The sequence below is a fragment of the Angustibacter sp. McL0619 genome (genome assembly GCF_049994355.1).
GTDB lineage: Bacteria > Actinomycetota > Actinomycetes > Actinomycetales > Angustibacteraceae > Angustibacter.
Window position 1 is genome coordinate 4,307,606 of sequence record NZ_CP188257.1, and the last position, 55,749, is coordinate 4,363,354.

Annotated in this window: 60 protein-coding genes and 1 pseudogene (2 of these 61 only partly in view); 23 read left to right on the top strand and 38 right to left on the bottom strand. The window is 71.2% G+C overall.

Annotated features, from left to right (window positions below; translation table 11 throughout):
* From ACPPVT_RS20195 to ACPPVT_RS20235, 9 genes are all read right to left on the bottom strand, one after another.
* A protein-coding gene (locus ACPPVT_RS20195) for an NADH-quinone oxidoreductase subunit G (RefSeq protein WP_426563448.1) crosses the window boundary here: on the bottom strand, positions 1-1,611 show its 5' portion. It extends 858 nt beyond the left edge of the window; the window shows 1,611 of its 2,469 coding nt (coding positions 1-1,611); the start codon lies at positions 1,609-1,611; its stop codon lies off the left edge, out of view.
* The gene (nuoF, locus tag ACPPVT_RS20200; protein ID WP_426563450.1) at positions 1,608-2,939 is read right to left on the bottom strand and encodes an NADH-quinone oxidoreductase subunit NuoF; all 1,332 of its coding nucleotides are present in this window, start codon (positions 2,937-2,939) and stop codon (positions 1,608-1,610) included. Before nuoF ends, ACPPVT_RS20195 begins: the two co-directional genes overlap by 4 nt.
* 2 nt (positions 2,940-2,941) lie before the next feature.
* Complete coding sequence (gene nuoE, locus ACPPVT_RS20205; RefSeq protein WP_426563452.1) at positions 2,942-3,808, bottom strand: NADH-quinone oxidoreductase subunit NuoE; 867 nt, start codon at positions 3,806-3,808, stop codon at positions 2,942-2,944.
* On the bottom strand, positions 3,808-5,187 hold the full coding sequence (locus ACPPVT_RS20210) for an NADH-quinone oxidoreductase subunit D (RefSeq protein ID WP_426563454.1): 1,380 nt from the start codon (positions 5,185-5,187) through the stop codon (positions 3,808-3,810). The genes nuoE and ACPPVT_RS20210 overlap by 1 nt, the downstream gene beginning before the upstream one ends.
* Positions 5,187-5,933, bottom strand: a complete 747-nt coding sequence (locus tag ACPPVT_RS20215; RefSeq protein WP_426563456.1) for an NADH-quinone oxidoreductase subunit C — start codon at positions 5,931-5,933, stop codon at positions 5,187-5,189. Before ACPPVT_RS20215 ends, ACPPVT_RS20210 begins: the two co-directional genes overlap by 1 nt.
* Positions 5,930-6,484, bottom strand: coding sequence for a NuoB/complex I 20 kDa subunit family protein (locus tag ACPPVT_RS20220; RefSeq protein ID WP_426563458.1), 555 nt, complete (start codon positions 6,482-6,484; stop codon positions 5,930-5,932). The genes ACPPVT_RS20215 and ACPPVT_RS20220 overlap by 4 nt, the downstream gene beginning before the upstream one ends.
* Positions 6,485-6,491: 7 nt before the next feature.
* Positions 6,492-6,851: an NADH-quinone oxidoreductase subunit A gene (locus ACPPVT_RS20225; protein WP_426563460.1), complete on the bottom strand. Its 360-nt coding sequence runs from the start codon at positions 6,849-6,851 to the stop codon at positions 6,492-6,494.
* Positions 6,852-7,104: 253 nt separating this feature from the next.
* A complete protein-coding gene (locus ACPPVT_RS20230) occupies positions 7,105-7,278 on the bottom strand; it encodes a CsbD family protein (protein WP_426563461.1) in 174 nt (57 codons plus the stop codon).
* Positions 7,279-7,353: 75 nt separating this feature from the next.
* Positions 7,354-8,046, bottom strand: coding sequence for a demethylmenaquinone methyltransferase (locus ACPPVT_RS20235; protein ID WP_426563463.1), 693 nt, complete (start codon positions 8,044-8,046; stop codon positions 7,354-7,356).
* Positions 8,047-8,096: 50 nt separating this feature from the next.
* On the opposite strand from ACPPVT_RS20235, the gene ACPPVT_RS20240 reads away from it, so the two are divergent.
* Positions 8,097-9,383 carry an isochorismate synthase gene (locus ACPPVT_RS20240; RefSeq protein ID WP_426563465.1) on the top strand — a complete coding sequence of 429 codons (1,287 nt, stop codon included), beginning with the start codon at positions 8,097-8,099 and terminating at the stop codon, positions 9,381-9,383.
* Positions 9,384-9,417: 34 nt separating this feature from the next.
* Entirely contained in the window at positions 9,418-10,524 is a 1,107-nt protein-coding gene (locus ACPPVT_RS20245) for a WD40/YVTN/BNR-like repeat-containing protein (RefSeq protein WP_426563467.1), read from the top strand.
* A gap of 115 nt (positions 10,525-10,639) precedes the next feature.
* On the opposite strand, the gene menD is transcribed toward ACPPVT_RS20245, so the two are convergent.
* The gene (gene menD / locus ACPPVT_RS20250) at positions 10,640-12,337 is read right to left on the bottom strand and encodes a 2-succinyl-5-enolpyruvyl-6-hydroxy-3-cyclohexene-1-carboxylic-acid synthase (RefSeq protein WP_426563469.1); all 1,698 of its coding nucleotides are present in this window, start codon (positions 12,335-12,337) and stop codon (positions 10,640-10,642) included.
* Between the two features lie 100 nt (positions 12,338-12,437).
* Between menD and ACPPVT_RS20255 the strand changes: the two genes are divergently transcribed.
* Positions 12,438-12,917 carry a VOC family protein gene (locus ACPPVT_RS20255; RefSeq protein ID WP_426567218.1) on the top strand — a complete coding sequence of 160 codons (480 nt, stop codon included), beginning with the start codon at positions 12,438-12,440 and terminating at the stop codon, positions 12,915-12,917.
* On the opposite strand, the gene ACPPVT_RS20260 is transcribed toward ACPPVT_RS20255, so the two are convergent.
* On the bottom strand, positions 12,914-13,912 hold the full coding sequence (locus tag ACPPVT_RS20260; RefSeq protein ID WP_426567219.1) for an o-succinylbenzoate synthase: 999 nt from the start codon (positions 13,910-13,912) through the stop codon (positions 12,914-12,916). The two genes, ACPPVT_RS20255 and ACPPVT_RS20260, sit on opposite strands and share 4 nt — an antisense overlap.
* 24 nt (positions 13,913-13,936) lie before the next feature.
* Here ACPPVT_RS20260 and ACPPVT_RS20265 point away from each other — a divergent pair, with 24 nt between their 5' ends.
* From ACPPVT_RS20265 to ACPPVT_RS20300, 8 genes are all read left to right on the top strand, one after another.
* Entirely contained in the window at positions 13,937-14,875 is a 939-nt protein-coding gene (locus tag ACPPVT_RS20265) for a 1,4-dihydroxy-2-naphthoyl-CoA synthase (protein ID WP_426563471.1), read from the top strand.
* Positions 14,876-15,007: 132 nt separating this feature from the next.
* On the top strand, positions 15,008-15,268 hold the full coding sequence (locus ACPPVT_RS20270) for a hypothetical protein (protein WP_426563473.1): 261 nt from the start codon (positions 15,008-15,010) through the stop codon (positions 15,266-15,268).
* A gap of 51 nt (positions 15,269-15,319) precedes the next feature.
* Positions 15,320-16,096, top strand: coding sequence for a hypothetical protein (locus ACPPVT_RS20275; protein ID WP_426563475.1), 777 nt, complete (start codon positions 15,320-15,322; stop codon positions 16,094-16,096).
* Between the two features lie 103 nt (positions 16,097-16,199).
* Entirely contained in the window at positions 16,200-16,685 is a 486-nt protein-coding gene (locus ACPPVT_RS20280) for a GNAT family N-acetyltransferase (RefSeq protein WP_426563477.1), read from the top strand.
* Positions 16,686-16,699: 14 nt separating this feature from the next.
* Positions 16,700-17,089, top strand: coding sequence for a cupin domain-containing protein (locus tag ACPPVT_RS20285; protein ID WP_426563479.1), 390 nt, complete (start codon positions 16,700-16,702; stop codon positions 17,087-17,089).
* A gap of 9 nt (positions 17,090-17,098) precedes the next feature.
* Entirely contained in the window at positions 17,099-18,280 is a 1,182-nt protein-coding gene (gene menE, locus ACPPVT_RS20290) for an o-succinylbenzoate--CoA ligase (RefSeq protein WP_426563481.1), read from the top strand.
* A 56-nt stretch (positions 18,281-18,336) separates the two neighbouring features.
* Positions 18,337-18,651, top strand: coding sequence for a putative quinol monooxygenase (locus ACPPVT_RS20295; protein WP_426563482.1), 315 nt, complete (start codon positions 18,337-18,339; stop codon positions 18,649-18,651).
* Positions 18,652-18,732: 81 nt separating this feature from the next.
* Complete coding sequence (locus ACPPVT_RS20300; protein ID WP_426563484.1) at positions 18,733-19,605, top strand: 1,4-dihydroxy-2-naphthoate polyprenyltransferase; 873 nt, start codon at positions 18,733-18,735, stop codon at positions 19,603-19,605.
* Positions 19,606-19,770: 165 nt separating this feature from the next.
* Here ACPPVT_RS20300 and ACPPVT_RS20305 read toward each other — a convergent pair.
* A pseudogene (locus ACPPVT_RS20305) lies at positions 19,771-19,872 on the bottom strand (DUF4229 domain-containing protein); the annotation flags it as partial.
* 38 nt (positions 19,873-19,910) lie between these two features.
* Complete coding sequence (locus ACPPVT_RS20310) at positions 19,911-20,405, bottom strand: Lrp/AsnC family transcriptional regulator (RefSeq protein WP_426563486.1); 495 nt, start codon at positions 20,403-20,405, stop codon at positions 19,911-19,913.
* Positions 20,406-20,732: 327 nt separating this feature from the next.
* Between ACPPVT_RS20310 and ACPPVT_RS20315 the strand changes: the two genes are divergently transcribed.
* Complete coding sequence (locus tag ACPPVT_RS20315) at positions 20,733-22,610, top strand: putative bifunctional diguanylate cyclase/phosphodiesterase (RefSeq protein ID WP_426563488.1); 1,878 nt, start codon at positions 20,733-20,735, stop codon at positions 22,608-22,610.
* Here ACPPVT_RS20315 and ACPPVT_RS20320 read toward each other — a convergent pair.
* The gene (locus ACPPVT_RS20320; RefSeq protein ID WP_426563490.1) at positions 22,607-23,104 is read right to left on the bottom strand and encodes a GNAT family N-acetyltransferase; all 498 of its coding nucleotides are present in this window, start codon (positions 23,102-23,104) and stop codon (positions 22,607-22,609) included. The genes ACPPVT_RS20315 and ACPPVT_RS20320 overlap by 4 nt on opposite strands.
* A complete protein-coding gene (locus tag ACPPVT_RS20325) occupies positions 23,101-23,802 on the bottom strand; it encodes a class I SAM-dependent methyltransferase (RefSeq protein WP_426563492.1) in 702 nt (233 codons plus the stop codon). The genes ACPPVT_RS20320 and ACPPVT_RS20325 overlap by 4 nt, the downstream gene beginning before the upstream one ends.
* Before the next feature lie 70 nt (positions 23,803-23,872).
* Here ACPPVT_RS20325 and ACPPVT_RS20330 point away from each other — a divergent pair, with 70 nt between their 5' ends.
* Positions 23,873-24,571, top strand: a complete 699-nt coding sequence (locus tag ACPPVT_RS20330) for a hypothetical protein (protein WP_426563494.1) — start codon at positions 23,873-23,875, stop codon at positions 24,569-24,571.
* A gap of 12 nt (positions 24,572-24,583) precedes the next feature.
* Here the strand turns inward: ACPPVT_RS20330 and ACPPVT_RS20335 are convergent, their stop codons facing one another.
* The 12 genes from ACPPVT_RS20335 to ACPPVT_RS20390 all read right to left on the bottom strand — a co-directional run bounded on the left by ACPPVT_RS20335 (position 24,584) and on the right by ACPPVT_RS20390 (position 34,693).
* Complete coding sequence (locus ACPPVT_RS20335) at positions 24,584-25,327, bottom strand: phosphotransferase family protein (RefSeq protein WP_426563496.1); 744 nt, start codon at positions 25,325-25,327, stop codon at positions 24,584-24,586.
* A gap of 81 nt (positions 25,328-25,408) precedes the next feature.
* Positions 25,409-25,873: a hypothetical protein gene (locus tag ACPPVT_RS20340; RefSeq protein ID WP_426563498.1), complete on the bottom strand. Its 465-nt coding sequence runs from the start codon at positions 25,871-25,873 to the stop codon at positions 25,409-25,411.
* A 28-nt stretch (positions 25,874-25,901) separates the two neighbouring features.
* A complete protein-coding gene (locus ACPPVT_RS20345; protein ID WP_426563499.1) occupies positions 25,902-26,993 on the bottom strand; it encodes a LacI family DNA-binding transcriptional regulator in 1,092 nt (363 codons plus the stop codon).
* Between the two features lie 386 nt (positions 26,994-27,379).
* Complete coding sequence (locus ACPPVT_RS20350; RefSeq protein WP_426563501.1) at positions 27,380-27,733, bottom strand: hypothetical protein; 354 nt, start codon at positions 27,731-27,733, stop codon at positions 27,380-27,382.
* A 20-nt stretch (positions 27,734-27,753) separates the two neighbouring features.
* Complete coding sequence (locus ACPPVT_RS20355; protein ID WP_426563503.1) at positions 27,754-28,119, bottom strand: TraR/DksA family transcriptional regulator; 366 nt, start codon at positions 28,117-28,119, stop codon at positions 27,754-27,756.
* Positions 28,103-29,128 carry a c-type cytochrome biogenesis protein CcsB gene (gene ccsB / locus ACPPVT_RS20360; RefSeq protein WP_426563505.1) on the bottom strand — a complete coding sequence of 342 codons (1,026 nt, stop codon included), beginning with the start codon at positions 29,126-29,128 and terminating at the stop codon, positions 28,103-28,105. The genes ACPPVT_RS20355 and ccsB overlap by 17 nt, the downstream gene beginning before the upstream one ends.
* Entirely contained in the window at positions 29,125-30,810 is a 1,686-nt protein-coding gene (gene resB, locus ACPPVT_RS20365) for a cytochrome c biogenesis protein ResB (RefSeq protein WP_426563507.1), read from the bottom strand. The genes ccsB and resB overlap by 4 nt, the downstream gene beginning before the upstream one ends.
* The gene (locus ACPPVT_RS20370; protein WP_426563509.1) at positions 30,807-31,544 is read right to left on the bottom strand and encodes a cytochrome c biogenesis CcdA family protein; all 738 of its coding nucleotides are present in this window, start codon (positions 31,542-31,544) and stop codon (positions 30,807-30,809) included. The genes resB and ACPPVT_RS20370 overlap by 4 nt, the downstream gene beginning before the upstream one ends.
* Entirely contained in the window at positions 31,541-32,140 is a 600-nt protein-coding gene (locus ACPPVT_RS20375; RefSeq protein ID WP_426563511.1) for a TlpA family protein disulfide reductase, read from the bottom strand. Before ACPPVT_RS20375 ends, ACPPVT_RS20370 begins: the two co-directional genes overlap by 4 nt.
* Positions 32,140-32,781, bottom strand: a complete 642-nt coding sequence (locus tag ACPPVT_RS20380) for a histidine phosphatase family protein (protein WP_426563512.1) — start codon at positions 32,779-32,781, stop codon at positions 32,140-32,142. Before ACPPVT_RS20380 ends, ACPPVT_RS20375 begins: the two co-directional genes overlap by 1 nt.
* Complete coding sequence (hemL, locus tag ACPPVT_RS20385; RefSeq protein WP_426563514.1) at positions 32,778-34,142, bottom strand: glutamate-1-semialdehyde 2,1-aminomutase; 1,365 nt, start codon at positions 34,140-34,142, stop codon at positions 32,778-32,780. The genes ACPPVT_RS20380 and hemL overlap by 4 nt, the downstream gene beginning before the upstream one ends.
* Positions 34,143-34,201: 59 nt before the next feature.
* Entirely contained in the window at positions 34,202-34,693 is a 492-nt protein-coding gene (locus ACPPVT_RS20390) for a MarR family winged helix-turn-helix transcriptional regulator (protein WP_426563516.1), read from the bottom strand.
* 126 nt (positions 34,694-34,819) lie between these two features.
* On the opposite strand from ACPPVT_RS20390, the gene ACPPVT_RS20395 reads away from it, so the two are divergent.
* Positions 34,820-35,389, top strand: coding sequence for a YceI family protein (locus tag ACPPVT_RS20395; protein ID WP_426563518.1), 570 nt, complete (start codon positions 34,820-34,822; stop codon positions 35,387-35,389).
* A 119-nt stretch (positions 35,390-35,508) separates the two neighbouring features.
* Here the strand turns inward: ACPPVT_RS20395 and hemB are convergent, their stop codons facing one another.
* The 9 genes from hemB to ACPPVT_RS20440 form a co-directional block, all read right to left on the bottom strand.
* Entirely contained in the window at positions 35,509-36,483 is a 975-nt protein-coding gene (hemB, locus tag ACPPVT_RS20400; protein ID WP_426563520.1) for a porphobilinogen synthase, read from the bottom strand.
* A 19-nt stretch (positions 36,484-36,502) separates the two neighbouring features.
* A complete protein-coding gene (locus tag ACPPVT_RS20405; RefSeq protein WP_426563522.1) occupies positions 36,503-38,146 on the bottom strand; it encodes a uroporphyrinogen-III synthase in 1,644 nt (547 codons plus the stop codon).
* Positions 38,143-39,195 (bottom strand): hydroxymethylbilane synthase, encoded by a 1,053-nt coding sequence (gene hemC, locus ACPPVT_RS20410; protein WP_426563524.1) that lies wholly within the window; start codon positions 39,193-39,195, stop codon positions 38,143-38,145. The genes ACPPVT_RS20405 and hemC overlap by 4 nt, the downstream gene beginning before the upstream one ends.
* On the bottom strand, positions 39,192-40,538 hold the full coding sequence (locus ACPPVT_RS20415; protein ID WP_426563526.1) for a glutamyl-tRNA reductase: 1,347 nt from the start codon (positions 40,536-40,538) through the stop codon (positions 39,192-39,194). The genes hemC and ACPPVT_RS20415 overlap by 4 nt, the downstream gene beginning before the upstream one ends.
* Positions 40,535-41,251 carry a redox-sensing transcriptional repressor Rex gene (locus ACPPVT_RS20420; protein WP_426563527.1) on the bottom strand — a complete coding sequence of 239 codons (717 nt, stop codon included), beginning with the start codon at positions 41,249-41,251 and terminating at the stop codon, positions 40,535-40,537. The genes ACPPVT_RS20415 and ACPPVT_RS20420 overlap by 4 nt, the downstream gene beginning before the upstream one ends.
* A 170-nt stretch (positions 41,252-41,421) precedes the next feature.
* On the bottom strand, positions 41,422-41,712 hold the full coding sequence (locus ACPPVT_RS20425; protein ID WP_426563529.1) for a glutaredoxin family protein: 291 nt from the start codon (positions 41,710-41,712) through the stop codon (positions 41,422-41,424).
* A gap of 205 nt (positions 41,713-41,917) precedes the next feature.
* Positions 41,918-44,878, bottom strand: a complete 2,961-nt coding sequence (locus tag ACPPVT_RS20430) for a helix-turn-helix transcriptional regulator (RefSeq protein ID WP_426563531.1) — start codon at positions 44,876-44,878, stop codon at positions 41,918-41,920.
* A 59-nt stretch (positions 44,879-44,937) separates the two neighbouring features.
* Entirely contained in the window at positions 44,938-45,123 is a 186-nt protein-coding gene (locus ACPPVT_RS20435) for a hypothetical protein (RefSeq protein ID WP_426563533.1), read from the bottom strand.
* A gap of 93 nt (positions 45,124-45,216) precedes the next feature.
* Positions 45,217-45,786: a hypothetical protein gene (locus ACPPVT_RS20440; RefSeq protein WP_426563535.1), complete on the bottom strand. Its 570-nt coding sequence runs from the start codon at positions 45,784-45,786 to the stop codon at positions 45,217-45,219.
* Positions 45,787-45,937: 151 nt separating this feature from the next.
* Between ACPPVT_RS20440 and ACPPVT_RS20445 the strand changes: the two genes are divergently transcribed.
* The 6 genes from ACPPVT_RS20445 to ACPPVT_RS20470 all read left to right on the top strand — a co-directional run bounded on the left by ACPPVT_RS20445 (position 45,938) and on the right by ACPPVT_RS20470 (position 52,412).
* On the top strand, positions 45,938-46,495 hold the full coding sequence (locus tag ACPPVT_RS20445) for an RNA polymerase sigma factor (RefSeq protein WP_426563538.1): 558 nt from the start codon (positions 45,938-45,940) through the stop codon (positions 46,493-46,495).
* Positions 46,492-47,181, top strand: coding sequence for a hypothetical protein (locus ACPPVT_RS20450; RefSeq protein ID WP_426563540.1), 690 nt, complete (start codon positions 46,492-46,494; stop codon positions 47,179-47,181). Before ACPPVT_RS20445 ends, ACPPVT_RS20450 begins: the two co-directional genes overlap by 4 nt.
* A gap of 67 nt (positions 47,182-47,248) precedes the next feature.
* Positions 47,249-48,052 carry an HAD family hydrolase gene (locus tag ACPPVT_RS20455; protein ID WP_426563542.1) on the top strand — a complete coding sequence of 268 codons (804 nt, stop codon included), beginning with the start codon at positions 47,249-47,251 and terminating at the stop codon, positions 48,050-48,052.
* Positions 48,053-48,074: 22 nt separating this feature from the next.
* On the top strand, positions 48,075-48,782 hold the full coding sequence (locus ACPPVT_RS20460; protein ID WP_426563544.1) for an RNA polymerase sigma factor: 708 nt from the start codon (positions 48,075-48,077) through the stop codon (positions 48,780-48,782).
* 85 nt (positions 48,783-48,867) lie between these two features.
* Entirely contained in the window at positions 48,868-50,058 is a 1,191-nt protein-coding gene (locus ACPPVT_RS20465) for a DUF5667 domain-containing protein (protein WP_426567220.1), read from the top strand.
* A 257-nt stretch (positions 50,059-50,315) separates the two neighbouring features.
* Positions 50,316-52,412, top strand: a complete 2,097-nt coding sequence (locus tag ACPPVT_RS20470; protein ID WP_426563546.1) for a M4 family metallopeptidase — start codon at positions 50,316-50,318, stop codon at positions 52,410-52,412.
* Between the two features lie 151 nt (positions 52,413-52,563).
* On the opposite strand, the gene ACPPVT_RS20475 is transcribed toward ACPPVT_RS20470, so the two are convergent.
* Positions 52,564-52,977 carry a hypothetical protein gene (locus tag ACPPVT_RS20475; protein WP_426563548.1) on the bottom strand — a complete coding sequence of 138 codons (414 nt, stop codon included), beginning with the start codon at positions 52,975-52,977 and terminating at the stop codon, positions 52,564-52,566.
* A 170-nt stretch (positions 52,978-53,147) separates the two neighbouring features.
* Between ACPPVT_RS20475 and ACPPVT_RS20480 the strand changes: the two genes are divergently transcribed.
* The 3 genes from ACPPVT_RS20480 (at position 53,148) to ACPPVT_RS20490 (ending at position 55,514) form a co-directional block, all read left to right on the top strand.
* Positions 53,148-54,089 carry a phosphotransferase enzyme family protein gene (locus ACPPVT_RS20480; RefSeq protein WP_426563550.1) on the top strand — a complete coding sequence of 314 codons (942 nt, stop codon included), beginning with the start codon at positions 53,148-53,150 and terminating at the stop codon, positions 54,087-54,089.
* A gap of 172 nt (positions 54,090-54,261) precedes the next feature.
* Complete coding sequence (locus ACPPVT_RS20485) at positions 54,262-54,441, top strand: hypothetical protein (RefSeq protein WP_426563552.1); 180 nt, start codon at positions 54,262-54,264, stop codon at positions 54,439-54,441.
* Positions 54,442-54,515: 74 nt separating this feature from the next.
* On the top strand, positions 54,516-55,514 hold the full coding sequence (locus ACPPVT_RS20490) for a methyltransferase (protein ID WP_426563554.1): 999 nt from the start codon (positions 54,516-54,518) through the stop codon (positions 55,512-55,514).
* Here the strand turns inward: ACPPVT_RS20490 and ACPPVT_RS20495 are convergent.
* Positions 55,504-55,749 carry the end of a L,D-transpeptidase family protein gene (locus tag ACPPVT_RS20495; protein WP_426563556.1) on the bottom strand. 267 nt of this gene lie beyond the right edge of the window, so 246 of the gene's 513 nt are visible here — the last part of the coding sequence; the start codon falls outside the window, past its right edge; it ends in the stop codon at positions 55,504-55,506. The two genes, ACPPVT_RS20490 and ACPPVT_RS20495, sit on opposite strands and share 11 nt — an antisense overlap.

The following is a 55,749-nucleotide window of genomic DNA, read 5'->3' on the forward strand; positions in this document are numbered from 1 at the left end:
GTTGGGCAGCGCGCCGGCCTCGACCGCGCCGCGTTCACCGGCTCGGCGGGGCACCCAGGCGAGCCGGGCACCGGTCACGTCGGCCAGCCGCAGGACGGCGGACAGTGCACCGGGCACGGTGGCCATCCGCTCACCGACCAGGATCACCGACCCGTTGGTGTGCAACAGCTTCGTGGTGTCGGCGACCTCGATTGCACCGTCCGCGATGGCGGCGACCACCTCGGCCTCAGTGCCCGGGCCGGCCGGCACCAGGCGACCGCTGAGCTTGTCCAGCCCGCGAGTCGCCCAGCTGGCCACCGAGACAACGTGCTGACCGTGCTTGCGCACCGCCTTGCGCAGGCGCAGGAAGACGATCGGCGACTCCTCCTCGGGCTCGAACCCGACCAGCAGCACGGCCGGGGCAGCCTCGAGCTCGGCGAAGTCGACACCCTCGGCCCCGACCCAGGCGCCGGCGACGGCGTGCGCGAGGAACTCCGCCTCCTCCGCCGAGTGCGGGCGGGCGCGGAAGTCGACGTCGTTGGTGTCCAGCGCGACGCGGGCGAACTTGGCGTAGGCGTAGGCGTCCTCGTGGGTGACCCGACCGCCGGTCAGCACGCCGACCCCACCGGCCTCGCGGGCCGCCGCAAGCCCCTGTGCCGCAACGGCCAGCGCCTCGGGCCAGGACGCGATGTGCAGTTCGCCGGTCTCGACGTCGCGAACCATCGGGTGGGTCAACCGCTCGCTCGTCGCGTACTGGAAGGCCCAGCGACCCTTGTCGCAGTTCCATTCCTCGTTGACCTGCGGGTCGTCCAGCGCCATCCGGCGCAACACCACGCCGCGACGGGCGTCGGTGCGGATCGCGCAGCCCGACGCGCAGTGCTCGCACACGCTCGGCGTGGACTTCAGGTCGAACGGACGGGAGCGGAACCGGTACGCCGCACCGGTCAGCGCCCCGACCGGGCAGATCTGCACGGTGTTGCCGCTGAAGTAGCTCTCGAACGGGTGCTTGGCGTAGATGCCGATCTGCTGCAGGGCACCCCGCTCGACCAGCTCGATGAACGGGTCACCGGCGATCTGCTTGCTGAACCGGGTGCACCGCGCGCACAGCACGCAGCGGTCGCGGTCCAGCAGCACCTGGCTGGAGATGTGCACCGGCTTCGGGAACGTGCGCTTGACCCCGGCGAAGCGGGACTCGCTGCGGCCGTTGGACATCGCCTGGTTCTGCAGCGGGCACTCGCCGCCCTTGTCGCAGACCGGGCAGTCCAGCGGGTGGTTGATCAGCAGCAGCTCCATCACGCCGTGCTGCGCCTTGTCGGCGACCGGCGACGTGTGCTGGGTCTTGACCACCATGCCCTCGCCGACCGCGAGCGTGCACGAGGCCTGCGGCTTCGGCATCGGACGCGGGGTGCCGTCCGGGCCGGGCATCGAGACCTCGACCAGGCACTGGCGGCAGGCGCCGACCGGCTCCAGCAGGGGGTGGTCGCAGAACCGCGGGATCTGGACGCCGATCTGCTCGGCGGCGCGGATCACCAGGGTGCCCTTGGGTACCTCGACGTCGGCACCGTCGATGGTCAGCCGGACGTGGTCGTCGCGGGTCGCGGCCGGGCCGCCGGTGGGTGTGGTGACGGTCATGGTGCTGCGATCACCTCGGGTGCGAACAGGGCTGAGGCCGCGGAGTCGAACGGGCAGCCGCCCTCGGGGTTCTCGGCCGAGGGCAGGTGGCGCAGGTACTCGTCACGGAAGTACTGGATGCTCGAGGTGACCGGGCTGGTCGCGCCGTCACCCAACGCGCAGAACGAGCGCCCCAAGATGTTGTCGCAGATGTCCAACAGCTTGTCGAGGTCGGACTCCTGCCCGCCGCCGTGCTCGAGCTTGTGCAGGACCTGCTTCATCCAGTAGTTGCCCTCACGGCAGGGAGTGCACTTGCCGCAGGACTCGTGCGCGTAGAAGTCGATCCAGCGGTCCACGGCGCGCACCACGCAGGTGGTGTCGTCGAAGATCTGCAGCGCCCGGGTGCCGAGCATCGAGCCGGCCGCCGCGACGGACTCGAAGTCCAGCGGGACGTCCAGGTGCTCGGCGGTGAAGATCGGGGTGGACGAGCCGCCCGGCGTCCAGAACTTCAGCGAGCGCTCGTCGGAGCGCATCCCGCCGGCCATGTCCAGCAGCTCGCGCAGGGTGATGCCCAGGGGCGCCTCGTACTGGCCCGGACGCTTGACGTGCCCGGACAGGCTGAACAGCCCGAAGCCGGTGGACTTCTCGGTGCCCATGCCGGTGAACCAGTCGGCGCCGTGGGCGATGATCGACGGCACGCTGGCGATGGACTCGACGTTGTTCACCACGGTGGGGCGGGCGTAGAGCCCGGCGACCGCGGGGAACGGCGGCTTGAGCCGCGGCTGCCCGCGCCGGCCCTCGAGGGAGTCCAGCAGGGCCGTCTCCTCGCCGCAGATGTACGCGCCGGCGCCGGCGTGCACGGTGACGTCCAGGTCGAAGCCGGAGCCGAGGATGTTCTTGCCCAGGTAGCCCTTGGCGTACGCCTCCTCGACCGCGCGCATCAGCCGGCGGTAGACGTGCACGACCTCGCCCCGCAGGTAGATGAACGCGTGGTTGCACCCGATCGCGAACGAGGTGATGACCACGCCCTCGACCAGGAAGTGCGGCGCCGCCATCATCAGCGGGATGTCCTTGCAGGTGCCGGGCTCGGACTCGTCGGCGTTCACCACCAGGTAGCGCGGTCCGCCGTCCGGGGGCGGCAGGAAGCCCCACTTCATGCCGGTCGGGAAGCCCGCGCCGCCACGGCCGCGCAGACCGGAGTCCTTCACCGTCTGGATCAGGGCGGACTGCTGCATGCCGAGCGCGGTCCGCAGCGCCTGGTAGCCCTGGTAGCGCTCGTAGGTCTCCATGGTCCAGGAGCGCTCGTCGTCCCAGAACTCGGTGAGGATCGGGGTGAGCGTGGTCGCCATGCTCAGTCCTCCTTCGCCTTCTTGGACGACGCCTGCTTCGCTGTCGAAGTCTTCGCCGCGCCCTTGTCGCCCTGCGCCACGGCGGCGTCGTTCGCGCTCGGCGCGTCCGGCTGGGCGACGTGCTCGGCCGCGACCTGCTCGACCGGCGGCGACGAGGGCGGCAGTCCGTTGGACTCCGGCGCCGTCCAGCCCTTCTCCCGAGCCAGCTTCAGGCCCTCGAGCGAGGGACCGGCCGCGCCGACCCCCTCGTCCGCGAGGCCGTCGGAGAACCCCGCGAGCGTGCGGGAGACCTGCTTGAACGTGCACACCTTCGACGCGCCGCGGCTGGGCCGGACGTCGGCGCCGGACCTCAGCTCGTCGACCAGGTCACGGGCGCTGGACGGCGTCTGGTTGTCGAAGAACTCCCAGTTGACCATCACCACGGGCGCGAAGTCGCAGGCGGCGTTGCACTCCACCCGCTCCAGCGTGATCGCGCCGTCCTCGGTGGTCTCGTCGTGGCCGACGTCCAGGTGGTCCGACAGCGTGTCGAAGATCTGGTCGCCGCCCATGATCGCGCACAGCGTGTTGGTGCAGACGCCGACGGTGTAGGTGCCGTTGGGGTGGCGCTTGTACTGGGTGTAGAAGGTCGCGACGCCGGCCACCTCGGCGGTGGTCAGGTCCAGCTGGCTGGCGCAGAACTCCACGCCGCGCTGACTGACGAAACCTTCCTCGCTCTGCATCAGGTGCAGCAGCGGCAGCAGCGCGGAGCGCTTCTGCGGGTAGCGCGCGATGATCAGCTCGGCGTCCGCCTCCAGGCGTGCGCGCACATCGTCGGCAAAGGTGTCGGCGCCGTCCTGGGCGACGAACGTCGCCTGGTACTCCGCGGGCATCAGCGGTCCACCCCTCCCATCACCGGGTCGATAGAAGCGACGGCGACGATGACGTCGGCGAGCTGGCCGCCCTCGCACATCGCCGCGGTCGCCTGCAGGTTGTTGAAGCTGGGGTCGCGGAAATGCGCGCGGTAGGGCCGCGTGCCGCCGTCGCTGACCAGGTGGACGCCGAGCTCCCCCTTGGGGGACTCGACCGCCTGGTACACCTGGCCGGCGGGCACCCGGAAGCCCTCGGTGACCAGCTTGAAGTGGTGGATCAGGGCCTCCATCGAGCTGCCCATGATGTTGCGGATGTGGTCCAGGCTGTTGCCCATGCCGTCGCTGCCGATGGCGAGCTGCGCAGGCCAGGCGATCTTCTTGTCCTCGACCATCACCGGCCCGGGCGTGTTCTGCAGCCGGTCCACGGCCTGCTCGATGATCGACAGCGACTCGTAGCACTCGTCCAGCCGGATGCACAGCCGCCCGTAGGCGTCGCAGGAGTCCCGCGTCATGACCTCGAACTCGTAGGTCTCGTAGCCGCAGTAGGGCTCCGTCTTGCGCAGGTCGTGCGGCAGGCCGGTCGAGCGTAGGATCGGGCCGGTGATGCCGAGGGCGATGCAACCGGTCAGGTCGAGGTAGCCGACGTCCACCGTGCGGCCCTTCAGGACGGGGTTCTCCAGCAGGAGGGCCTCCAGCTCGCCCATCCCCCGGCGGACCGCCGGAACCATGTCGCGGATCAGGTCGATCGCACCGGGCGGGAGGTCCTGCGCGACACCGCCGGGACGGATGTAGGCGTTGTTCATCCGCAGGCCGGTGACGTTCTCGATCACCTTGAGCACCCGCTCGCGCTCGCGAAACCCGACGGTCATCACCGTGGTGGCGCCCATCTCCATGCCGCCGGTCGCGGTGGCCACCAGGTGCGAGGAGATCCGGGTCAGCTCCATCATCAGCACCCGGATGATCGACGCTCGCTCGGGGACCTGGTCGGCGATCCCGAGGAGCCGCTCGATCCCGAGGCAGTAGGCGGCCTCCTGGAACATCGGCGTGAGGTAGTCCATCCGCGTGCAGAAGGTCACGCCCTGCGTCCAGGTGCGGAACTCCATGTTCTTCTCGATGCCGGTGTGCAGGTAGCCGATCCCGGCACGGGCCTCGGTGACGGACTCGCCGTCGATCTCGAGGATGAGTCGGAGCACGCCGTGCGTCGACGGGTGCTGCGGACCCATGTTGACGACGATGCGCTCCTCGCCGAGGGCGGCTGCCTCCTCGGCGACGTCGTCCCAGTCACCGCCGGCCGCGTTGAAGACCGCGCCGTCCGAGGGGCCCTCGGGGTCGGTGATGCCGTACGGGTCGGAGTGGCCGGCCGGCGCGGCCGCGCCGGTGTGGACCGTCTGGTCGCTCATCAGCTGTACGACCTCCGCTCGTCGGGCGGCGGGATCTGCGCGCCCTTGTACTCGACGGGGATGCCGCCGAGGGGGTAGTCCTTGCGCTGTGGGTGGCCGGGCCAGTCGTCCGGCATCAGGATGCGGGTCAGGGCAGGATGCCCGACGAACTCGATGCCGAACATGTCCCAGGTCTCGCGCTCGTGCCAGTCGTTGCCCGGCCAGACGCTCACCACAGACGGGATCCGCCGGTCGTCGTCCGGGCAGGTGACCTCGAGCCGGACCCGACGTCCGCCGTTGGTGATGGACAGCAGGTGGTACACCGCGTGCAGCTCACGACCGCTCTGCTCGGGGTAGTGCACCCCGCTGACGCCGGAGCAGATCTCGAACCGCAGAGTGGGCTCGTCACGCATCAGGCGGGCCACCACCGGCAGCGACTCGCGGCGCACGTGGACGGTCAGCTCGCCGTGCTCCAGGACGACCTTCTCGATCGCCTCGTCGAACGTCGACCCCGCGTCGTCCAACGCGATGGCCAGGTCGTTCGCCGCACCCTCGAACCAGCCGGGCAGCGGGCGCTCGGCCGGTGCACCGAAGGCCACCGGACGGACCAGACCGCCATAGCCCGACGTGTCCCCCGAGCCGCTGGCACCGAACATGCCGGTTCGCACCTCGAGGACCTCGGCACCGGCCTCGGCGCGGGCCACCTCGGACGAGGTGGCGCCGCCTTCCTGGGCCTGCCGGGCTTCGGGCTTCTCGTCGTCGCTCATCGCAGCAGCCCGTGCATGTGCTCGGTCGGGGTCGACTGCAGCGCAGCCGCCTCGGCCGCTCGGGCGGCCTCGACGCGGTTGGCACCCAGCGGCATGTTCTGGATGTGGTGGTGCAACGTGATGATCGCGTTCAGCAGCATCTGCGGGCGCGGCGGACAGCCGGGCAGGTAGATGTCGACCGGGATGACGTGGTCGACGCCCTGCACGATGGCGTAGTTGTTGAACATGCCGCCGCTGCTGGCGCAGACACCCATCGAGATGACCCACTTGGGCTCGGGCATCTGGTCGTACACCTGACGCACCACGGGAGCCATCTTCTGGCTCACCCGGCCGGCCACGATCATCAGGTCGGCCTGCCGCGGCGTCGCACTGAACCGCTCCATGCCGAACCGCGCGATGTCGTAGTCCGGCGTGCCGACGGCCATCATCTCGATGGCGCAGCAGGCCAGCCCGAACGTCGCAGGCCACACCGAGCTCTTGCGCATGTAGCCGGCGAGCGCCTCGACCGTGGTCAGCATGAACCCAGCCGGGAGCTTCTCCTCGATACCCATCTAGACCTCAGTCCCAGTCCAGCCCACCGCGACGCCACACGTAGGCGTACGCGATGAACACGGTGAGGATGAACAGCACCATCTCGACCAGGGCGAAGATGCCCAGCCGGTTGAACGCGACGCCGAACGGGAACAGGAACACCGACTCGATGTCGAAGATGATGAACAGCATCGCGGTCAGGAAGTACTTGACCGGGAAGCGGCCACCGCCGGCCGCGTGCGGCGACGGCTCGATGCCGCACTCGTAGGCGTCCAGCTTGGCTCTGTTGTAGCGCTTCGGGCCGGACAGCGAGCCGGCCACGATCGAGAAGACCGCGAAGCCTGCTCCGATGGCGAACAGGACGAGGATCGGCACGTAGGGGTTCACGCCGTCTCGCTCCCCTCTGTGTTCCTGGTCGTGTCTGGTCGTGCCTGCTGCAAGGCGACCCAATCCTAGGGCCGTCGTCGCGCGGCTTCAGGTAAGGCATGCCTCACCTTGACCGAGCGGCGCTCGCGGGGCTTGTGAGCGGCTTCACGAGCGCGGTTGGCAGTCTAGGCCCGGCACGCGAGGCGGTGACCGGCACCCTCGTCCGAAGCTGGTCGAAGTGGCGCCGGCCACCGGCGTTCGCGTCGCGTCGGGGTCAGTGCTTGAAGGCGTCCTTGACCTTCTCGCCGGCCTGCTTGAGGTCGGCCTCGGCCTGGTCCCCCTTGCCCTCGGCCTCCAGCCGCTCGTCGTCGCTCAACTTGCCGGCGGCCTCTTTCGCCTTGCCCTTCAGGTCTTCCGCGGTGTTCTCGAGCTTGTCGTCCTGTCCCATGTCGTCTCCTTCGATGGCGTCCGACCAGTCAAGACCCGCACCGGCCGGCCCGCATCCGCAACGCGTCGAAGGGGTTCAGGGACGACGTGCCCGGTGCAGCGCGACGACACCGCCGGACAGGTTGCGCCACGCGACGTCCGTCCAGCCGGACTGCTGCAACCGCTTGGCCAGGCCGTCCTGGTCCGGCCAGGCGCGGATCGACTCGGCCAGGTACACGTACGACTCCGGGTTGCTGCTGACCCGCCGCGCGATCGACGGCAGGGCCCGCATCAGGTAGTTCACGTAGACGGTGCGGAACGGCGTCCACACCGGGTGGCTGAACTCGCAGACCACCAGCCGCCCGCCGGGCCGGGTGACCCGGCGCAGCTCGCGCAGCGCCTGGTCGGTGTCCACCACGTTGCGCAGCCCGAACGACATGGTGACGGCGTCGAAGGACTTGTCCGCGAACGGCAGGCGGGTGGCGTCCCCCGCGGTGAACGACAGGTCCGGACGACGCTTCTTGCCGACCCGCAGCATGCCGAGCGAGAAGTCGGCCGGCACCACCTGCACGCCGGCGTCGGCGAAGGGCTCGCTGCTGGTGCCCGTCCCGGCGGCCAGGTCGAGCACCGTCTCACCGGGCCGCGCGTCCAGCGCGCGCACCACTGCGCGCCGCCAGAGCCGGTCCTGCCCGAGCGAGAGCACGTCGTTCGTCAGGTCGTACCGGTCGGCGACGGTGTCGAACATCGCGGCGACCTCGTCGGGACGCTTGTCCAGGTGTGCGCGGCTCACCCATCCATCCTCGCGCACCGGCCGAATTCGCTGACGCTTACCCTTGGCCCGTGACCGTCGCCCCCTCCACCGCCGCGGCCCCCCTCGTCGTCCGCACCGTCGCCATCGACGACCCGGGCCCGCTGCTGGATCTGCTGCCCGAAGAGCCGGCCGCGACCTGGGTGCGCCGGGGCGAGGGGATCGTCGGCTGGGGCGAGTCCGCCCGGTTCGAGTCCAGCGACGCCGACCGGTTCGAGCTGGCGCAGCAGTGGTGGCGGGAGATGGTCGCCCACGCAGTGGTCCGGGACGAGGTGGCGGTGCCGGGCTCCGGTGCGGTTGCGTTCGGCTCGTTCGCCTTCGACGCGCGCTCCAGGCGCTCCAGCGTGCTCACCGTGCCATCCGTGGTGGTCGGCTCGCGCGGCGGCCGCAGCTGGGTGACAACCGTTGCAGCGCAAGGGGTTCTACCAGCTGCTGCCGACCTGCGCACCCACCGGGCGACGGCGCCTGGCGAGGTGACGTACGCGGACGGCGCGATGTCCGGCGCCGACTGGGAGTCCGTGGTGGCGCGGGCCGTCGAGCGGGTCGCGGCCGGCGACGTCGACAAGGTCGTGCTGGCCCGCGACCTCGAGGCTCGCGCCGCCGCACCGATCGACCCCCGCTGGCTGCTTCGTGGGCTGGCCGCCCGCTACCCGGGCTGCTGGACCTTCGCGGTCGACGGCCTGGTCGGCGCGACGCCCGAGCTGCTGGTGCGGCTGGAGCGTGGGCTGGTGCACTCGCGGGTGCTGGCCGGCACGATCCAGCGCACCGGCAACGACGAGCACGACCTCGCGCTGGCCGGCTCACTCGCCCGCTCGAGCAAGGACCTTGAGGAGCACGAGTACGCGGTGCGCTCGCTGGCCGAGGCGCTCGCCCCGCACTGCAGCTCGATGAACGTGCCCGAGGCGCCGTTCGTCCTGCACCTGCCCAACGTCATGCACCTGGCCACCGACGTCGCCGGCGTGCTGGCCGACGGCGCGACGTCCCTGGCCCTGGTGTCCGCGCTGCACCCGACTGCCGCCGTCGGCGGAACCCCAACACCTGCCGCGATCGAGCTGATCCGCGAGCTGGAGGGAATGGACCGCGGGCGCTACGCGGGCCCAGTCGGTTGGACCGACGCGGCTGGCGACGGCGAGTGGGGGATCGCCCTGCGCTGCGCCGAGCTCGATGACGGCGACCGGCACCGGCTGCGGCTGTTCGCCGGCTGTGGGATCGTCGCCGGCTCGGACCCCGAGGCCGAGCTGGCCGAGTCCGACGCCAAGCTCGTGCCGATGCGCGACGCACTGACCGGGCCTGACGTCTTCGACGGACGCTCGGGCTAGCCGGTTCCGCGGCATCGAGGTACGTTGCCGTCCCATGACCGCCCGGAATGTCTTGCGTCCGCTGACCGTCGTCGCCACCGCCTCGGCGCTCGCCGTCCCCGCTCCGCTGCTGTCGGCCGAGACTGCCGCTGCCTCGCCCCAGCACGAGCACGGCAACCACCTGCAGTGGAAGGATCTGCCCACCGGGTCGACCGCCCGGTTGCGCGGCCTGGCGCCGGTCAACCACGACGTGGCCTGGGTGTCCGGCACCCTCGGCACCGTGCTGCGCACCGACGACGGCGGGCGCACCTGGGACGACGTGTCCCCCGGCGGCGACACCGGCGCGCTGCAGTTCCGCGACATCGAGGCGTTCGACGCGCACCGCGCGGTGATCCTGTCCATCGGCGAGGGCGGTGACTCCCGGATCTACCGGACGTCGGACGGCGGCCACAGCTGGCACCTGGGCTTCACCAACGACGACCCGGCCGCGTTCTACGACTGCATGAGCTTCTGGGACGACCGGCACGGGCTCGCGATGAGCGACCCGGTGGACGGCAAGTTCCGGGTGCTGTCGACCCGCAACGGCGGGCGGTCCTGGTCGGTCGTCGATCCGAGCGGCATGCCGCCGGCGCTGGACGGCGAGTTCGCCTTCGCGGCCAGCGGAACCTGCCTGGTCACGGCCGGCACGAAGGACGCCTGGATCGCAACTGGCGGCGGCGCACAGAGCCGGGTGCTGCGCACCCACGACCACGGGCTGACCTGGAAGGCCGCCACCACGACCATTCCCAGCGACCCGGCCGCTGGCATCTTCTCGCTCGCGGTGCGCGGTACGGACGACCTGGTCGCAGTGGGCGGCACCCTGGACGACCCAACCATCGGCACCGACTTCTCGGCGCGGTCCTGGGACGGGGGTCGGCGCTTCTGGCCGGGCGGCGACCTCGGTGGCTACCGCTCGGGCTCGTCCTGGCTGACGCACAGCCGGAACTCGGTGGTCGCCGTGGGGCCGACCGGTTCGGACGTGTCCCTGGACGGCGGACGGCACTGGCGCACCTTCGACACCAGCAGCCTGGACAGCGTCGAGTGCACGAAGGACGGCGCGTGCTGGGCCTCCGGTGAGGCCGGCCGCGTCGCCGTGCTGCGCGGCTCCGCCGCCCACCACTGAGGTCGGCCGAAGTTGACCACGTTAGGTGGTGGTAGGCCCGCTTAACGTGGGTTCTACCCATGGTTAAGCAGGTCTTCGACCACTTAACGTGATCAACGACCGGGCGCGTTAGGCACTAGAGGCGAGACAAGGCCTGCACGGTGGTCTCGGCGAGCTGCTCGCGCAGACGCCGGTGCGCGCTGCGGTCGATACGCACCTCGACCACCCGCAGCCCGGTCGGCCAGGCACCGACCTCGGCGGCGAGCTCTTCCGCGCTGTCGGCTGTGACGTGCTCGACGCCGGCGCCCTCGCAGAAACCTGCGAGGTCCGCACCGTGCGGGGTCCCGAAGACCCGGTCGAACGCGTCGGCGTGGGCCGGGGCGCCCGGCTCGAGGGTGGCGAAGATCCCGCCGCCGTCGTCGTTGACCACGACGATCGTCAGGTCCGGCTGCGGCTCCTGTGGGCCGACGACCAGTCCGGTCACGTCGTGCAGAAACGTCAGGTCGCCCAGCAGCGCGTAGGTGGGTGCGGGCGAGGCCAGGGCGAGCCCGATCGACGTCGACACGCAACCGTCGATACCGGCCAGCCCGCGGCTGGCCACGACCCGCGGCCCGCTGGTGACGCCGGCCAGGTCAAGGTCGCGGACCGGGTTCGACGACCCGACGAACAGCTGCGCCGAGGCGTCGAGCCGGGCGAGCATGGTCTTCGCGACCCCGAGACCACTCGGCCAGCTCTGTTCGATGACCGGCGAAACCGCCTGTGCGACAGCGGCTCCGGCGTCCTGCCAGGCTCGTAACCACTTCGAGTCGCGGTGGTGTCGGCCGGTCACAGGCTGGAGCGAGGCCATCGGCAGCACGCTGCGCACTCGACTAGCCGGGTCCGGCCACGGACCCGCGGCCGCCACCAGGTCGACGTCCACGTGGGGCTGGGCGAGCAGCCGGGACACCGCGCGGGTCAAGGTCGGACGACCGACGACGACGACCCGCTCGGGCCGGTGCCTGGACATCCAGTCCGCGGATCCGAGCAACAGCGACCCGTGCGGGATGCTGCTCGTCCGCGCGCCACCACTGGACGGTTCGGCGACCACTGGCCAGCCACGCGCCCGCGCGACCTCGGCGGCCGCGCTCCCCCAGTCCGGACCGGCGAGCGGGAGATCGCCGACCAGCACCAGCGTGCGGCGGCCGTCGTCCTCGATCGGTTCTGCCGCAACGGACTGCAGCCTCGCCGACGTCCAGGGTGCGCCGTCCGGCCGCCCGTCCGCCGCGACTTCTGGCGCGGCGGCGTCCGGGACCAGCGGCTCACGGAACGGAAGGTTCAGGTGGACGGGGCCGGGTGTGCCATCGCGGTCGCCCTGCGCCGCGATCACCGCCCGAGAGGCAGTGGCCCGCCAGACGGCGACCTGCCCGATCCGTTCGTCGGGAGTCGCGAGGTCGTGCTGCCAGCGCACGACGTCGCGGAAGATGCCGACCTGCTGCGTGGTCTGGTTGGCGCCTGTCCCGCGCAGCTCAGGCGGCCGGTCCGCGGTGAGCAGCAGCAACGGGATGCCGGAGTGGGCGGCTTCCAGCACCGCAGGGTGCAGGCTGGCCACCGCCGTTCCGGACGTGGTGACGACCGGGACGGCGTGACCGCTGGCCTTGGCGAGACCGAGCGCGAGGAAGGCGGCGGTGCGCTCGTCGGTGCGCACGTGCAGCCGCAGGCGACCGGCGGCGTCCGCGGCCTGCAGTGCGAAGGCCAGTGGCGCGGACCGCGAGCCCGGGCACAGCACCGCCTCCCGGACACTATGCCGGACGAGCTCGTCGACCAGCACGGCGGCGCAGCAGGTGGCAGGGTTCACGCGGGCGATCCTGCCACCATCCACCCGGCTGACGATGAGTTGGCGCCCCGCTGCCGGTCTACCCTGGACCAGCCTCGTCAGCGAAGGGACCTGCGCCATGCTGCAGAAGATCACCCCGAACCTCTGGTTCGACTCGCAAGCCGAGGAGGCCGCGAACTTCTACGTCTCGGTCTTCAAGAACTCGCGCATCGTCAGCATGCAGCGATTCAACGAGGCCGGACCTGGCGAACCCGGCACCATCGTCACCGTCGACTTCGAGCTCGACGGCCAGCGGTTCACTGGTATCAACGGCGGCCCGATGTTCGCCTTCTCCGAGGCGGTCTCCTTCATGGTCACCTGCGATGACCAGGACGAAGTCGACTACTTCTGGGACGCACTGTTGGCCGACGGTGGCGTCGAGTCGCAGTGCGGCTGGCTCAAGGACAGGTTCGGCCTGTCCTGGCAGGTGGTGCCGAAGGGCTTCGCCTCGCTGTTCGCCGATCCCGACCCCGAGCGGGCGGCCAGAGCAACAAAGGCGATGCTCGGCATGGTGAAGCTCGACCTGGCGGCCCTACAGCGCGCCGCCGACGGCGAGGTTTAGACGCCCCGCAGCACCTCGTAGCAGCGGGCAAGCCGGGCGAGCCACCAGTCGCGTCGGTCAGGAGATGCCGCGCACTCGGCCAGCCGGTCCGGCTCGACCGCCCGCGCGGCAGCTACCGACAGCACCCCGCCCGCCGGCCGCAGCGCGAGACTCGCGACGTCCCGTTCGAAGAGCCCGACGGTGCCCAGCCCACAGGCGAACGGCAGCGAGGGCAACGCAGCCGCGAGCGCCACGCCGCTGGCGATACCCACGGAAGTGTCCAGGGCGGACGAGACGACGACGGGCAGCCCGCACGCCGACGCCACCTCCAACGCGGCCGCCACCCCACCGAGCGGCGCGACCTTCACCACCACGACATCGGCGCTGCCGGCAGCGGCCACGGCCAGCGGGTCCTCGGCCTTGCGGATGCTCTCGTCCGCGGCCACCAGCACGTCGATCCCGGCCCGGGCCAACGCAACCCGAGCAGCACCGAGCTCCTCGAGCGTCGCGCACGGCTGCTCGGCGTACTCCAGGTCGTACGGCGCGAGGGCCGCGAGGGCCTGCACCGCGTCGTCCACCGACCAGGCTCCGTTGGCGTCCACCCGGATCCGCGCGTCCGGACCCATCAGCGCACGGACCTCGGCGACCCGCGCGACGTCGTCCGCGAGCGTCTGGCCGGCCTCGGCCACCTTGACCTTCGCCGTCCGGCACCCGTCGAAGCGGGCAAGGACGTCGGCCACCTGCGAGGGGACGACGGCTGGCACGGTCGCGTTCACCGGCACCTCGTCGCGCACCGGCGTGGGTCCCTGCTGCCACCCGGCCGCGATGGCCGAACTAAGCCAGCGTGCCGCCTCGTCGTCGGCGTACTCCAGGAACGGCGAGAACTCCCCCCACCCGTGCGGGCCTTCCAGCAACAGCGCCTCACGCACGCTCACCCCACGGAACCGCACCCGCATCAGCAGGCTGACGAGATGGACGCGCGACAACAGGTCGTCGAGGTGGGGCAGTGGCTCGATGGGCACCCGCCTATCCTCGCGGATGTGAGCAGCGAGCGAGTGAGTGAGATCTTCGACCCGTCGGCGTGGCGCGAGGTGCCGGGCTTCGAGTTCACCGACATCACGTACCACCGGGCGGTCGACCTGGCGGGCCAGGACATCGGCACGGTGCGGATCGCCTTCGACCGACCCGAGGTACGCAACGCGTTCCGGCCGCACACCGTTGACGAGCTGTACCGCGCGCTGGACCACGCCCGGATGACTCCCGACGTCGGCTGCGTGCTGCTCACCGGCAACGGACCGAGCGAGAAGGACGGCGGGTGGGCGTTCTGCAGCGGCGGCGACCAGCGGATCCGCGGCCGCAGCGGCTACCAGTACGCGGACGGCGAGACCGCCGACACCGTGGACGAGGCCCGGGTGAAGGCGGCCGGTGGTCGGCTGCACATCCTCGAGGTGCAGCGGCTGATCCGCACCATGCCCAAGGTCGTCATCGCCGTCGTCCCGGGCTGGGCCGCCGGTGGCGGTCACAGCCTGCACGTGATCTGCGACCTGACCATCGCCAGTCGCGAGCACGCCCGGTTCAAGCAGACGGACGCCGACGTCGGCTCGTTCGACGGCGGCTACGGCAGCGCGTACCTGGCCAAGATGGTCGGCCAGAAGAACGCCCGCGAGATCTTCTTCCTCGGCCGCAGCTACGACGCCGAGGCCATGCAGCGGATGGGTGCGGTCAACGAGGTAGCCGACCACGCCGAGCTGGAAACCGTTGCGCTGCAGTGGGCGCGCGAGATCAACGGCAAGTCGCCGACGGCGCAGCGGATGCTGAAGTTCGCGTTCAACCTGACCGACGACGGGATGGTCGGCCAGCAGGTGTTCGCGGGTGAGGCGACGCGGCTGGCGTACATGACCGACGAGGCGGCCGAGGGCCGGGACGCCTTCCTGCAGAAGCGCGATCCCGACTGGTCGCCCTTCCCCTGGTACTTCTGATCTCGAGCTTTGCCCGAGGTCAGCCGAGACGTATTGGCTCCACTTAAGACTCAGTCGGGTGGTCGGCACAAGGTACCTCATGGTACTTTGGTACCCAAGTTCGGGCCGAGGCGACCAAGAGGAGAAGTTGGCATGGCTGCCGCAACTGCGCCGATCAAGGTCGACGCCGCCACCGATGAGCTGGTGTCTCACGCTGCTCACTTCATGTCGCGCTCGAAGAAGGACATCGTCGATTCCGCCGTACGCGAGTACATCGACGCCCACCGCGCGGAGATCAACGTGGGCATCAAGGCCGCTCTCGGGCAGCTCGACGGCACCGATGGTGCGGCCGTCTCGAAGATGACCGGCCTGAGCGCCGAGGAACTTGAAGGCCTCGGCGGTCTGCCGAAGTAGACCCGCTCTGCATGGCACCTGCCCGTCGGACCTGACCCTTAGATTCACCGGATGGCCTCAGACCCGATTCATGTGCGCCCGACAAGGCGGAGTCTTGACGACCTCGGATCCAAGCTGCCGGATCTCGGTCATCCCCTGGACGAGATCGACGATCCGATCGTCATCAGCGCCCAGACGGTTCCTGAGCAGCGGGATGCGGGGGGCGTGGAGCGAGTCGTTGCTCTGACCGATCGCGTTTGGTTCAAGGTCAAGACGGGCGACCACCGAGCAACCGTGACTGAGCTGCGCTCCGGGGAACGCCCCGAGTGGGCTCCTGCGAGTCGCGGTGGCTGGTGGATCGGAGCCGCAGGTCGCCGGCAGGCTGACAGCCGACACCGGGACTTCTATGCCTGCCCTCAGAGGGAGTGCACCACGGGCAAGGCGATCTCGACTGATCACCTGCTCCCCCATGAGTGGGACTGGAAGCGTCTCGCGGCGGAACAGGCAGTTGCATGGCGGCGCGAGCTGAGGCGGATGGTCATCGGACTGATCGCGTCGTCGCTCAAGACGGGGCATCTCGCCGTCGCCGAATTCCGAAAGCACCGGCTGAAGGCGCTCGTTCGCGCGGAGAACGGCCACGAGGCGTACCTAGCGATCATCGCGGAGGGTGTGCCTGACCCCGACGTCTTTGCGTTACTTCTCGACTGCGTCCCGGGCATCGCCCCGGCCGACTGGCAGCCAGAGCCTTCCGCTCTGGCGGAGATGACCCCAGAGGCGGGCGAGATCATCTGGTCAACTCTGTTCCCGTCCGACGTAGCGAGCGCGATCCTCGAACTCGGCGAGGAGTGAGATGGCCATTCGCGAAGGCGCAGGGTCCGAGGGCCAACAAGCACCGGACCCTTCGTACGTTCCCCTGGCATCTCGACAAGGCGGCGGACCAGTGCATGTGACGGTGAGCCTGCTGGCGGACGACCTCGGCTCGGCGCAGGCCGTGGCCGACATGCGGTGGCAGGAGTGGGGGCATCCACCCGAGCCGACGGACCCAGCCTGGTGGCTCGAGACGACGATCCGCGAGGCCGGCCGTGAGCGACTTCCGGTGACGTTCGTCGCCCACGACGGGGACGAGGTGCTGGGCGCCGTCGGGCTGGACACCTACGACCTGGACGAGCGCCACGACACCACCCCGTGGGTCACCGGCATGATCGTGCGCCGCGATCGGCGGGGCGAAGGGATCGGGCGGGCCTTGATGCGGCACCTGGAGCGTTGGGCCGCCGAGCGCGGGATCGCCGAAGCCTGGGTCGGCACGGACCTCGCGCTCGAGTTCTACCAGCACTGCGGATGGACGCTTCAGGAGACCTTCACGACCAGCGACGGGCAGGAGATGAGCGTGCTGCACAAGCCGCTGCACCTCGGCTCCTACCCCGGCGAGGCTCGTTGAGGCACAGTGGACGGGTGCATGACGACGCCAGCAGCCGACCCTGCACCCACGTCCCGGCCGATGCCCTGCGCCCCGGCGACCCGACTCCGGGGATGAGCCGTCAGGTCGGGCTGGACGTCGAAGGGATGTGGAGCGGCACGGTGGACACCGCGCCCGGCGCGGTGTCCGGCTGGCACCACCACGGCGCGCACGAGACCACGCTGTACGTCGTCCAGGGCAGCATGCGGTTGGAGTCCGGGCTGGGCGGTGCACACACGGTCGAGGGGCAGGCGGGGGACTTCCTGCACGTGCCCGCGTACGCCGTGCACCGCGAGTCGAACCCGGGCGACAAGCCGAGCCTGGCCGTCGTGGTGCGCTGCGGGACCGGAGCGCCGACGGTGAACGTCGACGGGCCGGCCACCTAGGCTGGCCGAGTGCCCCGCAAGATCGCTGCCATCGACCTGTCTGCACTACCGCTGGACGACGCGACGCAGCTGCTACGCGCCGCACTGGACGGCTCCGGCGATGCCCTGCTGCCGACCGCGGGCGACGCCGCCGCCGAGCGGGCCCGCCACGAGCTCGCAGCCGGCACTGCGCTGCTCGACGGCGAGGACGATCCGGACGACCCGACCGCGTTGGTCATCGCGACGTCCGGCTCGACCGGACCACCCAAAGGTGCCCTGCTGCAGGCGTCCGCGCTGCGCGCGTCAGCCCGCGCCACCCACGACCGCCTCGGCGGCCCGGGCAGCTGGCTGCTGGCCCTGCCCACCCAGCACGTGGCGGGCGTCCAGGTGCTGCTGCGCTCGGTGCACGCCGGCACGGTACCGGCGGTGCTGGACCTGCGGGATGGTTTCGACCTCGACGCTTTCGCCTCTGCCGCAACCGATCTGGCCGACCGCACCGGCCGCACGTACACGGCGCTGGTGCCCACCCAGCTGGTCCGGATGCTGGCCGACGGCGGCCGCGCTCTGCGCGCCCTGACGGCGTTCGACGCGGTCCTGCTCGGCGGCGCCGCCGCCACGCCCGCACTGCTGGACGGCGCCCGGGCGGCCGGCGTCACGGTGGTGACCACCTACGGGATGAGCGAGACCTGCGGCGGGTGCGTCTACGACGGCCTTCCGCTGGACGGCGTGCAGGTGAAGGTCGACGACCGCATCCGGCTGGGCGGCCCGGTCGTGGCCCTCGGTTACCGGTTGGCCCCCGGCGCGCCACAGTTCGAGCAGTCCGGCGGGACACGCTGGTTCAGCACGAGCGACCTCGGCGAGCTGCTCGGCGAACGGCTCACCGTGCTCGGCCGCGCGGACGACGTACTGGTCACCGGCGGCGTCAAGGTCTCACCGCAGGCCGTCGAGGCGGTCCTCGCGGAGCTGCTCGGCGTCAACGAGTGCCTGGTCGTCGGCGTGCCGGACGCCGAATGGGGCCAGCGGCTCGTCGTCCTCGTCGTCGCCGAGCCCGTCCCCAGCCTGGAAGCGTTGCGGCACAGCGTGTCCACCCGACTCGGCGCGGCTGCGGCGCCTCGCGAAGTCGTCCAGGTCGAGTCTCTGCCGACGACCGCGCTGGGCAAACCGGACAGGCGCGCGGCCACCCGGCTCGCAGAGGCCGCTTTGTCCCGTTGACCGCGACCCGGCCGCGGAGGACCGTCGGATCCGCAGGGCCGACCGAGGAGGACGACATGGCGGGCTTCATCCAGATCATCGAGTTCCGCAGCTCACGGTGGGACGAGCTCCAGGCACTGGCGCAGGAGTTCGAGGACAGCCGCACCGCAGCCGGGGCCTCGGGCTCCAGCCCGACGAAGATCCACGTGGTGGCCGACCGGGACGATCCGGGCCGCTTCCTCAACATCGTGGAGTTCGAGTCCTACGAGGCGGCGATGGAGAACTCGCAACGACCCGAGACCGGTGACTTCGCCTCGAAGATGGCCGCCCTGTGCGACGGCCCGCCGACCTTCCACAACCTCGACGTCCGCTACGAGGCACAGATCGACTGACTCACGACGAGCTCGACCGCTCGACCGCTCGACCGGAGCCCACCTTCCGACCACGGGAGGCGGCACGAGAGGATTCCGGGCGTGGCAACCCGAGCTCAGTGGATCGAAGGCGCACGCCCGCGCACCCTGCCGGCGGCGGTCGCACCGGTCGTCGCCGGCACCGGCGTCGCCGCCGACCTGGACGCTGTCATGCCCTGGCGGGCACTGCTCGCGCTGGTCGTGGCGCTCGCCTTGCAGGTGGCGGTGAACTACGCCAACGACTACTCCGATGGGATCCGCGGCACTGATGACGAGCGGGTCGGCCCCTTGCGGCTCACCGGCTCGGGGGTCGCCGCACCGGCGAGCGTCAAGCGCGCCGCGTTCATCGCGTTCGGGGTGGCCGCGGTGGCCGGCCTTGCCCTGGTCCTGGTGTCTCGCTCGTGGTGGCTGCTCCCGGTCGGCGCGGCCGCCGTGCTGGCCGCCTGGTTCTACACCGGCGGCTCGCACCCGTACGGCTACCTCGGCCTCGGCGAGGCGTTCGTCTTCGTCTTCTTCGGCCTGATCGCCGTCCTGGGCACGACCTGGACGCAGGCCGGCGCGCTGTCCTGGACGGCGCTCGCGGTGGCCGTCGCCGTCGGCTGCCTCGCCTGTGCGCTGCTGGTCGCGAACAACCTGCGGGACATCCCGACCGACCGGGTCGCCGGGAAGCGGACGCTGGCCGTGCGGCTGGGCGACCGCGGTGCCCGCGCGCTGTACCTGACGTTGGTGACGGTGCCCTACCTGCTGGTCGTCGCGCTTGCCTGGCACCAGCCGTGGGTGCTGGTGACGCTGGCGTCAGCGGTGCTCTTGCTGCCCGCCGTCCGGGCCGTCGTCGGTGGTGGGGTCGGCCGGCAGCTCATCCCCGCCCTGCGCGACACCGGGCGCGCCGAGCTCGCCTTCGGCGTTCTGATCGCGCTGGCCCTCGCCTTCGGCTGAGCCGATGGCCGCGCCCTCGGCCTCGGCGTCCTCCGCATCCTCGGCCTCGGCGTCCTCGGCCTCGGCGTCCTCGGCATCGGCGTCCGGGTCAGCGGACCCGGCGGCACGGCTCGCCATCCGGTCGGCGAGCTGCTGGGTCATCGCCAGCCGCGGCCCCTTCAGCACGAAGTACGACAGCGGCACCGAGATCACCAGTGCGAGCACGATCAGCCAGAACCCGCGAGCGCCCACCAACCAGAGCACGATCAGCACGGCGAACAGCAGCATGAAGCGCAGCAGGGTGTAGCGAGCGAAGGTCACCCGGGTCAGCCTACGGAGGTCGAACCGGACGGCGCCGCGGCGGCTGGCTCGGGGTCGACCACCGGGGGCAGCGTGCGCCCCTCCCAGTTCGTGGCCAGGACGACGGTCGTGCGGGTCCGCGAGATGCCGCGCACCTTGCGCAGCTTGGCCACCACCGACTCCAGCCCGGCGACGTCCGCCGCACGGACCTTGACCACGAAGTTCTCGTCACCGGCGACGTACCAGCAGTCCTCGACCTCGACGATGTCGCGAAGCTGGTCGACGACGTCGCCGTCCACGTCGTCGCCTTCGTAGAGATCGACCAGAGCACTGACCGAGAGGCCGAACGCTGGCGCGCTGACCACCGCCTGGTAGCCGATGATCACGCCCTGCTCCTCGAGCCGGCGTACCCGCTCCTGCACGCTCGGCCCGGACATCCCGACCAGCCGGCCCAGCTCGGCCCAGCTAGCCCGGCCGTTCGCGCGCAAAGCGCCGACCAGCTGACGATCCACGCCGTCCATCTCGTGCCTCCATCCCATGCGGTCGCGCACTTTCGATGCCAATGATGCCAGATCACCTTGGATTTGGTCTGTCTCACAGCAAATCCTTGTTATGATCATCCGCAGATGGCTACACCTGCCATCACATCACAGGGTCAGCCGACCCCAGCCCGAGAAGGACATCATGGTTACCCCGGAGTACGCCCGCGCCTACATCAACGAGCTCACCAGCTTCGCTCAGCCCAGCACCACGGACGAGCGTCGGATGAACCTCGGACGCCTGCTTCGCAGGCTCTCGCGCTGACGGCGAACTGTCAGGCCGGGTCAGCACCGGCCGATAGGGACCATGTGAGTCTGGAACCCGGGCAGTCCGGTTCGGACGGCGCGGCCAGGGGCACCAACGAGATGCTCGAGCCGGTCGTCCCGTTGCTGCTGTCCGCGGTCGGCGTCGTCTCGTGCGCCACGGTCGGCGCTGGCCCGCTGACCATGCTGCTGACGCTCATCCCTGCGGTGCTGGGCCTCGCCGGCCTACTCGGCTGGCGCGGCGACACGGCCCTGCTCGTCCGGGCCTGCATGCTGGCCGGCACCGCGTACACGCTGCCCCTGGTCGACCACGCACTTGTCCCGCACGTCCTGCAGTGGTGGTACGCCATCGTCGCGGTCTACCCGCTGCTGCTGGTGGCGTTGGGCACGACGATGGCCTTCACGCTGGCCGGGGCGGTGCTCAGCCAGTACCTCGTCGGCACCGCCACCACCGGGGTCACGTTGACCGGCTGGGCGCTGCGCTGCCTGCTGCTGGCCGGCATCGGCGTCCTCGTGGCCCGTGCGGGCACCGAGTACCGGTCCGCCCGGGACGACGCCCGCCGCCGTCAGGTCGCAGCCGAGGCCGCCGAGCGCGAGCTGCACCACGCCACGACGCACGACGCGCTGACCGGTATGCCGAACCGCACGTCGCTGGACCTGTTCCTGGACGTCGCGCTGCACGCCCGCACCGACGAGCCGGACCACGAGGTGGCATTGCTGCTGCTCGACATGGACCGGTTCAAGAACGTCAACGAGACCCTCGGCCACCTGGCCGGTGACCGGCTGCTCCGCGAGGTCGGCGACCGCCTGATCAACACCCTGGACGACGACCAGCGCGCCGCCCGGCTCGGCGGCGACGAGTTCGCCGTGGTGCTGACCCGCGCCACCCCCGCGCAGGCCCAGCTGGCGGCCGAGCGGCTGGTGGAGCTCTTCGACCAGCCGGTGGAGGTCGGCGGCGCGCCCTACCGGATCGGGGTCTCCGTCGGTGTCGCCACGACCGGCAACGGGATCGAGGAGCGCAGCGACCTGCTTCGCTGCGCCGACGCCGCCATGTACGCCGCCAAGCGCGGCGGGCGCGGGCGGGCCGTCGCGTTCGACTCGGCCATGAGCGAGGACGTCGCCGCCAACCTCGCGGTCGAGCAGCAGCTGCGTGAGGCCATCGCGCTGGGCGCCGACCTCGGCCCGAGCCGCAGAGCCGACGCCATCACCGCCGTCTTCCAGCCCGTCGTGAGCCTCGCCACCGGCCGCGCGATCGGCGCCGAGGCGCTGGCCCGCTGGGAGCTGGGCGGCCGGTTCGTCACCCCGCTGCGCTTCGTGCCGCTGGCGGAGGAGCTCGGCCTCGGTCGCGAGCTGGCCGTGGTGATCGCCCGCCAGTCCATGCAGGCACTGTCCGCCTGGCACCGCGACGGCTACACCGAGATCGGCAGCATCGCGATCAACATCAGCGCCGCCGACCTGCTCTCCCCCGGGCTGCCGGACGAGCTTGCCGGCATCGTCAGTGGCGCCGGCCTGTCGCCGGGCGCGCTGACCCTGGAGATCACCGAACGCGACGTCGTCGGCGACGTGGAGCGCACCCGCGAGACCATGCAGGAGCTGCGGCACAAGGGAATCACGGTCGCGGTGGACGACTTCGGCACTGGATTCTCGTCGCTGGCCTACCTGGCGCGGCTACCGCTGCAGGTGCTCAAGATCGACCGCGAGTTCGTGGCCAACCTGCACGACGACGACACCATCGCGCGCACCGTGGTCGGCCTGGCCGGGTCGTTCGGCATGGAGTGCATCGCGGAGGGCATCGAGACCGAGCAGCAGCTGCTGGCGCTTTCCGAGCTCGGCGTGCACGCCGGGCAGGGCTGGCACCTGGGTCGACCGACCAGCGCGGCGGACTTCGTGGAGTCCCTGCGAGCCCTGACCCGCACCGGCTAGCCGAGCTCCAACTCGTAGGTCATCAGCAGCACCCCGGCCATCGGCTCCCAGTCCCGCTCCGGCCGACGGACGAAGCCCATCGACTCGTACAGCCCCACCGCCGGCGTCATCATCGAGCGGGTGGACAGCACCAGCCGCCGGGCGCCTGCGGCCCTCGCCCGCGCAACGCACTCCTCGACGAGCACCCGCCCCAGGCCGAGGCCACGCGCTGCAGGGTCGACCGCCAGCATCCGGAACTCCGCCTCGCCCTCGCGCGCGACGTCCGCGTAGGCCGACCCGGCCCGGACGAAGGACACGGTGCCCAGGACCTGCCCCGCCTCGTCGTCCCACGCCACCAGCAGCTCGCTGTGCTGGGCCCGGTCAGCCGCCTTGCGCAACGTGTCCTGATAGTCCGAGCCTTGTGGGATCAGGCCGTCCGCCAGGTACGCGCGCGCCGTGAGGTCGCCGATCACGTCGTACTCCTGCGGGCTCGCAGCCCGGACCATCACGCTCATGCAGTCAGTCTGCCAGTCGCCTCGCTCGATCTGCTGCGCGCAAAGATGACCGCTCCCGGGACCTGCTCGTCTGGCCCGATGACCAGTTCGGCCTCAATCGCGAACCCCGCGTCGCGAAGCCAACCCCTGACCTTGCTCGGCGGACGATGGTGACTGTCAACGTTGATTGAACGACCCGTGTAACCCTGCGACGTATGTCGTGTCTCGTCACCGACGTGAAAGCCCACCATCAAGAGACCCTCTGGCCGCAACACTCGACGGAACTCGTCGAACACGCCGGGGACGGCGTGATCGGGCACGTGGATCACGGACCAGAACGCGAGTATGCCGACCACCGAGTCGTCCGCCAGGTCGAGGTCAGTCATCGTCCCGACCTCGAAGCGTAGCTCTGGATAGTCACGCCGCGCGATGGCGATCATCTCGGGCGAAAGGTCTATGCCGAACACGTCCACTCCGGCGTCGTGGAGGTAGCCGGTGATGTACCCCGGTCCGCAGCCCACATCGGCGACTGGCCCACCTCCGGCACCGTGCACCAACTCGGCGAACAACGCCAGGCTCGCCCGGAGGTAAGGCCTGCCACTGAGCAGTCCACGCACCTTCTCGGCGTACCCGCTGGCGTCGGTGTCGTACGACGAGCGGGTATCGGAGAGCCAGGCATCAGCCACGGGTGACACGGTAACCCGATCTGGCAACGCCATTGCCCCGCAGCCGCTCGCCGACGCCCGACCGGGTTCCCCGTATCGTGGTTTGCGGTCCCTCGGGGACCCCATGAAGGAGTCCGGATTGACAGAGAGCCACAACGTTGAGATCGCTCACCAACTCTCAGAGCGTGAGGAGGCCGAGGGTCCTAAGCATCGCTGGGAACGCATCGCTGAGGTCCTGGAGGTTCTCGCGCTCGCGGTTGCCGCGATCGCCACAGCATGGAGCGGTTTCCAGGCATCAGGGTGGGACGGCCGTCAGGCCCTGCTCTATGGAGAATCCACGTCGCAACGGTTCGAGGCCAGCGCCGCCTCGACGACTGGCGGCCAGGAGCTCGTTGCGGACTCGGCGATGTTCACTGGCTGGCTGCAGGCCCGCGCGTTGCACAATCCGCAGCTGGCAACGACTTTCGAGCGTCGGTTCACTCCCGACTATCACGCTGCCTTCAACGAGTGGCTGCAGACCGACCCGTTGAACGATCCGTCAGCGCCACCCGGCCCCGCCTACATGCCGGGGTATCAGAACCCGAACCTTGCGAAGGCCGACACGCTCAATGCCGAGGCCGCACAGTCCTTCGTTGACGGCACCGAAGCCGGCCACCACGCCGACGACTACGTGCGGCTCACTGTCCTCTTCGCGTTGGTGCTGTTCCTGATTGCCGCAGGTCAGCGGTTCCGCCAACGTCCAGTCCGGCTCGGCGCGAACGGTCTCGCCGTGGCGCTGCTTGTCTTTGCCATGGCGTATCTCGTCACGCTTCCCCGGCAGTAGGCCGAAAGGCCGTCAAGGGGACGGATGCCTCGATCGCAGCACGGCCACCTCGGGATACTTCTCGGGCGGTCCGTAGCCATGCTCGACCAGCCAGCGGACGTTACTCAGGCATCGCAACGACCACCAGGCTCGGATGAGTTCGAGGTCCACGTCGGTGCCGTAGCCGGCTATGACGTCGCCGAGATGCTCCGGGTGTCCGAGCGTGAGGGTGGCGAGGTCGAACAATGCGTCACCCCGGGCTCCCTCGGACCAGTCGACGACGCCGGTGACCTGGTCACCGGCGACGAAGACGTGGTCCACCTGCAGGTCGCCGTGAACAAAGACCGGTGTCCACGGCCGGAGTGCCGTCTCAGCGAGTCGACGGTTGCGTGTGACCACCTCGGCGGGAAGAACGTCGTTGGCGATGAGCCATTCGCACTCACGGGCGAGGTGCGAACCGAGCTCGTCGAGGTCCCGACCGGGCCATGGCGGCAGCGGCGCGTCGTGCAGCGCCCGGACTGCGGCGCCGGCCGCGGCCCACGCCGCCGAGGATGCGGTAGACGGCTCGCCGAGGTGGCCGAGTGCCGTCCCCGGAAGAGCGGCCAGCGCGAGCACGGGCGGGTTCCGCCACAGGATCTCCGGGGTCGGGATCGGCGCCACCGCCATCACCTCGACCTCGATATCGGTGCGGGCCTGATCGGCGTCGATCTTCAGGAACACATCGCCGACACGCAGGGTCGCGCGCTGGCTATGAGCGACGACCACCTCGACCTCCACGCCGGCCATGATCGCGGGCGTGGACGACCGATGTCACCCCATTTTGCGATGCGCAGCTGCGCGCCCTGCGGTCCCGTCGATTCAGCTCGCAGCAGGCGTGTCGTAGAGCAGACGTCTCACGGCCGCCCGCGACGCCAGCAGAGCGATGACGAGCAACGTCACGGGTATGAATCCGCCCAGACTGACCGAACCACGGAACACGATGTCGATCAGCCAGAGCACGACGAGCTTGCTCCCGGCCGCCACCACCCAGAGCAGGACGGCAGTCGTCGTCTTGGCCAGCTTCGTAGTTGCCTTGCGAAATCGAGCGAGAACGACGCCCTTGAGGACGAGAACCAGCTCCAACGTCACCTTGAGAAGGGCAGCGGTCAGCAACGAGAGGGTGAAGGACTCGCTGATGACTGCCGGCACGTACTGAACGGCGAGGTTCAGGACGACCACGTAGACGAACAGATCGATGACGTCCGCCGGATGTGCGACGACCCAGGCTCGCAGGCGTCCCCGCCGTGACCGGGCAGCGGCATCAAACTCGGGTTGTCCGGTCACGGGCTGCATCCTGCCGGACAAGGCGCCCTCAGCGTGCTGGGCGTCGGGCAGCCGCGGCCGAGGACCGGACTGCCGTGGTGCTGTTTCGGGTGACGAGCTCGGTCGGGAGGACGAGGTGTCGGGCACGGCCGGCAGGGCGGGTCTTGGCACGGGTGATGGCCAGCATGAGCGCGGTGGCCGCTGCTCGGCCCTTCGCGTCTACGTCTTGGCGCACGGTCGTGAGCGCCGGGCTGATTCGTCGGCTGATCGGGTTGTCGTCGAAGCCGACGACCGACACGTCGTCCGGGACCTGCAGTCCGGCGTCCTGGATCGCGCGGATGACGCCTCGGGCGATGGCGTCGGAAAAGCACAGGATGGCGGTTGGTCGTTCGTCGTTCGCGAGGAGGGTCTCGGCGGCGCCGTAACCGATGGCGTCGGGGTTCTCGTGGGGCAGGCGCACGACGGTTGGCGTGATGCCGGCGACGTCAAGCGCATCCAACCAGCCGAGCAGACGCTGCCGTTCGGTGTGCGCGGTGTCGGCCGCGAGCGGGTCCGTCAGGAGTCCGAAGTCGCCCGCGAAGCCGGTGGTCACGATCGCTACCTGTCGATGCCCCAGGTCGATGACGTGCTCGGCGGCGGCGCGCGCGCCGAGCCGGTCGTCGACGTTGATGCTGGTGATGCCCGGCGCGGGGGCCTGATCCACGAACACCAATGGGAGCCGCCGCCGCATCAGCCAGCTGACGGCAGAGGAGTCCGGGTTGCAGGAGTACACGATCGCCCCGTCGATGGCGACGTCCCGGGCCGGCACGATGTCACCTTCGGGTGCCGCCGACAGCAAGGTCAGTGACAACCCTGTCGCCGCGAGCTCATCGCTGATTCCAGCGAGGAAGGCCATCGCGACCTCATCGGTCAGGGAGTACGTCAGAGTCTCGGACAACAGCACACCCACCGTGCCCGCGGTCCCACTGGCCAGCGCCCGCGCGGTGGGGTCGGGCCCGCCGTAGCCGAGTTCCTCCGCGACCGCCAGAATCCGATCTCGAAGCTTGGCGGACAGCTGATCAGGCCGGGAGAACGCGTTGGAAACCGTCATCCGGCTCACGCCGACGTGCTCGGCGATCGTCTGCAGCGTGACTCGTCCCATGTCCGGTGACTCAGCCTGCCTCCCCGCGTGCAGCCGAACGCGCCGTGGTGTGCCGTACCGGCCCGGACGGGGTGATGACGTCGGCCAGGTGGCGCAGTCCGCCTGCGACTGCCTTCCGGGTGCGCGGAAGTACCGGGACCCTACCAACGTGGGGGACGACGGGGGCGCTGGGTAGCGCGCTGAGCGCCTCGTCGTCGTCCGCTCGGCGAGTCAGGAACATTGCGGTCATCATCGGGTCCATCTCGAGCTCCTACAGTTCGTCCAGTGATCTGTACCGGTACAGTAATCGACTTTTCTGTACCGGTCAAGATGATATTCAGATCGGACCGATTTCTGTGCGCCCCAGGGTGATGGGTCCGCTGTCGGCGGGTTCGCGCGGCAGGGGTTCAGTCGCCGCTCGCCGAGTCGCCGGAGCTGAAGAAGGTAGCCAGGCTGCCCGCGACTGCGGTGACGACGAAGATCGCCCACAGCTCCAGGGCGACGTCGATGATCTTGCCGGCTCCAGTCACCGGGTTCGGCAACGAGGAGGAGACGGTCAAAAGCTGCACAGCGGTGAAGAAGGCGGCGTCACCCACGCCGTGGATGGCACCACCCTTCGCTCCGCTCTCGGTGATCCGGACCAGCAAAGTGCCGATCAGGAAGACAGCCAGTGACGCGCCGCCGGCAAGGAGCAGTCGCGCCATCAGCCGACGATGGCGCTCCTCATAGCGGAACAGCCGCGACAGTTCCTCTCGAATCATGCCCGCACTCTCCTTATGACTTAGACCTGACGCTGATCTCGAGCGCAAGCGATACAGAGCCGCGTCCATGGGCGCGCAAGCAGCCGCTCGTCGCCGATCGACGAACCGCATCGCTCGCAGCGGCCGTCGTCCCCGGCGGCCAGTCGCGCGAGCGCGCCGTCGACGTCCTGCACCCGCCGCCGCGCGGCGTCCAGCATTGCGCTCAGCTGGGCCCGCTCGAACGCGATCGTCGACCCCTCGGGGTCGTGCTCGTCGTCCGCGTTGGACGACTCGCTGGCCTGGACGACGCGCGCCAGGTCCCGGGTCAGGACCTCGACCTGCTCCGCCGCGAGGCATCGCTCGGCGGCCAACGCCGCCGCGCGGTCGGGCTCAGGAGACCCCGGCATAGCTGTGGAAGCCGACGAAGAAGATGTTCACCACGAGGAAGTTGAACAGCAGGCAGCCGAAGCCGACGATCGCGATCCGCGCCGCCTTGCGACCCTGCCAGCCGCGGGTCGCCCGAGCGTGCAGGTATCCGGCGTAGACCACCCAGATCACGAACGTCCACACCTCCTTCGGGTCCCAGCTCCAGTAGGCGCCCCAGGCGTTCTCGGCCCAGATGGCGCCCGCGACGAGCGTGAACGTCCACAGCGGGAAGGCGATCGCGTGCAGCCGGTAGGAGTTCAGGTCGAGTTCGCGTGAGCCCGGCAGGGCGTCCATGAAGGACCGCCCGACCGACTGACCTTTGGCCCGGCGCACCTCGCGGCGGTCCTGAGCCAGGTAGAGCACGGTCAGCGAGAAGGCCAGCGTCAGCAGCGCGGACGCGATGAACGCCACGCTGACGTGGATGGCCAGCCAGTAGCTCTTCAGCGACGGCACGACCTGCGCGGCTTTGGTGTAGAGCACCACCACGGCCAGGCCCAGGGTGAGCAGCACCGGCCCGACGACGAAGGCACCCAGGTAGCGCAGGTCCCGCCAGCGCAGCGCGATCACGTAGACCAGGGTCACCACCGCGGCGCCGGCAGTGGCGAACTCGAACATGTTGCTCCACGGCGGCCGCTGCACCGCGACGCCGCGCATGGTCACCGAGGCGACGTGCAGCACCAGCGCCAGGATGGTCAGGGAGGTGCCGATAGCAGCCGCCTGGCGCCGTTCGCGTGAGGAGGTGTCCGCGGCCAGGTCAACGCCGGACGACGCACCGGACGAGACGCTGGACGACGGACCCGTGAACTCGCTCGCCGCCCCGACCGCAGCCGGCTCGCGGGCCGGCGCCGTGGCGGCGTCCCGCTCACGCTCGGCCCGGGCGGCTCCTCCGGCCAGGTCGATCGTGTACGCGATGAACGCGCACGCGTAGGCGGCCATCGCGCCGTACAGCAGCACGTTGGCCTGGTTGGCCAGGCTCTCGTTGACGCTCACGCGTCCCTCCTCGTCGGCGGCGTGCCTGCGGGGTCGAGCTGGTCCAGCAGACGCTGCAGCTCGTCGTCCAGACCGGTGTCCTCGCCCCGCGCGAGCGCACCGACCTCGACCAGAGTACGACCCGCCGTCCCGCCCCCGTCCGCGCCGCCGCCCGAGCCGTCGTCCGAGCCGCCGCCCGAGCCGCCGTCCGAGCCACCGTCCGAGCCGTCGTCCCGGTCGCCGTCACCCTCGACCCGGCGAACCCGCACGAAAACCCGGCGGCGCGGGACGAACAGCGACAGCGCGAGTCCGAGCATCGCCGCGATCGCCGCGCCGAGCACCCACCCCTTGCCCGGGTCGTGCCGGATCGAGAGCCCGGCGAACCGCTCGACCCGCTCGAAGGTGACCGAGCCCTTCCCGTTCGGAAGCTGGATCGTCTGGCCCGGCCGCAACAGCGTGCGGAAGGTGTCTCCGCTCGCCGTCTTGAGCGGCTTCATCTTGTCCACGTTCAGTGTGTAGACCGACTGCGGCGCACCGGAACCCAGCCCGAGGTCACCCTCCAGCACCGTCAGCAGAATGGCCGGGTCGAGGGCGTCGGGGAAGATCGAGCGCGGCATCCCGGCGACGGTCGCCATGGTGGGCAGGAACTGGCCGATCAGACCGAGCTGCTGCGGCTGCGCCCCGGGCGCCTTGATGACGCCGGTGGAGGTGTAGTTGCCGTCCTGCGGCAGGAACGGTGTCGCGTCGGAGTAGACGACCTGGCCCGTGCTGTCCTTCATGGTGATCACCGGCGCGTACCCGTTGCCGAGCAGGAACACCTTGGTGCCGTCCAGCACCAGCGGGTGGTTGACCCGGATCGTGCTCTGCCGCGGCGCCGCATCGGGGCTGCTCCGCGAGCTCACCGTCGCCTCGAAGTCGCGCGGGGCGCCGCGCTGGGTGGCCTGCCGCTCGAACTCCACCTTCATCGACTTCACGTCCACCGAGAACGGCGGCAGGTTCTCGGTGTTGACCCACGGACCGGGGTCGATGGTGTCGAACGCGCTGACGCTGTCGCTGAACGACGTGCCGACCGGGACGACCACGTCGCCGCGCCAGCCGAGCAGGTGCCCCAGCGCCACCGCGACCAGCAGCACGACGAGCGAGAGGTGGAACACCAGGTTGCCGGTCTCGCGCAGGTAGCCGCGCTCGGCGCTGATCGAGCCGTCGCGGACCTCGACCCGGAAACGCCTGCGCCGCAGCGCCTTACGGGCCAGCTCGAGGACGTCCTCCGGCGAGCCGGGCACCTCGAGGGTGCGGTGCGCGGGCAACCGCTCCAGCCGCGCGGGGATGCGCGGCGGGCGGGCTCGCAGCGCCTTCAGGTGGACCAAGGTGCGCGGCAGCACGCACCCGCACAGGGACACGAAGAGCAGCAGGTAGATCGCCGAGAACCAGACGGAGGCGTAGACCTCGAAGCCGCCGACCTTGTCGATCCACGGCCCGGACGTCGGGTGCGCGGCGAGGTAGGCGGTGACCTTCGACGCGTCGATCCCGCGTTGCGGCAGAACCGATCCCGGCACCGCCGCCACCGCGAGCAGCAGCAGCAGGAACAACGCGGTGCGCATGCTGGTGAGCTGGCGCCAGACGAACCGCAACGAGCCCACCAGGCCAAGGCGTGGCTGCACCGGCGCCGACCGGACCTCCTGCTGCTCGTCGGTGGCGGTCACACCGGCACCTTGAAGTCGAGGATCGCGGTGGAGGCGCGGGACATCAGGTCGCCCCAGACCCCGGTGACCATCAGCACCCCGATCACCACGAGCATGGTTCCTCCGGCCAGCTGCAGACCGCGCTGGTGGCGGCGCATCCAGCCCAGGGTGCTCGAGGCGCGCGCGTAGCCGAGCGCGACCAGCACGAACGGGATGCCCAGCCCGAGGCTGTAGGCGACGGCCAGCACCACGCCGCGTGAGGCACCGCCGCCCTCGCCGGTGGCCAGCGCCAGAACGGCCGCCAGCGTCGGGCTGGTGCAGGGGGTCCAGCCGATCGCGAAGATCGCACCGAGCACCGGAGCGCCGACCAGCCCGGCCGTCGGCCGCCAGGACGGCTTGAGCATCCGGCCGCTGCCGGGGAAGGCTCCGATGAACAGCAGACCCAACGCGATCACCACGACGCCGAACACCCGCATCAGGGTGTCCTGGTGGCCGATCAGCTGCTGCGCGAGCAGGCTGAACGTCGTCGTCATCACCACGAAGACGACCGTGAAGCCGAGCACGAACAGCGCCGCCCCGGTGACCATCCGGCTGCGCTGGCGCTGCTCCAGCGTCTGGCCGCCGAGCCCGGTGACGTAGCCCAGGTAGCCCGGCACCAGCGGCAGCACGCAGGGCGAGGCGAACGACACCAGTCCGGCCAGCGCCGCGACGAGCAGCGCGAGCGGCATGGACCCCGAGCCGACGACCTCGCTCACGACGCGCCGTGCCGCTCGGCGACGACGTCGTCCACGAGGTCCTTCAGCGTGGACCCCTGAACCTCACCGGAGATGCGGCCGGCCAGCTTGCCGTCCTGGTCGATCACCACCGTCGTCGGCGTCGCGCTCGCCTTGCCCTTGAGCTGCAGCAGCACCCCACCGCCGTCCCAGGCGAGCGACGGGTACGTCAGCGCCATCCGGCGCTGGAACGCCTGCCCGGCAGCCGGTCCCTCCTTGGTGTCCACGCCGAGGAACTGCACGTCACCGGAGCCCGCGTAGCCGGCCCAGGTTCGTTGCAGCAGCGGCGCCTCGGCGTTGCACGGACCGCACCACGAGCCCCAGGTGTTCACCACGAGCACTTTGCCGCGGTAGTCGGCGGTGTCGACCGCCTTGCCCTCCAGGGTCTTGCCGCGCAGCTGGATCGCGGTCTTGCGCTGCGCCGGCGCGATCTGCTCGATCGTGCCGTCACCGGCGACGTAGCCCTTGCCGTCGCCCGCATTCGCCTGCGCCGCGATGGTGCCCGAGCCGTCGCTGCAACCCGCGGCCAGCAGCGCGAGCGCGACCAGCACGGACGGGACGGCGAGACGGCGGAGCATCAGGCGCCCACGACCTTGCTCGCGCCCGGCAGCAGGCTCGCGGCCGGCTCGCTGAAGTCGATGGCCAGCAGACGGTCGTCCTCGAAGGTCAGCGAGGTCAGCGAGGCGAGGCTGCACCGGCGCTTTCGCGGGTCGTGCCAGAGGCGTCGTCCCTCGAGCTTGAGCCGGGCGATCCACACCGGCGACTGGTGCGAGACCAGCACGGCCTCGTGCCCGGCGGCCTGCCCGCGAGCCAGCTCGACCGCGGCCAGCATCCGGGCCGCGATCTGCTCGTAGGGCTCGCCCCAGGACGGCCGGAACGGGTTGACCATCTTCGGCCAGTGCCCGGGGTGGCGCAGCGAGCCGTCACCGACGCCGAAGGTCATGCCCTCGAAGTAGTTGCCTGCCTCGATCAGTCGGACGTCGAGCCGCACGGCCACGTCGTGGGCGGCCGCGATCGGTGCCGCCGTCTCCTGCGCCCGCTCCAGCGGCGAGGACACCACGGTGGTGATGTCGTGGCCCTTCAGGTACTCGGCGACCAGGTCGGCCATCCGGCGTCCGCGGTCGGACAGGTGGTATCCGGGCAGCCGCCCGTAGAGCACACCCTCGGGGTTGTGCACCTCCCCGTGGCGCAAGAGGTGGACGACTGTGCGCTGGCTCACCCGAGGGTCCTTTCGGAGGATGCTGCAGGGTCGGCGGCTGCAGGGTCGGCGGCTGCACGGGCGGCCACCGGCAGGGCGGCCAGCACGCGCTCCACCGCGCGGTCGTCGTGCGCGGCCGAGACGAACCACGCCTCGAACGCGCTGGGCGGCAGGTGCACGCCCTCGCGCAGCATGGCGTGGAAGAAGCGCCGGAAGGCGACGGTGTCCTGGGCTCGGGCGTCGTCGTAGTCGCGCACCGCCTCGTCGCGGAAGAACACGCTGAACATGCTGCCGGCATGCTGCACCACGTGCGGCACCCCGACCTCGCTGAGCGCCTTGGACGCGTGCGTCGCGATGGTGTCGGCGACGAGCGAGATCCGGGCGTACACGTCGTCCGTGCAGCCCCGCAGGGTCGCCAGCCCGGCCGCGGTGGCCACCGGGTTCCCGGACAGCGTGCCGGCCTGGTAGACCGGCCCGTGCGGCGCCAGTTGGGCCATCACGTCCGCACGGCCGCCGAACGCGGCGGCCGGGAAACCGCCGCCCATCACCTTGCCGAAGGTGAACAGGTCCGGCGGGCCGGCGGCGTAGGGGCCTTCGAGGCCGTACCAGCCGGACGCCGAGCAGCGGAAGCCGGTCATCACCTCGTCGCTGATCAGCAGCGCGCCGTGCTGCGCGGTGAGCCGGCGCAGGCCCTCGGTGAAACCGGGCAGCGGCGGGACCACGCCCATGTTGCCTGGCGCCGCCTCGGTGATCACGCAGGCGACCTGGTCGCCGTGCTCGGCGAACACGGCCTCCAGCGCCGGCAGGTCGTTGTAGGTGACGACGAGCGTGTCCGCGGCGGACGCACCGGTGACGCCGGGGCTGTCCGGCAGCGCGAACGTGGCCAGCCCGCTGCCGGCCGAGGCCAGTAGGGCGTCGACGTGACCGTGGTAGCAGCCGGCGAACTTGACCACCTTGGGTCGCCCGGTGAAGCCACGGGCCAGCCGGATCGCGCTCATCGTGGCCTCGGTGCCGCTGCTGACCAGGCGGACCTGCTCGACCGGCTCGACCCGGGCGACGATCTCCTCCGCCAGCAGCACCTCGTTCTCGCTGGGGGTGCCGAAGCTGAACCCGTGCTCGGCAGCCGACCGGACGGCGTCCAGCACCTGCGGGTGCGCGTGACCGAGGATCATCGGCCCCCAGGAGCAGACCAGGTCGACGTACTCGCGTCCGTCGGCGTCGTACAGGTACGGTCCGGCGGCGCGCGCGGTGAAGCGCGGCGTGCCACCCACGGCACCGAACGCGCGCACCGGCGAGTTCACCCCGCCGGGGGTGACCCGGCGGGCCCGCTCGAAGAGCGCAGCGCTGGCCGGGGCGTCGTCGGGGTAGGTCACGTCAGGCATTGTCGCAAGCATTGCTGGACGGACACCAACCGCGCCCCGGAAGGCGTGACGGACGTCTCTCAGACCTGGTGCAGGTCCTTCGGGTCCAGTGCTGCCGCGACCTGGCTCATGGCCCGGCCGAGGGCCAGGAACTGCTCGCGGGTCATCGGGTCGAGCAGGTGGGCGCGGACCTGCTCGACGTGGGTGTGCGCGGCCTGCTCGAGCACCGCGAAACCCTTGTCGGTCAGGGCGCACTCGACACCCCGGCGGTCGCAGGTGCTGGCTCGTCGGGCGACCAGGCCGTCGCGCTCGAGCCGGGCCACGGTGTGGGTGAGCCGGCTGCGCGAGCTGACCACCGCGCCGGCGACCTCGGACATCCGCAGGGCGCGCCCGGGCGACTCGGACAGCCGGACCAGGATCTCGTACTCGGGGTGGCTGAGGCCGTGCCGCTCCAGGCCACGACGCAGCTCCTCGTCCAGCAGGCGGCTCGCGCGCACGTAGCTGCGCCAGGCCTGCTGCTCCTCGGCGTCCAACCAGCGCGTCTCGCGCTGGGTCTCGCTGATTGTGCTCATGTGATCCAGCGTACAGGACGGAAAGTTGAAGATTGAAGGAATTAGTTCTACGGTGGTTGAAGTTACAACCAATGCACGACCACAGACCTCAACATCCGGAACCATCGAAACGAAGCTGGGAGCAAAATGACCACCACCGCCTCCGCCACCGCCCTGTCCGGCCTGACCGCCGGCACCTGGACCATCGACGCCTCGCACACCGAGGTCGGATTCGTCGTCCGGCACATGATGGTGAGCAAGGTCAAGGGTCGGTTCAGCAAGGTCGAGGGCACCATCACCGTCGCCGAGGACCTGCTCGACTCGAGCGTCGAGGCCACCGTGTCCGCGGCCAGCATCGACACCCGCGACGAGAACCGCGACAACCACCTGCGCTCGGCCGACTTCTTCGACGTCGAGACCCACCCGGAGTGGACCTTCCGCTCGACCGGCCTCCGCCCCGACGGCTCGGACTACCTGCTGGACGGCGACCTGACCCTCAAGGGCGTCACTCGTCCGGTCACCTTCGAGCTGGAGTTCAACGGGGCCGCTGCCAACCCGCTGGCCGGCGGCAAGCCGACCGCCGGGTTCTCCGCCGAGACCGAGATCTCGCGCAAGGACTTCGGCCTGGAGTGGAACGTCGCCCTGGAGACCGGCGGCGTGCTGGTCGGCGACAAGGTCAAGCTCGTCCTCGAGATCGAGGCCGGCAAGTCCGCCTGACCCCACCCCCGGGCTTGCTCCACTCCGCCCGGTTTGCTCAGCTCAGGCCGCTCTTTCATGGCGAAAGGGCGGCCTGAGCTGTGTAATGCGGGCGGAGTGGAGCAAGCAGGAGGGGCGGGTCAGCGGAGGGTGCGAGCGACCTCGGCGGCCCAGTAAGTAAGCACGATCTGCGCACCCGCCCGGCGGATCGCGGTCAGCGACTCCAGGATCGCCCGCTCCCGGTCGATCATCCCGGCGGCCGCAGCCGCCTCGACCATCGCGTACTCACCGCTGACCTGGTACGCCGCGACCGGTACGTCGGACACCTCGGCCACCGCCCGGACGACGTCCAGGTACGGCAGCGCCGGCTTCACCATCACGATGTCGGCACCCTCGTCGAGGTCCAGCCGCACCTCGCGCAGCGCCTCGGTCAGGTTCGCCGGGTCCTGCTGGTACGTCATCCGGTCACCGGTCAGCGTCGACTCCACGGCCTCCCGGAACGGTCCGAAGAACGCAGACGCGTACTTCACCGCGTACGCCAGGACCAGGACGTCGGAGCGCCCCGCCGCGTCCAGCGCCGCCCGCACGTAGCCGACCTGGCCGTCCATCATCCCGGACAGCCCCACCACGTGCGCGCCGGCCTCGGCCTGAGCCAGCGCCATCGACGCGTACCGGGACAGCGTCGCGTCGTTGTCCACCGACCCGTCCGCCGCCAGCACGCCGCAGTGCCCGTGGTCGGTGAACTCGTCCAGGCACAGGTCGGCCATCACCACGGTCGCGTCCCCGACCTCCTCGCGAACCGCGCGCAGCGCGACGTTGAGGATGCCCTCCGGGTCGTCCGCGCCCGAACCCACTGCGTCACGCGAGGCCGGGACGCCGAACAGCATGATGCCGCCCAGCCCCAGCTCGACGCTCTCGCGGGCGACCTTGCGCAGCGACTCCAGCGAATGCTGGACGACGCCGGGCATCGAGGTCAACGGCACCGGCTCGCTCGCGCCCTCACGGACGAAGACCGGCAGCACCAGGTCGGCTGGGTGTAGCCGGGTCTGGGCGACCAGCCGCCGCACCGCCGGCGTCGAGCGCAGGCGGCGCGGCCGCTGGACGGGGTAGCCCATGGTGTCGACCAGCCCGCGCTCAGCGCGCCTTGCGGCGGGCCGAGTTCTTCCGCTCGCTCGGCCGGACGACCGGCTCGCCGGCCTCCAGGGCAGCCAGCCGCAGCCCCGCGCCGTACTCGGCGAGCGCCTCGACCAGCGCACCGGCGCTGGCCTCGGGCGCGAGGACGTCGACCCGCAGGCCGTGCTCCTCAGCCGTCTTCGCCGTCGCCGGACCGATGCAGGCCACCACGGTGGACGCGTGCGGCTTGCCGGCGATGCCGACCAGGTTGCGCACCGTCGAGCTCGAGGTGAAGACCACGGCGTCGAAGGTCCCGGACTTGATCGCCTCACGGACCGGCGCGGCCGGCGGCGCGGCGCGCACCGTGCGGTACGCGGTGACGTCGTCCACCTCCCAGCCGATGTCGTGCAGGCCGGCCACCAAGGTGTCGGTGGCGATGTCGGCACGCGGCAGGAAGACGCGGTTGATCGGGTCCAGCACGTCGTCGAACGGCGGCCAGTCCTCCAGCAGCCCGTGCGCCGACTGCTCGCCGCTGGGCACGAGGTCGGGCTCGATGCCCCAGTCCTGCAGCGCGTGGGCGGTGACGCCACCGACCGCGGCGACCTTCAGGCCGGAGAAGGCACGGGCGTCCAGGCCGAACTCCTCGAACTTCTCGCGGACCGCGCGCACGGCGTTCACACTGGTGAAGCCGACCCACTCGTAGCGGCCGGTCACCAGTCCCTTGATCGCCCGCTCCATCTGCTGCGGGGTGCGCGGCGGCTCGACCGAGATGGTCGGCACGACCTCGCTGACCGCGCCGAACTCGGCGAGCCGGTCGGTGGTCGCCACGGCCTGGTCCTTGGTGCGCGGCACCAGCACCCGCCAGCCGAACAGCGGCTTGGTCTCGAACCAGGACAGCTCGTCGCGCAGCGCGACCGGCGCGCCGACCACGGCGAGCACGGGGCGCGGCAGCCCGGACGCGACGACCTTCGCCGCGGCGTCCGCCAGGGTGGCCGTCAGCGTGCGCTGCTCGGTGGAGGTGCCCTGGCTGGTCACCGCGACCGGGGTCGAGCCGTCCCGACCCGCGGCGAGCAGGTCGACCAGCGCGGCCGAGACCACGGCCGGCTCGCCCATCACCACGACGGTGACGTCGTCACCGGTCGAGCGCGCCCAGTCGACCTTGGTGTCGTGCGGGGTGATCACGTGGACGGCGCGCGAGGCCTTGGTGGTCAGCGGTACGCCGGCGTAGGCCGGCACCGCGCTGACGGCCGAGACGCCCGGCACGACCTCGAAGGGCAGTCCCGCCTTGCGGCAGGCCAGTGCCTCCTCGGCCAGACCGTTGAACGTCGAGGGGTCGCCGTCCATCAGCCGGACGACACGGCGGCCGCCCTTGGCCGCCCGAGTGACCAGCTTGGCGCGGTTCGCCTGGGTCAGCGGGGCGCCGTCCACGCCGAAGGCGGCGTCGACGTACTCGACGTCGGCACGCGCCCAGCGGGCGATGTGGCGCTCGCCCAACAGCTGGTCGAGGACGACGACGTCCGCGGCGGCGATCAGGTCGACCGCGCGCAGGGTGAGCAGGCCTGGGTCACCGGGGCCGGTGCCGACGAAGGCGACCGTCCCGGTGGCCCTGCCTGGTGCAGTGCCCTTGCTGTCGGTGGAGCTGCGGGTGGGGGGCGTGGGGGTCACGAGACACGCTCCGTTGAGTGCTGGTGGTTGGACAGGTCGGACGTGCTGGGGTCGTGCGTGGAACGATCTGGGGGGTCGGGCGGGTCGGTGACGATCTCGGTGACAATCTCGGTGACAATCTCGGTGACAAGGTCGCCGGCGCCGTCCGCGAGCAGCTCCGCGGCCAGCGTGCGGCCGAGCTCGACCGGCTGGTCGAACGGGCCAGAAGCACTGCGGCGCAACAGGTCTGAACCGTCAGGTGCAGCAACGACAGCGCGCAGCGACAGCTCCAGGACGACGTGACCGGCGGAGTCCAGCGACTCGACGACCTCGGCGAGCGCGCCGACCGGTGCCGTGCAGCCGGCCTCGAGCGCCGCGAGCAGCGAACGCTCTGCGGTCACCGCGACGCGACTGTCGGAGTCGTCCAGGGCGCCGAGCGCCGCGACCAGCTCGGTGTCGTCCGCGCGGCACTCGACTGCCAGCGCGCCCTGCCCGGGGGCGGGCAGCACCTGCAACGGGTCGAGCACCTCGGTGGCCTCGTCGGCGCGACCCAGGCGCAGCAGGCCGGCGCGAGCCAGCAGGACGCCGTCCAGCCGGCCGTCGCGGACCAGTCCGAGGCGGGTGTCCACGTTGCCGCGCACCGGCTCGACCTCAAGGCCGAGACCCAGGGCGAGCACCTGCGCGGCGCGGCGCGGCGAACCGGTGCCCAGGCGGGAACCGACCGGCAGCTCGCCGAGGGTCAGGCCGTCGCGGGCGACGAGCACGTCCCGGGCGTCCGACCGGGCCGGGACAGCCGCGATGACGAGACCGGGCTCCGGCGTCGTCGGCAGGTCCTTCAGCGAGTGCACGGCGAGGTCGACGTCGCCGTCCAGCAGGGCCCGTCGCAGGGCCGCGGCGAACACGCCGGTGCCACCGATCTGGGTCAGGTGCGCGGTGGACGCGTCGCCTTCGGTAGTCACCTCTACGAGCTCGACCTCGCGGCCGGTCGCGGCAGTGATCGCCTCGGCCACCTGGCCGCTCTGGGCGAGCGCGAGCGCGCTGCGTCGGGTGCCGAGCCGGAGCGCGGTCATCGCGGACCACCCCCGGTCAGCAGGGCTGCGACGTCGCTCTCCGACGGCACCTGGGAGATCGCGGTGACCTCTTCGGGGTCGAGGTCGAACAGCTCGCGCAGCGCGGCGGCGTACGAGCCGCCGTCCTGCCGGCTGGCCAGCTCCTTGACCCGCACCGTGGGGGCGTGCAGCAGCTTCTCGACGACCCGGTGCACGGTCTGCTCGAGCTCCTCGCGGACGCCCGGCTCGAGGTCGCGCACCCGGTTGCCGAGGCGGGACAGCTCGGCCTCGACGACCTCGGCGGCCCGGGCTCGAAGCGCCACCACGGTGGGTGCCACGGACTGCACGCGCACCTCGGTGAGGTACTCCTCGACCTCGCCGTCGACCAGGCGGCGGACCTCGTCGACGTCCTCGGTCAGCTCGGCGGCGGACAGGTCCGCGCCGAGCACCTCGAGGTCGGCGACCTGGACGCCGGGCAGGTCGGCGACCTGCGGGTCGACGTCGCGGGGCAGGCCGAGGTCCACGAACAGCTGCGGGCGGACGGTGCCGGCCGCGGACCGCTTCGCCGCTGCGGCGGCCGCCATGTCGAGGTCCACGACGTGCCCGACCGCGCCGGTGCAGGAGATCACCAGTTCGGCGGCGGCGAGCTCGGCGCCGAGCTCGGACAGCGGGACCCAGCGGCCCTCGACCGCGGCGGCGACCCGCTGGGCGTGCTCGGGCGTGCGGTTGGCGATGGTCAGTGAGCGGGCGCCTTCGCGGTGCACGGTGGTCGCGGCGAGCGCGCTCATCGAGCCGGCGCCGACCACCAGGACGTCCAGGTCGGCCAGCGGCCCGACGGTGAGCTCGGCCCGGCGCAGCCCGGCGCCGACCAGCGAGGCGCCGGCCCGGTCGATCCCGGTCTCGGCGTGCGCCCGCTTGCCGACCCGCAGCGCACGCTGCATCAGTGGCTCCAGCACGCGGCCGGTGTCGCCGGCGTCGTGCGCGACCCGCAGCGCCTGGCGGAGCTGACCGAGCACCTGGCTCTCACCGACGGCCATCGAGTCCAGGCCGCACGCCACCGAGAACAGGTGGGTGATCGCACGGTCGGCGTAGTGCACGTAGAGGTGGTCCTTGAGCTCGTCCAGAGCCAGCCCGGTCGCCGAGCAGAGCGCCTCGCCGAGGTCGGTCAGCCCGCCGTGGAAGGTGGTCACCTCGGCGTAGATCTCGACGCGGTTGCAGGTGGCCAGCACCAGGGACTCGCTGACGTGCTCGCCGTGCAGTGCAGCGGTCGCCAGCTCGCGGGCTGCGTCGCCGGTCAGCGCGGCGCGCTCCAGCAGGTTCAGCCCAGCGGTGCGGTGCGACAGGCCGATGGCCAGCAGGCTCATGCCTCACCCCCGGCGGCCAGGGTGCGGGTGGCGAGTGTGGCCGCGGCATCGCGGGCAGCGCTGCGGGCCAGCGCCTTGCGCTGCTCGTGAAAGGCGAGGATCTGCAGCTCGGTGGACAGGTCCACCTTGCGGACGTCGACGTCGTCCGGGACGTTCAGCACGCAGGGCGCGAAGTTCAGCACGCTGCGCACCCCGGCGGCGACCAGCCGGTCGCAGACCTGCTGGGCCGGGCCGGCCGGGGTTGCCACCACCCCGATCGAGATCGGACGCCGGGCGCTGACCTCCTCGAGGTCGTCGAGCGGGCGCACGGGCAGGCCGGCCACCGTCTCGCCGACGACCTTGGGGTCGGTGTCGAACAGTGCGACGACCTCGAAGCCTCGGGTCGCGAAGCCGGCGTAGCCCGCCAGGGCGTGACCCAGGTTGCCGATCCCGACGATCGCCACGGGCCAGTCCTGGGTCAGGCCGAGCTCGCGCGAGATCTGGTAGACGAGGTAGTCGACGTCGTAGCCGACGCCGCGCACGCCGTACGAGCCCAGGTGCGAGAGGTCCTTGCGCAGCTTCGCAGAGTTGACCCCGGCTGCGACTGCGAGCTCTTCGGACGAGACCGTGACGGTGTCGCGCTCAGCGAGGGCGCCGAGGGCACGCAGGTACACGGGAAGCCGGGCAACCGTCGCCTCTGGGATGCCCCGGCGCGAGACCTGCTCGTCCTTCACGGTGCGCTCGCCACTCCTTGCTCACGGCAGACCTCCGCCAAGCAGCTAGCAGACGGTCCACACCGACGCGCTCCCGGGTGGGTCGCGTTCGGTGAACGGCTACACGATAAGCACTTGTGAAGGCACGCACAAAGTTGCGGATTCGCAAGAGGCCCGGTAGGTGAGCCACCTCACCTGTTGCGGACGCCCCAACGGCCCGCTCGACGGCCGGTCAGAGCGGCGCGCAGCCGCTTCTCGTCGACGCTGAAGTAGTCGTGCTGCGAGCCGTCCACCAGCACCACCGGGACCATCTCGCCGTAGCGATGCAGCAGCTCGGGGTCGTCGTCCACGCGTTGCTCGACCCAGCCCGCGCCGGTGTCGTCGGCCACCCGGCGGACCACCTCGCGGGCCTCGTCGCACAGGTGGCAGCCGTCGCGCCCGATCAGCGTGATCCGCGGCTCCTGCGCACCTTGGTCGCCCACGCCGCAACGGTATCCCGAGCCGGCCGCCGGCTCGCCGCGAAGCTCCGCTGGCTCGAGACCGGTACGCCGCGTGGTTGCAGGCGTGGCTGCATCGAGGTGGTGGTGATCACCCCCGGTTCGCTGCAACCACGGATGCGCCATCACCCGGCCCCGGCACCACCCGGCCCTGGGGTCACCCGGCTCGAGCGGCCCGGCCGGCCACGGGTCAGTCGAGCAGGCCCTTGCGCCGGGCCAGCGCCGCCGCCTCGGTGCGCCCGCTGGCACCGAGCTTGGCCAGGATGTTCGACACGTGCACGCTGACCGTCTTGGTGCTGATGAACAACTGCTGACCGATCTCGCCGTTGCTGCGGCCCAGTCCGACGAGCTCGAGGACCTCGCGCTCGCGGGCCGTCAACGCGGCGGGCTCACCAGCCCCGGGAGCCGACGGCTGACGCCCCCTCGCCCCGGAGCCCAGGCGGCGCAGCTCGGACAGCAGGGGCTGGGCCCCCAGCCGCAGTGCGGTCTCGCGGGCGGCGGTAAGCAGCCGCTCGGACTCGTCCGGTCGTCCACCGGCGCGAAGCACCGAGGCCAACCGGGCCTGCGAGCGAGCAGTCTCGAAAACGTGCCCGAAGACCTCGAAAGCCCCGACGGTGCGTTCCCAGCTGGCCACCAGCTCGTCGACGTCCGGTGCCTCGACCCCGGTCAACCAGCGCAGCCGGGCGTGCTCGGCCTCCAGCCGCAGCTGCCACGCCGCGCCCTCTGGCCCGGGCCGGCCCTGCGGCTCCTTCGACCAGGTGGCCGCTGCGAGCCCGCGCTCTGCGACCTCGCCCCCCTGCTTGGCGAGGGCGTCGCGTTCGGACGACCCGCCCCGCCCGGCCTCGGCCGCGAGCTGGCCCAGCAGCAGGGCCGACATCCGCACCTGGGCCTGCAGCGACGGACGCTTCCACAGAGTGGTGACCGCTGTGATGATGTCGTCGTGCACCGCAATGGCGGCCTCGAAGTCCCCCGCGTCGCCGAAGCCGTCGATCATCGGGCCGCAGCAGATCGCCACCACGCCCTCGCGGTCCCACCAGGGCCGGACGGCCCGGAGCAGGTCGACCGCCCGCGGGTCGCCGCGACCGACGAGCACGGCGAGACCCTGCGCCGCCAGCAGAGCCTCAGCCGCGGCCGGCGGCGCGGCGTCTCGGACGTCGGTCAGCCGCACCGCGTCGTCCCAGTCGCCTTGCAGAAAGGCCACGTTCGCGCCTTGCTGTCGTGCCTCGATCGCGTAGGGCGCCCACGGCCGGCCTCGGCTCGCGCCAACTGCGACGGCCTCGCCGAAGGCCGCCCTGGCCGCCGCTAGGTCGCCGGTCTCGAAGGCGAGCGCGCCGAGCCCGTACAGACTGCGCAGCTCGGAGGAGACGTCACCGTTGGCCCGCGCCTTACTGGCCACGGCCTCCAGCGTCGCCCGAGATGCCTTGGCATCGCCGGCCCGGCGGTCCAGGTAGGCCCGTGTGGTCTCTGCCTCGGCCAGCACCATCGGCAGCCCGAGCTCGGTCGCCATCTCGGTGGCCTCGTTGGCCCAGCGGGCCGCGGCATCACGCCGGTAGACGTCGAGGTTGGCCCGCGCGTGCATGCTCATCGCCTTCGCCCGCAACTTGGACGCGGGCTGCGCCGGGACCAGGTCGAGCGCCTCGCCGGTCATGGCGAGCACGTCCAGCGGGGTGTCCATCACGAGGGCCACCGAGGCGAGGGTGAGCAGCACGGTCGCCCGGGTGGCCGCGGGGGTCTCGTCGTCCAGCGCGGACAGCTGGGACTGGGTCAGCGCCATCGCTCGGTGCACGCGTCCGGCGGCCATCGCGGCCTCGGCGGCGCGCAACGAGAGCAGCACGCGGTCGACGTCCGGCGCCAGCTCGGCGGCCCGCGCCCCGTCGCCGAGCAGGTCCAGTGCCGTCTCCAGGTGCTGGCTGGCTTCGTCCGGGCCGCCGACGCTCATCGCCTCGTCGCCCGCCTGGATGCTGGCCCGGACGGCGGTCGGCAGGTCGTGCGCCGCCCGCGCGTGCCGGGCCAGCTCAGCCGCCGTTCCCACGACGTCCCCCGACGCGAGGGCGGCGGCGTACCGGGAGTGCAGCGCCACTCGCTCACCGGGCAGCAGGTCGTCGTAGACCGCTTCGGCGAGCAGCGCGTGCCGGAACGCGTAGCCGTCCCGGCCGGCCGGCACCAGCACGTTGGCGTCGACCGCCGAGCGCAGCGCAGCATCCAGCAACGGCTCGTCCAGCCCCGCGACCTGGACGAGCAGAGGGTGCGGAACCCGGCGTCCGGCCACCGCGGCGGCCCGCACGACCGCGTGCGCGTCGTCGTCCAGCCGGTCGAGGCGCACCAGCAGCAGCTCGGCGAGGTCCCAAGACAGTGGGCCACCACCACGCTCGACCCCGGCCACCAGCTCTTCGACGAAGAAGGCGTTCCCCTCGGCGCGGCGCAGGATCCCGCGAACCTCGCTCTCCGGCAACGGGTCGGGGTGCAGGGCACGCACGAGTGCGCGGACCGCACGATCGCCCAGCGGGTCCAGCGCCAGCCGATGCACGGACGGCAGCCGACCCCATTGCACGGCGGTGGCCCGCAGCGGGTGCCGGCGGTGCAGGTCGTCGGTGCGGTACGACGCGACGATCGCGACGGGTAGCTCGAACTCGCGGGCGAACAGGAACGAGAGCATCTCGCGGGTGGACTGGTCCGCCCAGTGCACGTCCTCGACCAGGACCAGCAGCGGTGCCTGCTCGGCCAACATGCCCAGCGCCCCGTGCACCGCCTCGAACAGGGCCGAGCGGTCCATCCGGTCGCCGGCGTCCTCGCCGAGCATCCGGCGACCGGGCATCAGCCGGCCGACGGCCGGATAGGCATCCAGCACCTGCTGGGCGAGGGCCGGCTGCTCGCCGGCCAGCCGCCCGAAGACCTCGCTGAACGGCAGGTACGGCAACGTGCTGTCGCCGAAGTCCAGGCAGTGACCCACCACGACCCGCCAGCCCGCCCCCAGCGCGGCCTGGCGGAGCTCGGACAGCAGCCGGGTCTTGCCCACCCCGGCGTCGCCGGACAGCAGCACGCAGGACGCTGCGGGCAGCTCGGCGTGCACGTCGACCAGCCCCACCAGCCGGTCGAGCTCTTCGGCTCGACCGACCAGCGGAGCAGTCGGCTCAGCAGTCGGTGCGCTCACGTCCACATCATCGTGGGCGGCACCGACAAGGGCGAACACGTTTGTCGGTTGCGTCGGGTTCAGGCGGGGCGCACGCGCGAGCGCGGTGCCGGGTTGTTGACCGGGCGCAGGTGCTGCGGCCCCTGCGGTGCCGGGTTGTTGACCGGACGGCGCCGGCGCAGCCCGCGCAGGAAACCCGCCCGCACGCCCTGCTGGTGGTAGGTGACCTCGGCCGCTACGGACTCGAAGGACAGTGCCTGCAACATCGTGACTCCTCTGACGGCTCTCTTCGTGATGAGTCGAGACTGCTCGTCTGAGGTAGCCCCCGGCATCGGGCGTACGCCCTATCTATGGCCCGGCTAGGACCCGCAGGCGAGATCCGTCCGGTCTGAGGTACCTGGCCGCCGACGCATCACCAGGGACCATCCGGCGGCGAGCGCGGCGCACAGCAGCAGGAAGCCCGGCATGGCGCCCAGGCCGGCCGAGCCGACACCCCGTGGCTCGACCGCGAACGTGCACCCCAGGGCGAATGCCGTCGCGAGCGCGCCGACGAGCGCGCGCAGCCAGCCCGGGCCGCGACCGCTCAGCGCGAACCCGCCGAGTAGCACCGGCGGCAGCATGATCATCCCCGGGCTGACGAAGACCAGCAGGGCCGGGGCTGCCAGCAGCATCCGCCAGCTGCGCGCACGCCGGCGCCGCAGCACGTCCACCAGTGCGAAGGTCGCCCCGGCCAGGGCGAAGACGACGACGATGAACAGGGTGCCGGTCCAGCTGAACTCGGGGTCGTCGGAGATGTAGCGCATCCACCCACGCGCGAGCACCCCGCAGACGCCGCCCGCCACCAGCCCGGCCGGCACCCACCACCACGAGACCGGCGCGTGCTCGACGTACCCCTCCGGCGTCGAGAACGCAGTCGTCTGCTGAACCATGTGAACCCCCTGACTGTCGGCGACGCGGACCGTCGCGATGCCTTGCAGTGGTAGACGGACGACGAGGCCTGGCGGGTGACAAGGGGGCGGGGACATGATGCGAAGGCCCCGGGCGTCACCCGGAACCGGTCGGGTGTTCGTCCTAGCAGTCATGGAGGACGTCGTCGTCTTGGCAGCGGCAGCGACAGCCGAGCACGCGGAAGCGGTGGAGACCGCCGACGCCCTGCTGACGCGCCTGTTCGAGGAGGAGGGCGCCACCCTGGTCCGGCTGGCGCGGTTCTTCGTCGACGACCGCGCGGCTGCCGAGGACCTGGTACAGGAGGCGTTCATCCGGCTGTCCCGCGCGCTGTCCAGGGTGCGTCAGCCGGACAACGCACGCGCCTACCTGCGCGCGATCGTGCTCAACCTGGCCCGCGACCACAACCGCCGCGGGCTGATGTCGCTGCGGCACCGACCGCCGGCCGATCCCGAACCGGCGAGCGTCGAGGAGCAGGTCGCCGTGCGGGACGACGCACGACGGGTGGTCGCGGCGCTGGGCCGGCTGCCGCGACGCCAGCGCGACTGCCTGGTGCTTCGCTACTACCTGGAGCTCCCGGTGGCCGAGGTGGCCTCGACCCTCGGCCTGTCGGTGAACTCGGTCAAGACGCACCTCAAGCGAGGTCTGCGCGGACTCGAGAACCGGCTCGAGGAGAGGACTGCGCAGCCATGAGCAGCATCGAGCGCAAGCTGCACGAGGCCCTGGCCGACGAGGCGGACCGGGTGCGGCCGGCGACCGACCTGGCCGAGCGGGTCCGCGCTGTCGTCGCCGACGACCGCCAGGCCCGGATGAGGCGACGGCTGCGGACCGCGCTGGTGGCGCTCGGCCTGCTGGCCGCGTTCGCCGGCCTGCTGTGGGGGATGACCCGGTCGGCCACGCCGTACCGCGTACACGGAGGAGGAGCTATGGACTGGTGGATGCTGGAGCTGGCGACCAACGTGCTGCTCGTCGCCCTGGCGCTCTGGCTCGGGCCTTTCATCAAGCGGTTCGGGCGCGCCTACGCGGCTGACGTCTTCCATGACAATCCGCTGACCGGCAAGAGCTACATCATCCTGACCGACATCGTGTACTACCTGATCTTCACCGCCTACATCCTGTTCACGGTGCAGTTCGCCCCCAAGCCAGGCTGGCGGACCCTGACCGGTGAGGGCGTCACCCCGGCCCAGCTGAGCTCCGAGCTGAGCCGTGTGGCCGGGATCCTGGTCATCATCGGCGTCCTGCACGGCCTGAACATCGTGCTCATGCCTGTGCTCGGCCGGCTGTTCTCGCTGAACCGCAGGCTCGCCGCGCCGACCACCACCGCGCCGTCCGAGCGCGAGGCCATCGGGCGCGCGACCGGCGACGACGACCGGTGGTGATGGACGCCACGAGAATCGGCACCCGGGAGAGGTGTGCACCGGGCCACACGTCGTTACCCTCGGGTAGGTGGACGCCCTTGCCGAGGAGCTGCGCGTGCCGCCGGACCCCGCGGTGGCCGCCTTCTTCGACGTCGACAACACCATCCTGCGCGGCGCGAGCATCTTCTACTTCGCCCGTGAGCTGTACCGCCGGGACTACTTCACGTTGCAGGACGTCGCGCGGATGGGCTGGATGCAGGCCCGGTTCAAGGCGCTCGGCGAGAAGATGGAGCACGTCCACCTGATCCGCGAGCGCGCGCTGTCGTTCGTCGAGGGGCACACGGTCGCCGAGATCACCGAGATCGGCGAGCACGTGTACGACGAGGTGATCAAGGACAAGATCTGGCCCGGCACGCACGCGCTCGCGCAGCTGCACCTGGAGGCGGGCGAGCGGGTTTGGCTGGTCACCGCGACCCCGATCGAGATGGCCGACACCATCGCCCAGCGCCTGGGTCTGTCCGGCGCGCTGGGTACGGTCGCGGAGAACGTGGACGGCGTGTACACCGGGCGGCTGGTCGGCGAACCGCTGCACGGCCCGGCCAAGGCGGACGCGATCCGTGCGCTGGCCGACCACGAGGGACTGGACCTGTCCCGCTGCTACGCCTACTCCGACTCGGCCAACGACATCCCGATGCTGCAGCTGGTCGGGCTCCCGTGCGCGATCAACCCGGATGCCCGGCTGCGAGCGCACGCCAAGGCACACGGATGGCGGATCCGGGACTACCGCTCCGGCCGCAAGGCGGCCAAGGTGGGCGTGCCTGCGATCGCCGGGGTGGGCGCCGCAGCCGGCGGCGTCGTGGCAGGCGCCGCGCTGCGCCGGCGCAACCACTGAACTTCCGGAGGGTTCCACGAGGTTGGCACTGGCACCGTTCCGCCCCGCCGCACCGGCCGGGGTGGCCGGACTGCATGCCTTGTGGGCGTCGGTGGCCGACGAGCGGACGTCGGGCGCGGGCCGGTACGGCTCGGGGGCGGGTTCCGGTGGCACCGACCCGATCCGGCCGGTCGACGATCCCGACCTCGACCGGGTGCAGGCGCTCGTCACGCTGGCCCAGCAGGGCGACGCCGAGGCGTTCGGGGTTCTCTACGAGCGCTACGTGGACGTGGTCTACAAGTACGTCTACTACCGGGTCGGCTCGCACCACACGGCGCAGGACCTGACCTCCGAGACGTTCGTGCGGGCGCTGCGCCGGCTGGACGGCTTCACCTGGACCGGCCGGGACATCGCCGCCTGGTTCATCACCATCGCGCGCAACATCGTGCTGGACCACGTGAAGTCGTCCCGGTACAAGCTCGAGGTGAGCACCGCCGAGCTGCTGGACGGCGACGAGCGTGCGCCCTCGCCCGAGCAGGACGTCCTGCAGCGTCTGCGGGACGAGCGGTTGGTCGAGGCGATGCGCGAGCTGAAGCCCGATCAGCAGGAGTGCCTGGCGCTGCGCTTCCTGCAGGGCCTCACGCTCGCCGAGACGGCGCAGGCCATGGGTCGCTCCCCAGGGGCGGTCAAGCAGCTGCAGCTGCGCGCCGTCCGAGCCCTGCACCGCCAGCTGGGCGGTGAGCGACCGTGAGCGAACGCGTAACCCGCGGGCCGCTGGCTCGTTGGACTCATCGGGTGGCCGGGGGCACGACGGTGGGGAGGTGCGGGGCGTGGCGATGAGGACGCGGCGCGAGGCGGAGCTTTTCGCGCGCCTGCTGGACGAGCCGGTCGACGAGTCGTCCGAGCGCACCCCGGACGTCGGTCAGCTGGCCGAGCTGGTCAGCCTGGCTCACGCGATCCCGCACCAGCAGGTGGTCCCGGACCCCGAGTTCGTGGCCCGGCTGCGCGAGCAGCTCTTCGCGACCGCCGAGCAGCGGGCGGCCAGCCGTCCGGCGGCAGCCGCGCCCGCCACGGCCCGGGTCGGCGCACCCACCCGGACCAGCCGGCTGCAGGGCACCGGCCCGCGCACCCTGGTCATCCGCTGGCCGCGCGGCGCCCTGCCCGTGGTGGTCGCCACCGTGGTCGGTTTCGCCGTCCTGCTCGGTGGGCTGGCCAGCCGTGCGCTGCCGGGTGACCGGCTCTACGACGTGAAGCTGAGCATCGGTCAGGCCCAGGTCCGGCTGGCCGGCAGCGACGAGGCCCGCGGCCGGGCACTGCTCAACCAGGTGGACGACCGGCTCGACGAGGTGGACGCCCTGGTCTCGGCCGGCGATCCGGACCCGGCCGACGTGAACCTCGCGCTGAACCAGGCCGCGGTGGACCTGGCTCGGGCCCAGCGGGCACTGCTGTCCGCCTCCGGCGACCACCCTGATCCGGACGCGCTGCAGACGCTGGCCGATGCCAGCGCCCAGGCCGCCGGGCGGTTGCGTGCCCTGGCGCCGATGCTGCCGACGGCCTCCGGCCCTGCGCTGCACCGGTTGCAGGACCTGCTGGCCATCGGCAACGCGGCCCTGCGTCAGCTGGCCCGGACCTGCGGCAGCCCCTGCGCCGACGTCCGCCGTGAGCTCGAGGCGCAGGCGGGGTCCACCTCGGGGACGTCGTCCGGCTCGGGTTCGCCCGGCGCCGCTACGGTCCCGTCGCCGACCAAGGCGAACCCGTCCAAGCCCGCGGCGAACATCCCGACCGCCCCGCCCACCGGCCCCGGCGGCGGCTCCGCGCCCGGCGCGAGCCTGCCGGGCGTGACGGCCTCGGTGCCCGGTGTCGGCGTGACCGTGCCGGGGGTCGGGATCACCACGGGGCCCGGTGGGGCGCCGAGGGTGACCGTGCCGCCGGTCGTGGTGACGCTGGGGCCCGTGACGGCCAGCGTGTCGACGTCCGGGTGCGTGATCGGGCTCGGCGGGCTGTGCGTGGGACTGCCCCCGAAGTGACCTGACGGTCACGCTGCACCGCCTGGTGACCTTGGGTCCGGCCATTTCTTGGTCAAGGCGTGGTCAAATGCGCCATACCGCACGAAAGCGGACACACGTCAAGCCTTGTCCTGTCCGAAATGAGCCGCGACAGTCTGCGGGTCCACCCCGAGGTCGCTGCCAGTCGGCCGTGCCGCGCGCCATCCTCCTCGGGCTTGGGCTCCGTCCGTCCGACAAGGGCCGGCCTCTGCCCGGTCCGCTCTGACAAGGGAGTCGAGTTGAACAGGAAGACGACGATCGCAGCGATGGCCGCACTGGCCACCGCTGGCGTCGCGGTGGTGCCGATCGGCGCATCCGCGACGACGCAAGCCGGCGACCCCGGCTCAGCACCTTCGCGCAGCGCTCTGATGGCCGGCGAGCAGTCGGCCGCCCCCACGATGGCCCGCACCCTCGGTCTCGGCTCCGGCGAGCAGCTGGTGGTCAAGGACGTCATCCGCGACGCCAACGGCGCCACCCACATCCGGTACAACCGCACCTACGACGGCCTTCGCGTCGTCGGTGGCGACCTGGTCGTCCACGAGAGCCCGGCCGGCACCGTGCAGACGGTCGACAAGGCCGGCTCGGGCCGGGTCGCCGTCTCGTCGTTGACGCCAGCCCTGTCACCCGCCTCGGCCAAGAACACCGGGCAGTCGCTGGCCAAGGCCAGCAACGAGAAGTCGGCCGCCGAGCTCGTGGTCTACGCCGCCGGCCCGAGCCCGGTCCTGGCCTACGACGTGGTGACCACCGGCATGAAGGCCGACCAGACGCCGACCAGGCTGCACACCTTCGTGAACGCGAACAGCGGCGCGACGCTCGCGTCGTACGACGAGATCGAGACCGCGACGGGCAACTCGATCTACTCCGGCACCGTGTCCATCTCGACCAGCGGCAGTGGCAGCAGCTACACGATGACCGATACCACGCACGGGAACGGGACCACGACCGACCTCAAGGGCGCGACCTCGGGCAACGGCACGCTGTTCACCGACGCCGACAACGTCTGGGGCAACGGCTCGACGAGCGACCGCGCCTCGGCGGCCGTGGACGCGCACTACGGCGCGGCGGCGACGTTCGACTACTACAAGAACGTCCAGGGTCGCAACGGCATCTTCAACAACGGCACCGGGGTGCGCTCGCGGGTGCACTACGGCAACGCCTATGTGAACGCGTTCTGGGACGGCAGCCAGATGACGTACGGCGACGGCGCCGGCAACGCCGACCCGCTGGTCGAGATCGACGTGGCCGGGCACGAGATGAGCCACGGCGTCACCGAGAACACGGCCGGCCTGGCCTACACCGGTGACGCGGGCGGACTGAACGAGGCGACCTCCGACATCTTCGGAACCGCGGTGGAGTTCAACACGAACAACGCGTCGGACGTCGGCGACTACCTGATTGGCGAGAAGATCGACATCAACGGCAACGGGACGCCGTTGCGGTACATGGACAAGCCGTCCAAGGACGGCGGCAGCGTGGACTGCTGGTCCACCTCGACGAAGAACCTCGACCCGCACTACTCCTCCGGTGTCGGGAACCACTTCTTCTACCTGGCCAGCGAGGGCTCGGGCGCCAAGAGCATCAACGGCGTCTCGTACAACAGCCCGACCTGCAACGGATCCAGCGTCACCGGCATCGGCCGTCGGGCGGTGGAGCGCATCTGGTACCGCGCCCTGTCCACCTACATGGTGTCCACCGAGACCTACCCGATGGCCCGCAACAGCACCATCAAGGCCGCGATCGACCTGTACGGCGCCTCCAGCGCCGAGTGCGCGGGCGTGGCTGCGACCTGGACCGCACTGTCGGTGGCAGCCGGATCGGCTGCCTGTTCGACATCCACTCCGACCGGCACACCGACGGGGACCCCGACGACGACCCCGCCATCCGGGCAGAACCTGCTGCTCAACCCCGGCTTCGAGTCCGGCGCGGTGAACTGGACCGGCACCTCCGGCCCGGTCACCAACAACACCGGCCGACCCGCCCGCACCGGGTCCTGGAAGCTCTGGCTCGGCGGCAACGGCTCAGCCACCACCGAGACCGTCGGCCAGTCCGTCGCCGTCCCGGCCAGCGGCACGCCGACCCTGAGCTTCTGGATGCGCAGCGACACCGCCGAGAGCGGCTCCACGGTCTATGACACCATGAAGGCGCAGGTGGTCTCCGGCAGTACGACCACCACCCTGGCCACCTACTCCAACGTAGGAACCAACGCCACCTACACCCAGAAGTCCTTCGACCTTTCCGCCTACAAGGGCAAGACGGTCACCATCCGGTTCACCATGACCGAGGACTCCTCCCTGCAGACCAGCTGGGTCGTCGACGACACTTCGCTGACCAGCTGACCCGCCCCGCGACACCGCACCACCGCACCACCGCACCACCGCACCACCGCGACGTTGATCACGTTAGGTGGGTGAAGGCCCACTTCTGCAGGCGCAGAGCCCTCGAGAAGTGGCAACAACCCTCGACCTGTCGACGTCAGCCTCGGCCCGGCTACCTCACCCCGGTAGCCGGGCCGACGTGTGCGCGGCGACGCTCGGACCGAAAGGCCAGCGCTCCGGCGACCAGCGCCATCAGCACCCCGACCAGCTGGATCGCCTGCCCGGCAGCAACTGCCGCGCCCGAGTCGCCGGACAGGTTGTCCAGGCCCGTTGGACTGACCAGGAACCCCACGGTGACGAACAGGCCGAGGAACGCGCCCAGGCCCACCGCCCACGGCCGGCGCACGAACGCCACGACGGCAGCACCGGCCAGCAGGATCACCAGGCCGGGCGGCACGGCGACCGGGAAGTCCACGCCGGCGGCCCACAGCACCGCGATGCCCGAGCCGCCTACCAGCAGCCCGGTCATCGTCAGGATCCGCAGCGTCGACCGACGTTCGGGGGACTCACCGTTCTGGGCGGACATCAGGGGCTCCTCGCCTCGGGTCAGGACCGTGCAGCTCGATCCTGGCGGCGCACCGACGCCGGCGAATCGGCCCACGGGAGGGACTTCGAGTACGCCTTCGGGAGTAGCCGCCCGCAGGCATCAGCCGACGACCAGCCCAAGGCCGGCACGATCTGTGCTGAAGTGACCGGGTGGACGCCGCACAGGTCGCCAGCCGCTTCGGTCTCGGCGCACGCGCTCGGCTCTCCGACGGTCCCGTCTCGCGGGGCAAGCAGGGCGCCATCTGGCGGCTGGACACCGCCGACGGCAGCTGGGCGCTCAAGGTGCCCTTCCAGCCCCCCGCGGAGGACGACGTCCGCGCCTCGACGGTCTTCCACGAGTCGGCGTACGCCGCCGGGGTGCCCACCCCCAGAGTGCAGCGGACGACGGACGGCGCGGTGCTCGCCGACCTCGACGGCACCCGGCTGCGGGTCTACGAGTGGGTCGACCTGCTGCCCCCAGACATCGGGATCGACCCAGAGCTGGTGGGCGAGCTGCTGGCGACCATGCACCGAACCACCACCCCGGACGACGCCCCGCTCGACCCCTGGTTCCGCGAGCCAGTCGGCGCCGCCCGCTGGGACGCTCTGGTCCAGAGCCTGCGAGCCGCCGGCGCCCCGTTCGCCGAACGGCTGGCCGACCTGCGCGACGAGCTGGTCGCGCTCGAGTCGTGGATCGAGCCACCGCGCACGCTGGTCACCTGTCACCGCGACCTGTGGGCCGACAACCTCCTGCCCACGCCGGACGGCGGTGTGTGCGTGATCGACTGGGAGAACAGCGGTCCGGCCGATCCCCGACAGGAGCTCGGCTACGTGCTGTTCGAGTTCGCCCGCTCCGACCCCGGGCGCGCCCGTGCGCTGACCGGAGCCTATGCCTCGGCCGGCGGCACCGGCTGCGTCGCCGAGCGAGGCGACTTCTCGCTGCTCATCGCCATGCTCGGCCACATCACCGAGATCGCCGGGACCGACTGGCTCGAGCCGAACGTGCGCTCGCCGGACCGCTCCGACTCCGCCGCCTGGATCGGCGAGGTCCTCGACGAACCGCACACCCGCGCGCTACTCGACTCGCTGCTGACGGCCGTCGCCACGAGCTGACCGGGTCGCGCAGCACGTCCGAAGGATGAGACCGACTGTCCGATCCGCCCCGGTGCGGCTAGGCCAGTCGGCGGGATCGGCGCACAGACTGTCGTGTCTTGCTGACTGCACGAGTAGTGCGGGCCTACCGTTTCAGTTGGCGATGCGCCAAGCAGGACGGGAGGTCATGGCAGTGAGTGAAGGCGACCGTCGCACGATCGAACAGCTCAGCAACGAGCGCAACCAGATGAGGTGGTCCGTCGAGGCCGCCAAGGAGACGATCAGCTCGGTCCTTGCGCTACCCGAGCAGGAGGTCGGCCCGCAGGCCCGGGCGATGCTGCAGACCAGGCTGGACGCGCTCGAGACGCTCTGACCGCAAGGCCCGAGCAGCAGTACCCGAGCCGCAGACCAGTCGACGCCGCTGGTCGGCGAGAGCATGATCAGCGGGTGAACTCCCGTGAAGAGCTGCGAACCATGCTCGGCGGCTTCCGGATCTCTGCGGCGCTGGCTGTGGCCGCCGAGCTGGGGCTGTCCGACCACCTGTCGGCCGGACCGCGCAGCGTCGCCGACCTGGCCCGCGCCGTCAACGCCGACGAGGGAACCTTGCGACGCCTGCTGCGCGCCCTCGCCAACGTCGGCGTCTACGCCGAGCAGCCGGCGGACACGTTCGCCAACACGCCTGTGGGAGAAGGGCTTCGCTCGGACGTGCCCGCGACGATGCGACCGCTCGCGCGCACCCTGGCCGAGCCTGAGGTGTGGTCCGCGTGGGGCCACCTGATGCACAGCGTGCGCACCGGCGAGAACGCCTTCCAGGCGCTGAACGGCGTGGACGTCTGGACGCACCGACTCTCCAGGCCAGAGCAGAATGCCGTCTTCAACGCCAACATGACCGCGCTGAGCTCGATGGTGGCCGGGGCGGTCGCAGCGGCCTACGACTTCGCCGACCTCTCGAGCGTGGTGGACGTCGGTGGCGGGCAAGGCGTGCTGCTCGAGGCGGTGCTGGCGGCACATCCGCAGCTGACCGGCACGGTGTTCGACCAGGCCCACGTGGTGGCGCAGGCGCCGACGCCGGATGCGACGGCCTCGGTCGCCGAACGCTGGGCCGCGGCCTCCGGCAGCTTCTTCGAGTCGGTGCCGACCGCCGACGTGCACCTGCTCAAGTCGATCCTGCACGACTGGCCGGACGAGGAATGCCAACAGATCCTGGCCACCTGCCAGCGCGCGCTGCGCCCCGGCGGCGTGGTGCTCGTGGTCGAGACGGTGCTCGGCCGCCCCGGCTACGAGGTGGACGCCGCGTTCTCCGACCTCAACATGCTGGTGCTGCCCGGAGGGCGGGAGCGCACCGAGCAGGAGTACGCCGCGCTGTTCGCGGCGGCCGGGCTCCGACTGACCAGGGTCGTCGACACCGGCACCCGCTACTCGATCGTCGAGGGCGTCAGCGAATGACCATCACGGCGCCACTGCGCTCCCAGCGCATGACGTTGAGCAGCGAGGTGGTCGGCAGCGAGACGCACCCGGCGGTCCCGTGCCCGAGGTCGACGTGGAAGAAGATCGCCGACCCGCGGCCCGGCGTGCGCGACTCGTTGTAGCCGATCACCTGGGCGTAGTTGTAGGCCGGCGTGTTCAGCAGCTTCTCCGCGCTGTCCCAGCGGCCGCTGGCCGGCAGCCGTTGGTGGGTGTT

What these genes read in the sequence shown, in the direction of transcription:
- hemB (WP_426563520.1), bottom strand. Translation starts at nt 36,483, where the DNA reads ATGGGCTACCCCGTCCAGCGGCCGCGCCGCCTGCGCTCGACGCCGGCG.
- ACPPVT_RS20435 (WP_426563533.1), bottom strand. Translation starts at nt 45,123, where the DNA reads ATGTTGCAGGCACTGTCCTTCGAGTCCGTAGCGGCCGAGGTCACCTAC.
- ACPPVT_RS20230 (WP_426563461.1), bottom strand. Translation starts at nt 7,278, where the DNA reads ATGGGACAGGACGACAAGCTCGAGAACACCGCGGAAGACCTGAAGGGC.
- ACPPVT_RS20245 (WP_426563467.1), top strand. Translation starts at nt 9,418, where the DNA reads ATGACCGCCCGGAATGTCTTGCGTCCGCTGACCGTCGTCGCCACCGCC.
- ACPPVT_RS20395 (WP_426563518.1), top strand. Translation starts at nt 34,820, where the DNA reads ATGACCACCACCGCCTCCGCCACCGCCCTGTCCGGCCTGACCGCCGGC.
- ACPPVT_RS20345 (WP_426563499.1), bottom strand. Translation starts at nt 26,993, where the DNA reads ATGGGACGAGTCACGCTGCAGACGATCGCCGAGCACGTCGGCGTGAGC.
- ACPPVT_RS20270 (WP_426563473.1), top strand. Translation starts at nt 15,008, where the DNA reads ATGGCTGCCGCAACTGCGCCGATCAAGGTCGACGCCGCCACCGATGAG.
- ACPPVT_RS20440 (WP_426563535.1), bottom strand. Translation starts at nt 45,786, where the DNA reads ATGGTTCAGCAGACGACTGCGTTCTCGACGCCGGAGGGGTACGTCGAG.
- ACPPVT_RS20355 (WP_426563503.1), bottom strand. Translation starts at nt 28,119, where the DNA reads ATGCCGGGGTCTCCTGAGCCCGACCGCGCGGCGGCGTTGGCCGCCGAG.
- nuoE (WP_426563452.1), bottom strand. Translation starts at nt 3,808, where the DNA reads ATGCCCGCGGAGTACCAGGCGACGTTCGTCGCCCAGGACGGCGCCGAC.
- ACPPVT_RS20320 (WP_426563490.1), bottom strand. Translation starts at nt 23,104, where the DNA reads ATGAGCGTGATGGTCCGGGCTGCGAGCCCGCAGGAGTACGACGTGATC.
- nuoF (WP_426563450.1), bottom strand. Translation starts at nt 2,939, where the DNA reads ATGGCGACCACGCTCACCCCGATCCTCACCGAGTTCTGGGACGACGAG.
- ACPPVT_RS20295 (WP_426563482.1), top strand. Translation starts at nt 18,337, where the DNA reads ATGGCGGGCTTCATCCAGATCATCGAGTTCCGCAGCTCACGGTGGGAC.
- ACPPVT_RS20445 (WP_426563538.1), top strand. Translation starts at nt 45,938, where the DNA reads ATGGAGGACGTCGTCGTCTTGGCAGCGGCAGCGACAGCCGAGCACGCG.
- hemL (WP_426563514.1), bottom strand. Translation starts at nt 34,142, where the DNA reads ATGCCTGACGTGACCTACCCCGACGACGCCCCGGCCAGCGCTGCGCTC.
- ACPPVT_RS20390 (WP_426563516.1), bottom strand. Translation starts at nt 34,693, where the DNA reads ATGAGCACAATCAGCGAGACCCAGCGCGAGACGCGCTGGTTGGACGCC.
- hemC (WP_426563524.1), bottom strand. Translation starts at nt 39,195, where the DNA reads ATGACCGCGCTCCGGCTCGGCACCCGACGCAGCGCGCTCGCGCTCGCC.
- ACPPVT_RS20475 (WP_426563548.1), bottom strand. Translation starts at nt 52,977, where the DNA reads ATGTCCGCCCAGAACGGTGAGTCCCCCGAACGTCGGTCGACGCTGCGG.
- ACPPVT_RS20450 (WP_426563540.1), top strand. Translation starts at nt 46,492, where the DNA reads ATGAGCAGCATCGAGCGCAAGCTGCACGAGGCCCTGGCCGACGAGGCG.
- ACPPVT_RS20350 (WP_426563501.1), bottom strand. Translation starts at nt 27,733, where the DNA reads ATGATTCGAGAGGAACTGTCGCGGCTGTTCCGCTATGAGGAGCGCCAT.
- ACPPVT_RS20325 (WP_426563492.1), bottom strand. Translation starts at nt 23,802, where the DNA reads ATGGCGTTGCCAGATCGGGTTACCGTGTCACCCGTGGCTGATGCCTGG.
- ACPPVT_RS20210 (WP_426563454.1), bottom strand. Translation starts at nt 5,187, where the DNA reads ATGAGCGACCAGACGGTCCACACCGGCGCGGCCGCGCCGGCCGGCCAC.
- ACPPVT_RS20415 (WP_426563526.1), bottom strand. Translation starts at nt 40,538, where the DNA reads ATGAGCCTGCTGGCCATCGGCCTGTCGCACCGCACCGCTGGGCTGAAC.
- ACPPVT_RS20275 (WP_426563475.1), top strand. Translation starts at nt 15,320, where the DNA reads ATGGCCTCAGACCCGATTCATGTGCGCCCGACAAGGCGGAGTCTTGAC.
- ACPPVT_RS20330 (WP_426563494.1), top strand. Translation starts at nt 23,873, where the DNA reads ATGAAGGAGTCCGGATTGACAGAGAGCCACAACGTTGAGATCGCTCAC.
- ACPPVT_RS20220 (WP_426563458.1), bottom strand. Translation starts at nt 6,484, where the DNA reads ATGGGTATCGAGGAGAAGCTCCCGGCTGGGTTCATGCTGACCACGGTC.
- ACPPVT_RS20310 (WP_426563486.1), bottom strand. Translation starts at nt 20,405, where the DNA reads ATGGACGGCGTGGATCGTCAGCTGGTCGGCGCTTTGCGCGCGAACGGC.
- ACPPVT_RS20375 (WP_426563511.1), bottom strand. Translation starts at nt 32,140, where the DNA reads ATGCTCCGCCGTCTCGCCGTCCCGTCCGTGCTGGTCGCGCTCGCGCTG.
- ACPPVT_RS20465 (WP_426567220.1), top strand. Translation starts at nt 48,868, where the DNA reads ATGAGGACGCGGCGCGAGGCGGAGCTTTTCGCGCGCCTGCTGGACGAG.
- ACPPVT_RS20215 (WP_426563456.1), bottom strand. Translation starts at nt 5,933, where the DNA reads ATGAGCGACGACGAGAAGCCCGAAGCCCGGCAGGCCCAGGAAGGCGGC.